At 60.8% G+C, this 56,063-nt stretch carries 56 protein-coding genes and 2 pseudogenes (2 of these 58 cut by a window edge); 29 read left to right on the top strand and 29 right to left on the bottom strand.

Features of this window, described 5'->3' with window-relative positions; genetic code table 11:
• Positions 1-220: the 5' end (the start) of a molybdenum cofactor biosynthesis protein B gene (gene moaB / locus LOY35_RS08905; protein ID WP_047701515.1), read on the bottom strand. The gene continues 320 nt to the left of window position 1, outside the view; the window shows 220 of its 540 coding nt (coding positions 1-220); it begins with the start codon at positions 218-220; its stop codon lies off the left edge, out of view.
• A 78-nt stretch (positions 221-298) separates the two neighbouring features.
• Here moaB and mobA point away from each other — a divergent pair, with 78 nt between their 5' ends.
• Together mobA and LOY35_RS08895 are read left to right on the top strand one after the other, a co-directional pair.
• Positions 299-895 (top strand): molybdenum cofactor guanylyltransferase MobA, encoded by a 597-nt coding sequence (gene mobA, locus LOY35_RS08900; RefSeq protein WP_258631984.1) that lies wholly within the window; start codon positions 299-301, stop codon positions 893-895.
• 118 nt (positions 896-1,013) lie between these two features.
• A complete protein-coding gene (locus LOY35_RS08895) occupies positions 1,014-1,235 on the top strand; it encodes a YgdI/YgdR family lipoprotein (RefSeq protein WP_024776721.1) in 222 nt (73 codons plus the stop codon).
• A gap of 82 nt (positions 1,236-1,317) precedes the next feature.
• Here the strand turns inward: LOY35_RS08895 and LOY35_RS08890 are convergent, their stop codons facing one another.
• From LOY35_RS08890 to LOY35_RS08880, 3 genes are all read right to left on the bottom strand, one after another.
• Positions 1,318-2,208: a pseudouridine synthase gene (locus LOY35_RS08890; protein WP_258631983.1), complete on the bottom strand. Its 891-nt coding sequence runs from the start codon at positions 2,206-2,208 to the stop codon at positions 1,318-1,320.
• Positions 2,209-2,279: 71 nt separating this feature from the next.
• Positions 2,280-2,600, bottom strand: a complete 321-nt coding sequence (locus tag LOY35_RS08885) for a hypothetical protein (RefSeq protein WP_047701518.1) — start codon at positions 2,598-2,600, stop codon at positions 2,280-2,282.
• Between the two features lie 94 nt (positions 2,601-2,694).
• Complete coding sequence (locus tag LOY35_RS08880) at positions 2,695-2,934, bottom strand: glutaredoxin family protein (protein WP_258631982.1); 240 nt, start codon at positions 2,932-2,934, stop codon at positions 2,695-2,697.
• A 177-nt stretch (positions 2,935-3,111) separates the two neighbouring features.
• On the opposite strand from LOY35_RS08880, the gene LOY35_RS08875 reads away from it, so the two are divergent.
• Positions 3,112-4,824 carry a monovalent cation:proton antiporter-2 (CPA2) family protein gene (locus LOY35_RS08875; protein ID WP_258631981.1) on the top strand — a complete coding sequence of 571 codons (1,713 nt, stop codon included), beginning with the start codon at positions 3,112-3,114 and terminating at the stop codon, positions 4,822-4,824.
• A 4-nt stretch (positions 4,825-4,828) separates the two neighbouring features.
• Here the strand turns inward: LOY35_RS08875 and LOY35_RS08870 are convergent, their stop codons facing one another.
• Positions 4,829-6,037 (bottom strand): ammonium transporter, encoded by a 1,209-nt coding sequence (locus LOY35_RS08870; RefSeq protein ID WP_258631980.1) that lies wholly within the window; start codon positions 6,035-6,037, stop codon positions 4,829-4,831.
• Positions 6,038-6,387: 350 nt separating this feature from the next.
• Here LOY35_RS08870 and LOY35_RS08865 point away from each other — a divergent pair, with 350 nt between their 5' ends.
• The 7 genes from LOY35_RS08865 (at position 6,388) to LOY35_RS08835 (ending at position 16,646) form a co-directional block, all read left to right on the top strand.
• Positions 6,388-6,702 (top strand): YqjD family protein, encoded by a 315-nt coding sequence (locus tag LOY35_RS08865; protein ID WP_258631979.1) that lies wholly within the window; start codon positions 6,388-6,390, stop codon positions 6,700-6,702.
• Between the two features lies 1 nt (position 6,703).
• On the top strand, positions 6,704-7,093 hold the full coding sequence (locus tag LOY35_RS08860) for a phage holin family protein (protein WP_258631978.1): 390 nt from the start codon (positions 6,704-6,706) through the stop codon (positions 7,091-7,093).
• Positions 7,090-7,425 (top strand): hypothetical protein, encoded by a 336-nt coding sequence (locus LOY35_RS08855; protein ID WP_258631977.1) that lies wholly within the window; start codon positions 7,090-7,092, stop codon positions 7,423-7,425. Before LOY35_RS08860 ends, LOY35_RS08855 begins: the two co-directional genes overlap by 4 nt.
• Before the next feature lie 167 nt (positions 7,426-7,592).
• Complete coding sequence (locus LOY35_RS08850; protein ID WP_258631976.1) at positions 7,593-8,921, top strand: deoxyguanosinetriphosphate triphosphohydrolase; 1,329 nt, start codon at positions 7,593-7,595, stop codon at positions 8,919-8,921.
• 374 nt (positions 8,922-9,295) lie between these two features.
• Entirely contained in the window at positions 9,296-9,922 is a 627-nt protein-coding gene (locus LOY35_RS08845; RefSeq protein ID WP_024776711.1) for a response regulator transcription factor, read from the top strand.
• Positions 9,923-9,969: 47 nt separating this feature from the next.
• Positions 9,970-13,551 carry a transporter substrate-binding domain-containing protein gene (locus LOY35_RS08840; RefSeq protein WP_258631975.1) on the top strand — a complete coding sequence of 1,194 codons (3,582 nt, stop codon included), beginning with the start codon at positions 9,970-9,972 and terminating at the stop codon, positions 13,549-13,551.
• Between the two features lie 143 nt (positions 13,552-13,694).
• Positions 13,695-16,646: an HD domain-containing phosphohydrolase gene (locus LOY35_RS08835; protein WP_258631974.1), complete on the top strand. Its 2,952-nt coding sequence runs from the start codon at positions 13,695-13,697 to the stop codon at positions 16,644-16,646.
• A gap of 113 nt (positions 16,647-16,759) precedes the next feature.
• On the opposite strand, the gene LOY35_RS08830 is transcribed toward LOY35_RS08835, so the two are convergent.
• Together LOY35_RS08830 and LOY35_RS08825 are read right to left on the bottom strand one after the other, a co-directional pair.
• Positions 16,760-17,242: a GAF domain-containing protein gene (locus LOY35_RS08830; protein WP_258631973.1), complete on the bottom strand. Its 483-nt coding sequence runs from the start codon at positions 17,240-17,242 to the stop codon at positions 16,760-16,762.
• Positions 17,239-18,129: an ATP-binding protein gene (locus tag LOY35_RS08825; RefSeq protein ID WP_258631972.1), complete on the bottom strand. Its 891-nt coding sequence runs from the start codon at positions 18,127-18,129 to the stop codon at positions 17,239-17,241. The genes LOY35_RS08830 and LOY35_RS08825 overlap by 4 nt, the downstream gene beginning before the upstream one ends.
• A gap of 162 nt (positions 18,130-18,291) precedes the next feature.
• Between LOY35_RS08825 and LOY35_RS08820 the strand changes: the two genes are divergently transcribed.
• Positions 18,292-20,613 (top strand): response regulator, encoded by a 2,322-nt coding sequence (locus tag LOY35_RS08820; RefSeq protein WP_258631971.1) that lies wholly within the window; start codon positions 18,292-18,294, stop codon positions 20,611-20,613.
• On the opposite strand, the gene LOY35_RS08815 is transcribed toward LOY35_RS08820, so the two are convergent.
• From LOY35_RS08815 to msrB, 3 genes are all read right to left on the bottom strand, one after another.
• Complete coding sequence (locus LOY35_RS08815; protein WP_258631970.1) at positions 20,597-21,058, bottom strand: MarR family winged helix-turn-helix transcriptional regulator; 462 nt, start codon at positions 21,056-21,058, stop codon at positions 20,597-20,599. The genes LOY35_RS08820 and LOY35_RS08815 overlap by 17 nt on opposite strands.
• A complete protein-coding gene (locus LOY35_RS08810; RefSeq protein WP_258631969.1) occupies positions 21,055-21,540 on the bottom strand; it encodes a glutathione peroxidase in 486 nt (161 codons plus the stop codon). The genes LOY35_RS08815 and LOY35_RS08810 overlap by 4 nt, the downstream gene beginning before the upstream one ends.
• 234 nt (positions 21,541-21,774) lie before the next feature.
• A complete protein-coding gene (gene msrB / locus LOY35_RS08805; RefSeq protein ID WP_047701530.1) occupies positions 21,775-22,170 on the bottom strand; it encodes a peptide-methionine (R)-S-oxide reductase MsrB in 396 nt (131 codons plus the stop codon).
• A 217-nt stretch (positions 22,171-22,387) separates the two neighbouring features.
• Between msrB and LOY35_RS08800 the strand changes: the two genes are divergently transcribed.
• Positions 22,388-23,599 carry a pyridoxal phosphate-dependent aminotransferase gene (locus LOY35_RS08800; protein ID WP_258631968.1) on the top strand — a complete coding sequence of 404 codons (1,212 nt, stop codon included), beginning with the start codon at positions 22,388-22,390 and terminating at the stop codon, positions 23,597-23,599.
• Positions 23,600-23,898: 299 nt separating this feature from the next.
• Positions 23,899-24,786: a protease HtpX gene (htpX, locus tag LOY35_RS08795; RefSeq protein WP_003199411.1), complete on the top strand. Its 888-nt coding sequence runs from the start codon at positions 23,899-23,901 to the stop codon at positions 24,784-24,786.
• Positions 24,787-24,969: 183 nt separating this feature from the next.
• On the opposite strand, the gene LOY35_RS08790 is transcribed toward htpX, so the two are convergent.
• Entirely contained in the window at positions 24,970-25,623 is a 654-nt protein-coding gene (locus tag LOY35_RS08790) for a thiopurine S-methyltransferase (RefSeq protein ID WP_258631967.1), read from the bottom strand.
• 103 nt (positions 25,624-25,726) lie between these two features.
• Here LOY35_RS08790 and LOY35_RS08785 point away from each other — a divergent pair, with 103 nt between their 5' ends.
• Positions 25,727-26,494, top strand: a complete 768-nt coding sequence (locus LOY35_RS08785; protein WP_258631966.1) for a class III extradiol ring-cleavage dioxygenase — start codon at positions 25,727-25,729, stop codon at positions 26,492-26,494.
• 198 nt (positions 26,495-26,692) lie between these two features.
• Here LOY35_RS08785 and LOY35_RS08780 read toward each other — a convergent pair whose 3' ends face one another.
• Positions 26,693-28,366: a DEAD/DEAH box helicase gene (locus tag LOY35_RS08780; protein ID WP_309475901.1), complete on the bottom strand. Its 1,674-nt coding sequence runs from the start codon at positions 28,364-28,366 to the stop codon at positions 26,693-26,695.
• A gap of 111 nt (positions 28,367-28,477) precedes the next feature.
• On the opposite strand from LOY35_RS08780, the gene LOY35_RS08775 reads away from it, so the two are divergent.
• The gene (locus LOY35_RS08775) at positions 28,478-28,702 is read left to right on the top strand and encodes a hypothetical protein (protein ID WP_258631965.1); all 225 of its coding nucleotides are present in this window, start codon (positions 28,478-28,480) and stop codon (positions 28,700-28,702) included.
• A gap of 65 nt (positions 28,703-28,767) precedes the next feature.
• Here LOY35_RS08775 and LOY35_RS08770 read toward each other — a convergent pair whose 3' ends face one another.
• Entirely contained in the window at positions 28,768-29,523 is a 756-nt protein-coding gene (locus tag LOY35_RS08770) for a spermidine synthase (RefSeq protein ID WP_258631964.1), read from the bottom strand.
• Between the two features lie 139 nt (positions 29,524-29,662).
• Between LOY35_RS08770 and LOY35_RS08765 the strand changes: the two genes are divergently transcribed.
• The gene (locus LOY35_RS08765; RefSeq protein ID WP_047701535.1) at positions 29,663-31,009 is read left to right on the top strand and encodes a class II 3-deoxy-7-phosphoheptulonate synthase; all 1,347 of its coding nucleotides are present in this window, start codon (positions 29,663-29,665) and stop codon (positions 31,007-31,009) included.
• 111 nt (positions 31,010-31,120) lie between these two features.
• Here the strand turns inward: LOY35_RS08765 and LOY35_RS08760 are convergent.
• Positions 31,121-32,349: pseudogene (locus LOY35_RS08760) on the bottom strand (winged helix-turn-helix domain-containing protein).
• A gap of 64 nt (positions 32,350-32,413) precedes the next feature.
• Positions 32,414-32,632 (bottom strand): DUF1127 domain-containing protein, encoded by a 219-nt coding sequence (locus LOY35_RS08755; protein ID WP_258631963.1) that lies wholly within the window; start codon positions 32,630-32,632, stop codon positions 32,414-32,416.
• A 97-nt stretch (positions 32,633-32,729) separates the two neighbouring features.
• Between LOY35_RS08755 and LOY35_RS08750 the strand changes: the two genes are divergently transcribed.
• Positions 32,730-33,584: a LysR substrate-binding domain-containing protein gene (locus LOY35_RS08750; RefSeq protein WP_258633525.1), complete on the top strand. Its 855-nt coding sequence runs from the start codon at positions 32,730-32,732 to the stop codon at positions 33,582-33,584.
• Here LOY35_RS08750 and LOY35_RS08745 read toward each other — a convergent pair.
• Positions 33,574-34,340: pseudogene (locus tag LOY35_RS08745) on the bottom strand (sulfite exporter TauE/SafE family protein). The gene LOY35_RS08750 and the pseudogene LOY35_RS08745 overlap by 11 nt on opposite strands.
• A gap of 127 nt (positions 34,341-34,467) precedes the next feature.
• On the opposite strand from LOY35_RS08745, the gene LOY35_RS08740 reads away from it, so the two are divergent.
• The 3 genes from LOY35_RS08740 (at position 34,468) to LOY35_RS08730 (ending at position 36,857) form a co-directional block, all read left to right on the top strand.
• On the top strand, positions 34,468-34,929 hold the full coding sequence (locus tag LOY35_RS08740) for a MarR family winged helix-turn-helix transcriptional regulator (RefSeq protein ID WP_047701538.1): 462 nt from the start codon (positions 34,468-34,470) through the stop codon (positions 34,927-34,929).
• Positions 34,930-35,388: 459 nt separating this feature from the next.
• Complete coding sequence (locus tag LOY35_RS08735; protein WP_024776690.1) at positions 35,389-35,808, top strand: organic hydroperoxide resistance protein; 420 nt, start codon at positions 35,389-35,391, stop codon at positions 35,806-35,808.
• Between the two features lie 35 nt (positions 35,809-35,843).
• Positions 35,844-36,857 carry an alpha/beta hydrolase gene (locus LOY35_RS08730; protein WP_258631962.1) on the top strand — a complete coding sequence of 338 codons (1,014 nt, stop codon included), beginning with the start codon at positions 35,844-35,846 and terminating at the stop codon, positions 36,855-36,857.
• Between the two features lie 84 nt (positions 36,858-36,941).
• Here LOY35_RS08730 and LOY35_RS08725 read toward each other — a convergent pair whose 3' ends face one another.
• Both LOY35_RS08725 and earP read right to left on the bottom strand, forming a co-directional pair.
• Entirely contained in the window at positions 36,942-37,511 is a 570-nt protein-coding gene (locus LOY35_RS08725) for an elongation factor P (RefSeq protein ID WP_007955690.1), read from the bottom strand.
• Positions 37,512-37,559: 48 nt separating this feature from the next.
• On the bottom strand, positions 37,560-38,693 hold the full coding sequence (gene earP, locus LOY35_RS08720) for an elongation factor P maturation arginine rhamnosyltransferase EarP (protein ID WP_258631961.1): 1,134 nt from the start codon (positions 38,691-38,693) through the stop codon (positions 37,560-37,562).
• Between the two features lie 121 nt (positions 38,694-38,814).
• Here earP and LOY35_RS08715 point away from each other — a divergent pair, with 121 nt between their 5' ends.
• Positions 38,815-39,201 (top strand): cytochrome b/b6 domain-containing protein, encoded by a 387-nt coding sequence (locus tag LOY35_RS08715; RefSeq protein ID WP_258631960.1) that lies wholly within the window; start codon positions 38,815-38,817, stop codon positions 39,199-39,201.
• Positions 39,202-39,203: 2 nt separating this feature from the next.
• Positions 39,204-39,686, top strand: a complete 483-nt coding sequence (locus tag LOY35_RS08710; protein ID WP_258631959.1) for a transcription elongation factor GreAB — start codon at positions 39,204-39,206, stop codon at positions 39,684-39,686.
• Between the two features lie 6 nt (positions 39,687-39,692).
• On the opposite strand, the gene cysB is transcribed toward LOY35_RS08710, so the two are convergent.
• From cysB to LOY35_RS08690, 4 genes are all read right to left on the bottom strand, one after another.
• Positions 39,693-40,667 carry an HTH-type transcriptional regulator CysB gene (cysB, locus tag LOY35_RS08705; protein WP_041020064.1) on the bottom strand — a complete coding sequence of 325 codons (975 nt, stop codon included), beginning with the start codon at positions 40,665-40,667 and terminating at the stop codon, positions 39,693-39,695.
• Between the two features lie 111 nt (positions 40,668-40,778).
• Positions 40,779-41,279 carry a universal stress protein gene (locus tag LOY35_RS08700; RefSeq protein ID WP_258631958.1) on the bottom strand — a complete coding sequence of 167 codons (501 nt, stop codon included), beginning with the start codon at positions 41,277-41,279 and terminating at the stop codon, positions 40,779-40,781.
• 151 nt (positions 41,280-41,430) lie between these two features.
• Positions 41,431-42,336, bottom strand: a complete 906-nt coding sequence (locus LOY35_RS08695) for a 5'-nucleotidase (protein WP_258631957.1) — start codon at positions 42,334-42,336, stop codon at positions 41,431-41,433.
• 20 nt (positions 42,337-42,356) lie between these two features.
• Entirely contained in the window at positions 42,357-43,310 is a 954-nt protein-coding gene (locus tag LOY35_RS08690; protein ID WP_258631956.1) for a putative 2-dehydropantoate 2-reductase, read from the bottom strand.
• Between the two features lie 432 nt (positions 43,311-43,742).
• On the opposite strand from LOY35_RS08690, the gene LOY35_RS08685 reads away from it, so the two are divergent.
• Positions 43,743-44,819 carry a 3-deoxy-7-phosphoheptulonate synthase gene (locus LOY35_RS08685; RefSeq protein WP_003199364.1) on the top strand — a complete coding sequence of 359 codons (1,077 nt, stop codon included), beginning with the start codon at positions 43,743-43,745 and terminating at the stop codon, positions 44,817-44,819.
• Positions 44,820-44,892: 73 nt separating this feature from the next.
• On the opposite strand, the gene LOY35_RS08680 is transcribed toward LOY35_RS08685, so the two are convergent.
• Positions 44,893-45,174 (bottom strand): GNAT family N-acetyltransferase, encoded by a 282-nt coding sequence (locus LOY35_RS08680; RefSeq protein WP_024776680.1) that lies wholly within the window; start codon positions 45,172-45,174, stop codon positions 44,893-44,895.
• Between the two features lie 634 nt (positions 45,175-45,808).
• On the opposite strand from LOY35_RS08680, the gene oprI reads away from it, so the two are divergent.
• Positions 45,809-46,060, top strand: coding sequence for an outer membrane lipoprotei OprI (gene oprI, locus LOY35_RS08675; RefSeq protein ID WP_258631955.1), 252 nt, complete (start codon positions 45,809-45,811; stop codon positions 46,058-46,060).
• A gap of 123 nt (positions 46,061-46,183) precedes the next feature.
• Here oprI and LOY35_RS08670 read toward each other — a convergent pair whose 3' ends face one another.
• From LOY35_RS08670 to LOY35_RS08660, 3 genes are all read right to left on the bottom strand, one after another.
• Positions 46,184-47,155: a L,D-transpeptidase family protein gene (locus LOY35_RS08670; protein WP_258631954.1), complete on the bottom strand. Its 972-nt coding sequence runs from the start codon at positions 47,153-47,155 to the stop codon at positions 46,184-46,186.
• A gap of 297 nt (positions 47,156-47,452) precedes the next feature.
• Positions 47,453-47,746, bottom strand: a complete 294-nt coding sequence (locus LOY35_RS08665) for a hypothetical protein (RefSeq protein WP_024776677.1) — start codon at positions 47,744-47,746, stop codon at positions 47,453-47,455.
• Positions 47,747-47,802: 56 nt separating this feature from the next.
• The gene (locus LOY35_RS08660) at positions 47,803-48,408 is read right to left on the bottom strand and encodes an arylesterase (RefSeq protein ID WP_258631953.1); all 606 of its coding nucleotides are present in this window, start codon (positions 48,406-48,408) and stop codon (positions 47,803-47,805) included.
• A gap of 10 nt (positions 48,409-48,418) precedes the next feature.
• Here LOY35_RS08660 and LOY35_RS08655 point away from each other — a divergent pair, with 10 nt between their 5' ends.
• The 4 genes from LOY35_RS08655 (at position 48,419) to LOY35_RS08640 (ending at position 53,162) form a co-directional block, all read left to right on the top strand.
• Positions 48,419-49,102, top strand: coding sequence for an ABC transporter ATP-binding protein (locus tag LOY35_RS08655; RefSeq protein WP_258631952.1), 684 nt, complete (start codon positions 48,419-48,421; stop codon positions 49,100-49,102).
• On the top strand, positions 49,102-51,606 hold the full coding sequence (locus tag LOY35_RS08650) for an ABC transporter permease (protein WP_258631951.1): 2,505 nt from the start codon (positions 49,102-49,104) through the stop codon (positions 51,604-51,606). The genes LOY35_RS08655 and LOY35_RS08650 overlap by 1 nt, the downstream gene beginning before the upstream one ends.
• Before the next feature lie 34 nt (positions 51,607-51,640).
• Entirely contained in the window at positions 51,641-52,138 is a 498-nt protein-coding gene (greB, locus tag LOY35_RS08645) for a transcription elongation factor GreB (protein ID WP_258631950.1), read from the top strand.
• A gap of 136 nt (positions 52,139-52,274) precedes the next feature.
• Positions 52,275-53,162, top strand: a complete 888-nt coding sequence (locus LOY35_RS08640) for a hypothetical protein (RefSeq protein ID WP_258631949.1) — start codon at positions 52,275-52,277, stop codon at positions 53,160-53,162.
• Here LOY35_RS08640 and LOY35_RS08635 read toward each other — a convergent pair.
• The 3 genes from LOY35_RS08635 to LOY35_RS08625 all read right to left on the bottom strand — a co-directional run bounded on the left by LOY35_RS08635 (position 53,149) and on the right by LOY35_RS08625 (position 55,659).
• Positions 53,149-53,457 (bottom strand): class I SAM-dependent methyltransferase, encoded by a 309-nt coding sequence (locus tag LOY35_RS08635; protein WP_258631948.1) that lies wholly within the window; start codon positions 53,455-53,457, stop codon positions 53,149-53,151. The genes LOY35_RS08640 and LOY35_RS08635 overlap by 14 nt on opposite strands.
• A 250-nt stretch (positions 53,458-53,707) precedes the next feature.
• Complete coding sequence (locus tag LOY35_RS08630; RefSeq protein WP_258631947.1) at positions 53,708-54,142, bottom strand: DoxX family protein; 435 nt, start codon at positions 54,140-54,142, stop codon at positions 53,708-53,710.
• A 98-nt stretch (positions 54,143-54,240) separates the two neighbouring features.
• Positions 54,241-55,659, bottom strand: coding sequence for a transglycosylase SLT domain-containing protein (locus LOY35_RS08625; RefSeq protein ID WP_258631946.1), 1,419 nt, complete (start codon positions 55,657-55,659; stop codon positions 54,241-54,243).
• Between the two features lie 236 nt (positions 55,660-55,895).
• On the opposite strand from LOY35_RS08625, the gene LOY35_RS08620 reads away from it, so the two are divergent.
• Positions 55,896-56,063: the beginning of a TatD family hydrolase gene (locus tag LOY35_RS08620; protein WP_258631945.1), read on the top strand. It continues 639 nt past the right edge of the window; the window shows 168 of its 807 coding nt (coding positions 1-168); the start codon lies at positions 55,896-55,898; its stop codon lies beyond the right edge, outside the window.

The raw sequence follows: 56,063 nt of genomic DNA, 5'->3' as shown, positions 1-56,063 counted from the left end.
CCACCTGGACCACCTCATCGGCAATCCAGGTCGCCACTTGTGCCCGGATCTTGTACAGATCATCTTTGAGCAGGACCCGCGCCGCCAGGTTATGCCCGGCCGCGCCGAGGCGATCAACGAAAACCTGCCCGGACGTATCGGTTTCCAGGGTACGGGTATCACTGACAGTCAGTACCGCGATATTGAGCGGCACGAAAGGTACATCAGCCTTGGCTTTCATAGGCTCGTCCAGTTGTAGGGGAAACAGCCCGGTGTTATATCACAGCGCTTCATTTTTTCGCCTGTGCGGAGACACATCATGACCTCGAACACTGCCCTGCCATCATGCTCCATCCTGCTGCTGGCCGGCGGCCGCGGACAACGCATGGGTGGGCAGGACAAGGGCCTGGTGGAGTGGCAGGGCGAGCCGTTGATCGCCCACCTTCATCGCAAGACCCGCGCATTGAGCGATGACCTGATCATCTCCTGCAACCGCAACCCTGAACGTTATGCCTTGTATGCCGATCGCCTGGTGCATGACGATGAAGGTGATTATCCAGGCCCCCTGGCTGGTATCCGGGCAGGGCTCAAGGTGGCAAGGCATCCATACCTGCTGGTGCTGCCGTGCGATGTACCGCGGATCGATGCCAGCCTGCTCGACAGCATGCGCACGCTGGCCAGCCAGCATCCCCAGGTGCCGCTGATGGTCCGCCACGGAGATCATTGGGAACCGCTGCTGTGCATCATTCCATTAGCCCTGGCAGCGGCGTTCGATAAGGCCTGGTGCGAAGGCGAACGCAGCCCCGGCCGCATCATGCGCACGCTGCACGCCGTCGCACTGCAATGCCCGGCCGACGATCCCCGGTTGGCGAATCTGAATACACCGGAACTGCTGACGCAGCATAAAGGTCACTAGAGGCCTGCGGCTAATTCGTGCACTCAAATTAACCGTACAGGCACCTAGCCAGGAACTTGCGTGCAATGTATACGTCTCAAGGTCAGTAACCTGAAGAATTCATTTTCGGAGAAACACCATGACACAACGGACCCTCGCCACTTTCATGCTCGCACTGGGCCTCGCCACTCTTGCCGGGTGCGCATCGCCTACAGTGATTACCTTGAATGACGGTCGCGAAATCCAGGCCGTCGACACCCCCCAGTACGATGAAGACACTGGCTTCTACGAGTTCGAACAACTGGATGGCAAGCACACCCGCGTGAACAAGGATCAGGTTCGCACCGTCAAGGATCTGTAAGCCCGAACGTCGCAACCCGATACGGAAAAGCCCGCAATGCAGCAACATTGCGGGCTTTTTGATGGCTGCTCGAAAGCCCAGGCTACCACTGGAGCGTAATACCGCTTTCGAACATGCGCTCCTCACCCGTGACCGGATCGATGAAACGCAGCCCTTGGGCCAGCAGTTTAAGGGGATTGGCGTAATCATCCTCCACATCCCTGAGCACCACAGGGTAGAACGGGTCGTTGCAGATGCCCGCCCCCAGGGCATTCATATGAACCCGCAACTGATGCTTCTTCCCGGTCACCGGAGACAGGCCGTAGCGCCACAGCTCGCCGTTTTTTTCCAGGACCTCGATGGTCGTTTCGGTATTCGGTTCGCCTGGTCCTTCCTGCATCCTGAAGAACGGTTCGCCATCGATCATCCGGCTTCTATGCACCCGCGGAAAGGTCAACTGAGGCAACGCACGGGCAATGGCCTGGTAGCGTTTCTCGATCTGTCGCGCTGGAAACAATGACTGGTAAGCCGATCGGCTATGGGGGTTGGCCGAAAATAGCACCAGCCCGGCCGTATGCCGGTCGATCCGGTGCAAGGGCACCAGATGGGGATTGTCCAACCGTCGGATCAAGCGCCGCAGCAGGGTTTGCTCGACATATTCCCCCGCCGGCGTGACAGGCAGGAAATGCGGTTTGTCCGCCACCACCAGATGCTCGTCCGCGTACAGGATCGACTCCACGACCGGGATCGGCTTCTCGTCGGGCACTTCGCGAAAGTAATGAATGCGCAGGCCTTCACGGTACGGCAAATCGACAGGAATCGCCTTGCCCTCTGCGTCCAGCACCCGACCCCGGGCAATCCGATCCAGCCACTGCTCGCGACTGATGGCGCTGAAATGCTCGCACAGGCATTCCAGCACGGTCTGCCAGGAACCGGGGGGCAGGTACAAAGTACTGGCCTGATGGTGTGCAGCGGAAAACGATGAACCGGACATCGAACACTCTTGAACATTTTGCGGGGGGACATTATCCGACAGTCGCACAGGCCAGCCCAGCAATGATTACCTCACGCCGGAAGCGAGGCGGGACTGGCCGCTGCCTCGGTGAACTCCTTCAACCAGCGCAACACCTCCACCGCCTCCCAGCGACCCGGGTCGTACAACGCATACAACAGGCCCTGGTAACCCACCACATCCAGTTGCTTGTGATAGCCGGCACGCTGGAACAGCGCTTCGATCTCAGCGAAACAGGTGTTGAAATGCAGCTTGTTGAAAGGTGTCTTGCCTTCGGTCACCAGCCCGTCCAGACGCAGCTCCAGGACCGCCTCGCGTACAACGTCCACGGACATCCTGTTCACGCTGTTCTTCAATTGTTCGACATTGAGCAAGGGGTGCACCTCCAGATAGCTGTATAGGCATACAGTAACCGAAGCGCATCATTTTCGCCAATGGCGGTGTGAGGACACGATGGACGGAACGGTGTCAGCGCAGAAAGGCCGCAACCCGATCGGGATCATCGAACGGCCAGTCAAGTTCGGCACCGGTATCGACCCTGCGCAGCACCGGGATGCGCAGTCCATAGGTATCGGACAACGCCTCGCTCTCTGCGATATCCACCAGTTCCACCAGCAAGCCGTGCTCAACGAATGGCATCAGCACCCCTTCGGCGACTTCGCAGAGATGACAACCCAGGGTACCGAACAGTTGGCATTCAGGAGGCATGGCAGCTAGACCCACAAAAGATAGACGGTCATTCTAGGCGCGCCCTCGGAAACCGTCGAGCCGGGCATTGCATCAGCAAAACGCTGATGCAAATCACTGAACGCAAATGCCTTTTCGACAACCCTGGTCAGCTTTCCCCTTCTACGCTGTGTACCAAGCCTTGAAACGGAGTGTCCCTTGTTTGCCAACCTGCTGATCATTCTCGCCTCGTCACTGGTGGTCATCGCCCTGTTCAGGCGATTGCGCCTGCCGCCGGTGTTGGGTTACCTGTGCGTCGGGTTGGCCATAGGTCCCACCGCCCTGGACTGGGTGAATGACAGCGAGGAACTGCCGGACCTGGCCGAACTCGGGGTGGTATTCCTGTTGTTTTCGTTGGGGTTGGAATTCTCCCTCTCCAGGATGTTTGAGTTACGCCGCGTGGTGTTCGGCCTCGGCAGCCTCCAGGTGGTGTGTTCGGGAGCGCTCCTGGGTGTGTTGCTGGTGCTTTGCGGCGCTCCGGTATTGGCCGCGTTGCTGCTCGGAGCCGGGCTGGCGTTGTCGTCGACGGCCATTGTCAGCAAGGAGTTGACCAGCCTTGGGGAAATCTTCAGCAGCCATGGGCAGAACGCCATCGGCGTACTGCTGTTCCAGGATGTTGTCGCGGTGCTGTTACTGACCCTGGTGCCGGTGTTCGCCGGCACCAGTTCGCAGGCGTGGTATTGGGCATTGCCCGTGACGCTGGGCAAGACACTGGTTCTGTTCGGCGGCTTGCTGCTGGCCAGCCGCCTGCTGCTGCCACGCCTGTTCCATGAAGTCGCCGCGTCCCGCTCCGCCGAACTGTTCGTGCTGCTGGCCCTGGTGATCGTGTTGCTGACCGCGTGGCTGACCCATCTGCTCGGCCTCTCACCGGCCCTGGGGGCCTTCCTGGCGGGCATGCTGCTGGGGGAAAGTCATTACCGCCACCAGATCGAAGCCGATATTCGCCCGTTCCGCGACATTCTGCTGGGGTTGTTCTTCGTCAGTATCGGCATGCTGATCGATCTGCGGCTGTTCGTCGATGACGGCTTGCTGATCCTCGGGTTGACCCTGGGGTTGATGCTCATCAAGGGCTGCGTGGTCGCTGCCCTGGTGAAATGGCGCGGCAGCGACGGTGAGACCGCCTGGCGCAGCGGCCTGGCCCTGGCCCAGGGCGGCGAATTCTGTTTCGCCCTGATGGCGCTGATGCAACAGAACCGCCTCATGCCCGCCGACATCGGTGGGCTGCTGCTGGCGGCGACGTTCTGTTCAATGCTGCTCACACCACTTTTGCTGCGGGCCGCGCCGAACGTCGCCGCCCGCCTGCACCACAAGCCCAACGAAGCGGCGCAACTGGACCAGATCAACGCGCTGAACGCGGATCTGACGAATCACGTCGTCATTTGTGGGTACGGACGCGTCGGCCAATCCATTGGACGGTTTCTGCGCCGCGAAGGCCAGGCTTTCGTCGCCCTGGATGACGACCCGGTCATCATCCAGGAAGCCACCGTCGGGGAAAGCAGCGTGCATTACGGGGATTCGAGACGAGGGGACCTGTTGGTTGCCGTGGGGCTGAACCGCGCCCGATTGCTGGTGATCGCGGTCGACAAGACGGACATCGCCCTGGCCGTGCTCAGGGCAGCCCGGCGGGTCAACGCCCAGGTACCGATCCTGGTGCGCACCCGCGACGACAGCCAACTGGCCGAGTTGCAGGCCGCCGGAGCCAGCGAGGTGGTCCCGGAGTTACTGGAGTCGAGCCTGATGCTGGCCTCCCACGCCCTGATCATGCTTGGGCTGCCGGAACAGCAGGTCCGACAGCATGTGGACCAGGTCCGTCACGATCGCTATCGCCTGCTGCACGGTTTTTATCCCGGTAACCAGGACAAGAACACGTGACGACTCAGTCCTGACTGACCGCGCCGATCTTGTGGATCGACAGGTCAGCGCCGTAATACTCCTCTTCCTGGGTCAGGCGCAGTCCCAGCAGCGCCTTGATTGCACCGTAGACCGCGAACCCGCCGCCCAGCGCGACGACGACGCCCAGAGCAGTACCGATCAGTTGGCTGACCAGGCTGACACCGCCCAGGCCACCCAGGAAGTCCTGGCCAAAGATGCCGCAGGCAATGCCGCCCCAGACGCCGCACAACCCATGCAAAGGCCAGACACCGAGCACATCGTCGATCTTCCACTTGCCTTGGGCCGCGGTGAAGCACCAGACAAACAAGGCGCCCGCAATGGCCCCGGTCGCCAGCGCGCCTACAGGGTGCATCAGATCGGAACCGGCACAGACCGCGACCAGCCCGGCCAGCGGACCGTTGTGCAGGAAGCCGGGGTCGTTGCGTCCAACGATCAATGCCGCCACGGTACCGCCGACCATGGCCATCAACGAATTGACCGCCACCAATCCACTCACCCCCGGCAGGGTCTGGGCGCTCATCACGTTGAAACCGAACCAGCCGACAATCAGGATCCACGAACCCAAGGCCAGGAATGGAATGCTCGACGGCGCGAACGCCACCAGACGTCCCTCCCGGTAACGACCGTTACGAGGCCCGAGCAGCAGCACGGCCGCCAGCGCCAGCCAACCGCCCATGGCATGCACCACCACGGAACCGGCAAAGTCATGGAAACCGGCACCGAAGCGGGCTTGCAACCAGGCTTGCAGGCCGAAATTGCCATTCCAGACCACGCCCTCGAAGAAGGGATACACGAAGGCCACGATCAACACCGTGGCGCACAACTGCGGCGCAAAGCGTGCACGTTCGGCAATACCGCCGGAGATAATCGCCGGAATGGCGGCGGCGAAAGTCAACAGGAAAAAGAACTTCACCAGGCTGTAGCCGTGATCGGTGCTCAGCACGGCGGCCGGTTGCAGGAACGTCACGCCATAGGAAATCCAGTAGCCTATGAAGAAATAGGCCAGGGTCGAAACGGCAAAATCGCTAAGGATTTTCGACAGCGCATTAACCTGGTTTTTCAGCCGGACAGTTCCAACCTCCAAGAACGCAAAGCCGGCGTGCATGGCCAGGACCATGACCGCACCTAGCAGAATGAACAGGGTGTTGGAGCTGTGGACCAGACTGTCCACGGCGCTTTGCATATTTTCCATGGTGTTGGCAGACCTGAAAAAGTTGAAAAGAAGCACCAAAGCGGTTCGCCCGACTTGCCAACGCACCAAGTTGAAACGGCCCGCCTTCCGGCCCGAGGCCGACGAACCGCTTTGGTGCGCTAAAAATGACGATGCGATGTTCCGTTGCGAGGCGCTTCGCGGGTTTTGATTATTTGGGTTAAGGTTTTGCGGGCTGCGCCCAGCCTCAGCGCAGCGGCGCGGGACAACGCACCAGTACATGGCAAAACCTTGAGCCAAAACCGAGCAAAAGTTGTACCAGCCACTTTCACTGAACCTTCCGGCAAGGCTCACACTCGAACGCTTCAGACGTCACTTACGGAGATTCACCCATGGCCAGAACCCAGGCAAAGACTGCTCAAGAAATCCTGATGGAAGATTTTCAGACGCTGGTCAGCGACACCGAACGGCTGCTGGATCACACCGCGACGCTGGCGGGCGACCAGGCCGATGAGCTGCGCAGCCAGATCCACGAAACACTCCTGCGTGCCCGCGATACCCTCAAGCTGACCGAAGACTCCATGCGCGAACGTGGCCAGGCTGCGGTCACCGCCACCGAGGAATATGTCCAGGCCAACCCTTGGCAGTCCGTCGGCATCGCTGCTGGCGTGGGCTTTCTGATCGGCCTGCTGGCGACACGGCGCTGATATGGATATCAACGACTCCAGCTCGTCCGAATCGGGTACAGCCTCGTCAGCGCGTCGCCTGGGCGCAGCGTTCCTGGGGCTGCTGCACAGCCACGTCGAACTGTTCGGCATGGAACTGCAGGAGCAGAAAGCCCGGACTGTCAGCCTGCTGCTGTTCGCCGGCCTGGCCCTGGTGTTTGCCTTGCTGCTCCTGGTAGGCCTCTCGACCCTGGTACTGATCCTGGTGTGGGACACCTATCGCCTCGCGGGCATCATCGGCCTGTGCCTGTTCTATCTGTTGGCCGCGTTGTTCTGCGGCCTTCGACTCCGGGCCGCGATCTACGATGAATCGACCCCTTTCCATGCCACACTCGAAGAATTGACCAACGACCGGGAGCGTCTGTTGCCATGAGCCTGCCAGACATTCCTCAAGCCCGGACCCGGCAGGAAATGCGCAAGGCGCTGGTGCGCCTGCGCATGGAAATGCATCGTCAGGAAATCCGTCAGGAAACGCGCCAGCTGCTGCAACCCCTGCAACGGGTGCGCGGCCTTGGCCAGAGCTGGCATGAAGGCTTCGGCATCAAGCATGCGCCACTCTGGGGGATGGCGGCCGTGTCCTTGCTCGGCTTCATCGGTGGCAAGCGCACCCGCAGCGGACGCAGCAGTGGCTTGGTTCGCCTGATCCGGCTGGCAACGACGCTGGTGCCGCTGTTCAAGCTGGCCCGCAACGTACGCAAGCCCTGACGGGCTTGCGGGACGGTTCACGAACCGGGAAGCTAGTGTTCCTGTTTCGCAAATACGTTCTTTTTTGACGAGTGGCTGTTGTCGTCAGGCAAGGCGCCGCGACGAGTCAAAGAACAGTATTTGTGATACAGGACACCAGAACCTCTACCTCAACGGAGCAACCGGCCTTGGATTGGCATACCCTGCTGACTCGCGAACGCCTCGGAAAACCCGTGCACAGCCCGGAAGAGCTGGGCCGCAGCCCTTTTCACAAGGACCATGACCGCATTATCTTTTCCGGGGCCTTCCGTCGCCTCGGACGCAAGACGCAGGTGCACCCGGTTTCCAGCAACGACCACATCCACACGCGCCTGACCCATTCGCTGGAAGTCAGTTGCGTCGGTCGTTCCCTGGGCATGCGCGTGGGGGAAACCATCCGTAGCGCCCTGCCCGACTGGTGCGAACCGAGCGATCTGGGGATGGTGGTGCAATCGGCCTGCCTGGCCCACGATATCGGCAACCCACCTTTCGGTCACTCCGGCGAAGACGCTATCCGCTATTGGTTCCAGCAGGCGGCAGGGCGCGGCTGGCTCGACGCCATGAGCGAGGCCGAACGCAGCGACTTTCTCAATTTCGAAGGCAACGCCCAAGGGTTCCGGGTCCTCACCCAACTTGAATACCATCAGTTCGATGGAGGCACCCGACTGACTTATGCCACCCTCGGTACCTACCTGAAATACCCCTGGACCGCCCGTCACGCCGACTCCCTGGGCTACAAGAAGCACAAGTTCGGCTGCTACCAGAGCGAGTTGCCATTGCTGGAACAGATTGCCCACAAGCTCGGTCTGCCACAGCTTGAGGATCAGCGCTGGGCACGGCATCCGCTGGTGTACCTGATGGAGGCCGCCGATGACATCTGCTACGCGCTGATCGACCTGGAAGATGGCGTGGAAATGGAGCTGCTGGACTACTCCCAGGTGGAGTCGCTGCTCCTGGACCTGGTGGGCGATGATATTCCGGACACCTACCGCCAGCTCGGACCACTGGATTCCCGGCGCCGCAAACTGGCGATCCTGCGGGGCAAGGCCATCGAACACCTGACCAATGCCGCCGCCCGCGCGTTCGTCGAGCAACAGGAAGCATTACTGGCCGGCACGCTACCAGGTGACCTGGTGGAGCATATGCACGGCCCGGCCAAGCGTTGCGTGTTGAATGCCAAGGACATGGCGCGCAAGAAAATATTCCAGGACAAGCGCAAGACCCTGAATGAGATCGGTGCATACACCACGCTTGAAATCCTGCTCAACGGCTTCTGCGGTGCGGCCCTGGAACAACATGGGGGGCGCGCACCTTCATTCAAAAATCGCCGTATTCTCGACCTGCTGGGGAACAATGCACCTGACCCTAATGGCCCTTTGCATGCTGCGTTCCTGCGGATGATCGATTTCATCGCCGGGATGACCGACAGTTATGCCAGCGAAATGGCACAGGAGATGACAGGCCGTACCCGCCAGTGACCCCCTGTGGAAGCGAGGCTGCTCGCGATAGCGCCGGATCAGTTTGCCTTCATGTCAGCTGACACGCCGCTTTCGCGGACAGGCTTCACTCCAACAACGGGTTTGCAACATAAGTTACACAGCATTGACAACATACTTTCGGCCTGCTTGTAAAAAGCTCCGCTCTAAAACACTCTCCCAATCTTTAGTCCGTTAATAAAAACGCGCCTTTCTCATGCCTGTTACCTACTAAAAACCCAATTACCTCGTAGTACCCCGCTTCTTTTTTTGTAGGAAACTTCTGAAATTGAATATGTACACCCGTCTCCTCGTACGACCATGACTGTAACTGGGCTAAGGTGCGCGCTTTATTAAGCTCGCAAGGGACTTTATTCATGAACTCCGTTTTCATTGTCGACGATCATCCGGTCATTCGCCTCGCCGTTCGCATGCTTCTGGAGCACGAAGGTTATAAAGTCGTAGGAGAAACCGACAATGGTGTCGATGCGATGCAAATGGTGCGCGAGTGCATGCCGGACCTGGTGATCCTGGACATCAGCATTCCCAAACTGGACGGGCTGGAGATCCTCTCGCGCTTCAATGCCATGACCACCCCGCTCAAAACGCTGGTGCTCACGGCACAGTCACCGACACTGTTCGGCATCCGGTGCATGCAGTCTGGAGCCTCCGGTTACGTTTGCAAGCAGGAAGACCTCAGCGAACTTGTCAGTGCAATCAAGGCCGTATTATCCGGCTACAACTATTTTCCCAGCCAGGCACTGAACCCGGTGCGCCCGGATGATCCGCGCAGTATAGAGTTGGATCTTTTCAAGAACGTCAATGATCGGGAATTGATGGTGTTGCAACTTTTCGCCCAGGGCCGCACCAACAAGGAAATAGCCAAAGGGATGTTTCTAAGCAATAAAACCGTGAGCACCTATAAAAAGCGGTTGATGCAAAAACTGAAGGTCAAGTCCCTGGTAGAACTGATTGAAATGGCGAAACGAAACGCATTGGTGTGAGAATAAACAGGATGTTCAGATGTATGAAAGGATGCTTCCTGCTATTGATGGCAGGATTATATGCAGGATTTCTCGCTGCGGCGCCGGGTGTACCCCAGCACTACACGCTGCTGGGACGCTCCACTGCTCACCCCGAGATCAGCCTGGATGATGCTCAGCGTGCGTGGCTATTGGGGCGAAAAGAGTTGGTGCTGGGGACCTCCGCACCGGATTACCCGCCTTTCGATCTCTCCACCAGCGGGCGCGACTATGAAGGCATGACCGCCGACTACGCCGGGCTCATCGCCGACGCAACTGGCCTGCCGATCAAAGTCCTGCGATTCGGCTCCCGCGAGGCAGCGATTGCGGCGCTCAAGCAAGGGCAAATCGACCTGCTGGGAAGCGCCAACGGTTTCGAAGCCCGCGACCCCGACCTTGTCCTGTCGACCCCCTATGCCGTGGATCAGCCCGTTCTCGTCACCCGAACCAATGAAAACCGCTCCCTGAGCGAGGATCTCGAGGGTTTGCGGCTAAGCATGGTCTATCACTACCTGCCCCTGGAGGACATCGAAAAACTCTACCCCAAGGCGCGCATCACCACCTATCCGTCCTACCAGAACGCCATAAACGCCGTTGCCTTCGGCCAGGCCGATGTATTCCTCGGCGATACCATTTCCACCCATTACATGATCAACAAGGGTTATTTGAGCAACATCCGCATGGCCAGCTTCGGCAAACATGAATCCTACGGGTTCGGTTTCGCACTGCGACGTCACGACACCCGATTGCTGGAGATCATCAACGCCACGCTGAGCCAGACCCCGATCGCCGAGCAAGCCGCGATCTCCAAACGCTGGAGTGCAGGCGCCGACCTCTACCTCACGGAACACAGAATCCAACTGACCGAACGGGAACGACGCTGGCTGACCGGGCATCCGGTGATTCGGGTGGCCGTGAACGAAACATTCACCCCGTTCACTTTCTTTGATTCGGACGGCGATTTTCGCGGGATCAGTGCCGATCTGCTGGAGCTGATCCGTCTGCGTACCGGTTTGCGCCTGGAAATTCAGCATAAGCGCAACGACAGCGATGCTATCGCCGCTGTCTTGAACGGTCAGGCCGACCTGATTGCGGCACTTGTGCCGAGCGGCGAACGGCAGCAGCAGGTGAAATTCAGCCGCCCCTACGTCGACAGCTCGTTCGTCCTGCTGACCCGAAAGCAGTCTGACACACCTGCCACACTCGACCAGTTCGGCACCAGGACCCTGGCGGTGGCCAAGGGCAACCCGGTCATCGAGTGGTTGCACAAGCGGTATCCGGATATCAGGATCGTCGAAACCAACGACCCCGCGCACGCCGTTGAACTGCTCGCCCAGGGCCAGGCCGACGGCAGCGTGAACGCCCTGGTCATGGCCAATTACTTTCTCTCGTCGCACTCGTTCCGGGACACGCTGCAGATCAGCAGCACTGTCGGCACCCAACAGGCCATGTTTGCCCTGGCCACCGCCAAGAACGCCACCGAGTTGAACGCCATTCTCGACAAAGCCTTGACCAGCATCGACCCCGACGAACTGGGCGTGATCAACAACCGCTGGCGAGGCTACGTCTCGGCATCGGAACACACCTGGCGCACCTACAATCGCCTGTTCTTCCAGATCGCCGCGGGCGTCGGCCTGCTATTGCTGATCTCATTGGCCTGGAACGCCTACATGCAGAGACAGATCCGCCAACGGCAAAGGGCCGAACTGGCGCTGAACGACCAGCTCGAATTCATGCGCTCACTGGTCAACGGCACCCCTCACCCCATTTACGTAAGGGATCGCAACGGCGTGCTGCAAAGCTGCAACGACAGCTACCTGGAAGTGTTCGATGTAAAACGCGAAGACGTCATCGGCAAGGACGTGATGCCCGGGTCGATGAGCAACGCCTTCGAGGCCCAGGAATACCAGGCCGACTATCAGCGCGTCATGGCCGAAGGCACTGCATTGATCGTGGACCGACCGCTGCACATCGGGGACAGGAAACTGACGATTTATCACTGGATCCTGCCTTACCGAAACTCCGCCGCGCAGGTACAGGGCATCATCGGTGGCTGGATCGACATCAGTGAACGACGACAGCTCTTCGATGAGCTGCGCGCCGCCAAGGAGCGGGCCGATGATGCGAACCGGGCCAAGAGCACCTTCCTCGCAACCATGAGCCATGAAATCCGTACTCCCATGAACGCGGTGATCGGCATGCTTGAACTGGCGCTGAAGCACGCCGAAAAGGGACACGTGGATCGCTCGACCATCGCAGTGGCCTACGAATCGGCCTCCGGCATGCTGGAACTGATAGGCGACATCCTGGACATCGCCCGCATCGAATCGGGTCACCTGAGCCTGGCACCCGAACGGGTCAATCTCAGGGCGATGCTGCAGTCGGTCATACGGGTGTTCGAAGGCGTGGCGCGACAGAAGAGTCTCGCGCTGTCATTGCAGTTCGAACCGGCGGACGACAATCCGGATGTGCTGGTCGATCCCCTGCGGTTCAAGCAGGTGCTTTCGAACCTGATCAGCAATGCGCTCAAATTCACCGAACAGGGCTGGGTAAAGGTCGAGGTCAGGCTGACTCGATCCACCCGGGACGATGCCCTGCACATGCAGCTGGAGGTCAGCGACAGCGGCATCGGTATCAAGCCCACCGACCTGCAACGTCTGTTCGAACCCTTTGCCCAGGCCGACAACACCGGCCGGATGGCCCGAAAGGGTGCCGGGCTGGGACTGGTGATCAGTCGCAACCTGTGCCGGATGATGGGCGGTAGCCTGCACCTGGACAGCCAACCGGGCGCCGGCACCCAGGTCCGGGTCTGTCTGAAGCTGACTGTCCTGCCCTCGGTAACGGCTGAGGCACCTTCTGAACCGGCGATAGAAACCGCCACGACCGCCCTGAGCGTTCTGGTGGTGGACGACCATTCGGCCAATCGCTTGTTGATGTCGCAACAACTGGAGTATCTCGGCCATCACTACCGTGTCGCCCATGACGGGGCCGAAGGGCTCGATACCTGGCTTGAAGAGGACTTCGACCTGGTCATTGCCGATTGCAACATGCCCATCATGAGCGGTTACGATCTGGCCGGGGCGATTCGCAAGCACGAGTCCGAACACCGACTGCCACCCTGCACCATCCTGGGCTTCACCGCCAATGCGCAACCCGAGGAAAAACAACGTTGCCAGGCCGCGGGCATGGACGATTGCCTGTTCAAACCGATCAGCCTGAGCGCCTTGAGCCAATGGATGAAGGCCATCAAGCCCATCGCCCGCTCAAACGTTTTCAATGTACAGAACCTGCAAGCGCTGACTGGCGGCAATCCCTTGTACACCCAGCGGCTGCTGGAAGAACTGCTCAGCAGCAACAGCTCGGACCGCAAGGCACTGCTCGGTATCGCCCGCAGCGGGAACCGCCAGGCGCTGACCGAAGCGGCGCACAAGATAAAGGGTGCCGCTCGAATCGTGCAGTCGTCCTTGCTGATCCAGCGATGCGAGGCACTGGAGCAGGCCTGTCATGAAGAGCAGTCACGGGACCGGATTGACCAATGCACCATGGCCCTCGAACGCGCCATGACCGAGCTGGAGCGGGTCCTGGAAACAGAGATCGCCAAGGCAAAATAAACTGGTGTTTACTATGCTGGTGGCTCAGCAGTGCGCACCAGGGGCGTTCTCAATGGTGTTCCCCTCCGCGCCTTGCCTGGCCCGCTTCAATGCACGACGCGGTGCAAAACCATTGAGAACGCCTGACTCCTGGAGTGATTGCAATGCCCAGCGCGCCGCGTCCGGAACAACGCCGGTTCCCCCTGCACGTCCACATCAGCGTGATGTTTACACTGCTCCTGCTGCTGACCGGTGTGGTGCTGGGTGTCTTCAACTACCGGCAGACGACGCAGATCATCCTGTCCAGCAGTGAAAAGCTATTCAACCGGATTGAACAGGACGTGCGCCTGGACCTGTACGACACCTACGAACCGATCCGGCATGTGTTGAGTCTGCTGGCCGACTATCCAGCGACACAGGCTTCCAACCTGGACCAGCGCCTGGCCCTGCTCGGTCCCTTCAGCCAGGCGCTGCGGGACAACCCGAACCTGGCGTCGTTGTACCTGGGCGATAGCAAGGGCGACTTCCTGATGGTCAGGCCGCTGCGCACCGAGGCACAGAAGACCGCCCTGAAAGCACCCGCCAATGCGTTCTATCAGGTCTGGACCATGGAGCGCGCAAACCCTGAGGGCCGGGTTCGCTCCCAATCATTGTTCTACGACCAGACGCTGGCGCTCATCAGCCGCGAGGACAACCCCGACGATACCTTCGATCCACGACGCCGAAGCTGGTTTCGCAGTGCACTGGAAACCGCCGGCCAGATCACCACCGAACCCTACGTGTTCTTCTCCACCCACGACATCGGCACCACCCTCGCCCGGCGTAGCGGCGATCAGGCGGTCATCGGTGCCGACCTGACCCTGGCGGCCCTGTCACAGACCCTCGCCAAGCACAAGGTCACCCCCGGCACCGAGATCGTGCTGCTCGATCCACTTGGCAACGCGGTGGGCTACCCCGACAGCAATCGGTTGCTAACCGACAGCCGCTCGGCACGCCTGATCAAGGCCCGCGACCTCAATCCGGCTATCGCCGCCGCGCTGGACGAAAGCGGTGATGTCTCGCGCCTCGAGGCGGCCGGACGTCAATGGATCGTTTCCCGCAGCCACATGCAGGAAGGCGGTCCCCAGGGTCTGGAACTGGCGTTGCTGGTCCCGGAAGATGAACTGCTGGCCGATGCCTATCGCATGCGCTGGCAAGGCGCGCTGATTACCCTGGCCACCCTGCTGCTGTGCCTGCCCCTGGGCTGGTTGACCTCCAGGATACTGGTCAAGCCTTTGGACGCGCTGGTGCAAGAGGCCGACGCCATTCGCAGCTTCGACTTCCATTACCCGATGTCCCGTCGCTCCCTGGTGCTGGAGGTCGATCAGCTGGGCTTGTCGATGGCCCGAATGAAAGAGACCCTGGCAAGCTTCTTCGAAATCACCGCCAGCCTGCGCGCCGAGACCCGCTTCGTTCCGCTGCTGGAGCGGGTGTTGTTCGAGACGGTGAATATCGGCCAGGCCCAGGCCGGCCTGATCTACCTGCGCGAGAACGACAGCGACCGGGTAAAGCCCTATGGGTTGGTGATCGAGCAAACTCCGCAGGACCTGGGCGCCTTCGAATTGCAAGGTCATGTCCTGACTGGCCACGACAGCCCTCCCTGGCTCCGGCAATTGGCTGCCTCGGATAACCTGGTCACTTCCCTGGGTTTCGAGCAGGCGGGAGACCTGCAAGGCGTCCTGCGGGCATTGGACTCTCCTCGGATCCATCTGATCGGCATCCACCTGCGTAACCGTCACCAGGAAACCGTGGGCATCCTGGTGTTGCTGATCAGCGATAGCGGCACCGAAGCCGACCTGGAAAAACTGCAACCGGACCGCATCGCGTTCCTGCAGGCCGTGTCCGGTGCCGCCACCGTGAGCATCGAAAGCCAGCGCCTGCAGGCCAGGCAAAAACAATTGCTGGATTCGTTCATTCAACTGCTGGCCGGTGCAATCGATGCCAAGAGCCCTTACACCGGCGGCCATTGCCAGCGAGTCCCGGCCCTGACGCTGATGCTCGCCCAGGCCGCCGCCAACAGCCAGGCACCGGCGTTCGCGGGCTACCAACCGACGGAAGATGAGTGGGAGGCCTTGCACATCGCCGCCTGGCTGCATGATTGTGGAAAAGTCACCACCCCCGAGTACGTGGTGGATAAAGCCACCAAACTGGAGACCCTGAACGACCGCATCCACGAAATCCGCACCCGCTTCGAAGTGCTGAAGCGCGACGCCTGGATCGATTACTGGCAGGCCCTGGCGATGGGGGGCGAGCCGTCTTCGCTGGCGCAGTCACGGGATGCGACACTGGCCGGCCTCGACGATGACTTTGCCTTTGTCGCTCGCTGCAACCTGGGCTCAGAAGCCATGGCCGACGCCGATCTGCAACGCCTGCAACGCATTGCCCAACGCCAGTGGATCCGGACCCTCGATGATCGCCTGGGGGTTTCCTGGGAGGAAAACCAGCGCCAGGCGCGCACGGCCAGGCCAACGCTGCCGGTGGCGGAACCGTTACTGGCCGACAAGCCCGAGCATCTGTTCGAGCGCCACGAAGCCGAAGTGATTCCGACAGACAACCCGTGGGGCTTCCAGCTGGATGTCCCGCAATGGAAATACAACCGCGGCGAACTCTACAACCTCAACGTCAGGCGGGGCACGCTGACCCGTGAAGAGCGTTACGTCATCAATCACCACATGGTGCAAACGATCCTGATGCTCAGCCAGTTGCCCTTCCCCAGCCACCTGGACAATGTGGCGGAAATCGCCGGCGGTCATCATGAGAAAATGGACGGTACCGGCTATCCCAAGCGGCTCAAACGCGAGCAAATGAGTCTGCCGGCGCGCATGATGGCGATTGCGGACATTTTCGAAGCACTGACAGCGGCCGACCGCCCCTACAAGAAAGCCAAGAAACTGAGCGAAGCCCTGGGCATCATGGCCACCATGTGCCGTGAAGCCCATATCGACCCCGAGCTGTTCGGGCTGTTCATCGATGAACAGGTCTACCTGGACTATGCCAACCAGTTTCTCGACCCGCGCCAGATCGATGACGTCGACACGGACAGCCTGTTGGTCCAGGCAGGATTGCGGTCATGCTGACCGCCTTTCCTGCGGGAGCGAGCCTGCTCGCGAAGCGGTGGCTCAGTTGAAAGGCAATGCCGACCATGCCGCCGCCATCGCGGGCAAGCCTTGCTCCCACGGTTCCTGCCCGTTCAGCAATCGGTCAGACGCAGGAAAATCTGCGCCAATTGCTCGATGCCGGCCTGGTCATGTTCGCTGAAGCGCGCCAGTTTCGGGCTGTCCAGGTCGAGCACGCCAATCAGTCGTCCGTCCTTGACCAGCGGCACCACCAATTCGCTGTTCGACGCGCTGTCGCAGGCAATGTGGCCGGGGAAGGCATGGACATCCTCAACACGCTGGGTCTGGCCGGTCGCCGCCGCGACGCCGCAGACACCTCGCCCGAAAGGAATCCGCACACAGGCGATCTGGCCCTGGAACGGCCCCAGCACCAGTTCTTCGTTGCGATTGAGGTAAAAACCGGCCCAGTTCAAGTCGTCCAGCTGACTGAACAGGAAAGCCGAGAACTGCGCGGCGTTGGCAATGAAATCGCGCTCATCCGCCAACAGGGACTCCAGCTGTGCCGATAGCAAGCCGTAGCCGTCAAGGCCCATGTCCGTGCTCTTCAAATCGATCATGCCTTGTGCTCCAGGAGTTTCAGGCCTACCCAATAACGGGCAAACTGATAGGCGCAACGGCCATTGCGGTTGCCACGCCCGGTGGCCCAGCGTACCGCCAGCACGTCCAGCGCCTCGTCACGCTGCCAGGCCAGCCCGGCCTTCGCCGCCAGCTCGCCGATCCAGTGTTCCACCACGTTGAGGTAATGCTCCTGGGTAAACGGATAGAACGACAGCCACAACCCGAAACGGTCGGACAACGCGATCTTGTCCTCCACGGCTTCGCTGGGGTGAAGCTCGCCGTCGACCCGTTTCCAGTTCTCGTTGTCGCTTTCCTTCTCCGGCACCAGGTGACGACGGTTCGACGTGGCATACAACAACACGTTGTGCGGCGCCTGTTCGAGGGACCCGTCCAGCACACTTTTAAGCACGCGGTAATCGCCCTCACCGGACTCGAACGACAGGTCATCGCAGAACAGCACGAAGCGCTGGGGCAGCTTGGCGATCTGCTCGACCACCCGAGGCAGGTCGGCCAGGTGATCGCGCTCGATCTCGATCAACCGCAGGCCATCGCCGGCATGCTCGGCCAGCAAGGCACGCACCAGGGACGACTTGCCAGTCCCTCGCGAGCCCCAGAGCAACGCATGGTTGGCCGGCATGCCGTCGATGAACTGCCGGGTGTTGCGACCCAGTTGTTCGACCTGGCGCTCAACACCGATCAGGTCCGACAAGCGCATGTCGAGGCTGACCTGCAATGGCAGGAGGTAGCCGCCCCGCCCGTCGCGCTGCCAGCGGGCAGCCAGGGTCACGGTCCAGTCGATGGCGGGTCGGGGAGCGGGCAACAGGGGCTCGATGCGAGCCAGCACGGCATCGGCGCGCTCAAGAAAAGCATTCAATCGGGCGTCCACGTCTTCTCCTCGGACAAATTCACAGTAATGATGGCGCTGCTGCGCCGAAACGCCGTTCTCAAGGATGGTTCAACCCATCCAGCACACACCGGTCGCGCCGGTATCCAGAGATGATCAGCTATGCTTGACCGGCGAAGGGAAACGTAAGTGGTTCACCATTCCATGGACATCAGATTCACCCAACGGCTGTCATACAAACAGGCCCGACTGACTGTCCTGGTGGGCTTCGTGCTGGGCACCTTGCTCAGCCTGATGCAGATAGGCATCGATTATGCCAGCGAAGACGCGTCGATCAACCGCGAGATCCTGTCGTTGCTGGAAATCAGCCACAACCCGGCCTCGCGCATCGCCTACAACATCGACGCCGAACTGGCCCAGGAGTTGGCCCTGGGCCTGTTGCGCTCGCCCGCCATCATCGGCGCCGAGCTGGTCGATAACAACAATACCGTGCTGGCCAATGTCAAACGACCCGAGCTGCAGAACAGTTACCGTTTCATCAGCGATTTTCTGTTTGGCGCCCAGCGCCGGTTCGAAGACCGGCTCTACCTGGACCATCTGCCCAACGAATCCCTGGGCGTGCTGCGACTGGACGTCGACACCTATGCGTTCGGCAGTCGCTTTCTGCGTCGGGCGGAGATCACGTTGCTCAACGGGTTCGCCCGCAGCCTGATCCTGACCGGCCTGTTATTGGCCTTGTTCTACGTGATGCTGACCAAACCCCTGGTACGGGTCATCCGCGAGCTGAGCAGCCGCGACCCGGGCAGTAACGAACAGAGCAGCCTGGAGTGCCCTTCCGGCCACCAATACGATGAAATCGGCGTACTGGTGTCGGTCGCCAACCAGCAGTTCGAAAATATCTCCACCGAAATCCAGCAGCGGCGCATGGCCGAGAATCGCCTTACCGAGTACCTGGCGCAGCTGGAAAACATCGTCTCGGCTCGCACCGCCGAACTCAAGGCCATCAACGCCCGACTCAGCCAGTCCAACGAAGAACTGGAAGTAGCCAGGCGTACCGCCCTGGACATGGCCGAAGCACGCTCCGCCTTTTTGGCCAGCATGAGTCATGAAATCCGCACACCACTGAACGGCCTGCTGGGCATGATCGCCCTGTCCCTGGACGGCCCCCTGACCGCCGAACAACAGCAGCAACTATCGATCGCCCATGACTCCGGCAAAGTGTTGGTCGAGCTGCTCAACGACATTCTCGACCTGTCGAAATTCGATGCCGGCCAGCTGGAACTCGAGCGCATCCCGTTCGATCTCGGTTCCCTGATCGAAGACACGGCCAACCTGCTTTCGCAGAACGCCGCCCCCAGCGTCGAACTGGCATGCCTGATTGATCCGCAATTCCCGGCACAAGTGCTCGGTGACCCGACCCGTGTGCGCCAGATCGTCAGCAACCTGCTGTCCAACGCCCTCAAGTTCACCCGCTTCGGCCGGGTCGATGTGCGATTGAGCGCTTATGAAGGCGGAGTGCGGATCGAGGTCTGCGATACCGGCATCGGCATTCCCCAGGACGCCCAGGCGAGAATCTTCCAGCCCTTCACCCAGGCCGGTGCCGGGATTACCCGCCAGTTCGGTGGCACCGGGCTGGGTCTGGCGCTGACCAACAACCTTTGCGAAGCCATGCAGGGCCGCTTGACGATCAGCTCCGAAGCCGGTTTCGGCAGCCAGTTCTGCGCCGACCTTCCCTTGCCTTGCCATACCCCGGCAGTGCCGGTCGAACCCTTGCGTGGCAATATCGTCGCCATTACCGCCAACAGCAGTGGGCTGGCCGAACTGCTGGACATGCTGCTGCCCAGTTGGGGGTTGGACTACCTGAGACGCTCCGTGGATGACAACCTGCTGGGTCTCCAGCCTGATGTCCTGATTACCGACTGCCCTGAGTGCCTGTTCAACTTGCGGCCAACTTTCAACGCACCGATCCTGCTCGTCACCGCCTACGGCAGCTTCATGCCCAGCGAACAGGCTGCTGCCCTGGCTCCCCTGCTTCAACAGGCCCGGCCACTGGCGCGTCATGCGCTGTATCAGATCTTGCGTCGCGCCCTGCAAAGCGAGACGACCATCATCAATGACACGCAGATCGAAGCCCTGCCACCGTCCAGACGCGCGCGGGTGCTGCTGGTGGAGGACAATCCGGTCAACCAATTGGTTGCCAAGGGCATGCTGGTCAAGCTCGGCTGCGAAGTGATTGTCGCCGCCCATGGCGCCGAGGCCCTGGATCAACTGGAACAGCGCACTTTCGACCTGGTGTTGATGGACTGCAACATGCCGGTGATGGACGGCTACGAAGCCAGCCGGCAGATTCGTCGCAGCGGTCGCTGGCCGGACCTGCCGATTGTCGCGCTGACGGCCAACGCCATGCCCGAGGAACGGGAACGCTGCCGGGGTGCCGGCATGACCGATTACCTGTCCAAGCCATTCCGCCGCGAAGAACTGGCGGCGATGCTGGATCAATGGGTGCCGACTACGTCAGCGCTTTGATCTGCCCCAGCAGATGATCGAGACCGTGACGCAAATCCCCCAGGCGGTCGAGATCAATGCCGCTGTCGCACAGCAGACGGGCCTTGAGGGGACCGACCTGCTCGCGCAACGCCCGCCCCGCCGGCGACAGGCTCAGGTGCACCTCCCGCTCGTCCCGGGCCGAACGCTGGCGCTGGACCAGGTCCAGTTGCTCCAGGCGCTTGAGCAGCGGAGTCAATGTGCCAGAATCCAGCAGCAGCCGTTCGCCCAGGGCCTTGACCGTGGGTTGTTCCGGCGCGATGTCCTGCCATTCCCACAACACCAGCATCGCCAGGTATTGCGGGTAGGTCAGGCCGAGCTGGTCGAGCATCGGCTTGTAGCCCCGGATCACCGCCCGCGAAGCGGCGTACAGCTTGAAGCACAACTGGCTGTCGAGCTTCAGCGAATCGACGGGCAGGTCATTCATTTGAGCAGGGCTTCGATCTCATGGGTCAGGTCCTGGGGTTTGGTGGTGGGGGCGAAACGCTTGACCACCTGACCATCCTTGCCGACCAGGAATTTGGTGAAATTCCACTTGATGCCCTTGGACCCCAGCACGCCGGGCGCCCGTTGCTTGAGCTGGACAAACAGCGGATGGGCGTTGGCGCCGTTGACTTCGACCTTCTTGAACAACGGAAAACTCACGCCGAAGTTCAGCTCGCAAAACTCGGAAATCGCCCCTTCATTACCCGGCTCCTGCTTGCCGAACTGATTGCAGGGAAAGCCCAATACCACCAGGCCCTGGTCCTTGTAGGTCTGCCACAACTGCTCAAGCCCCTTGTACTGCGGGGTGAAACCGCACTGACTGGCGGTGTTGACCACCAGCACGGCCTTGCCGGCGAAATCGGCCAGGGTCTTTTGCTCACCCTTGATAGTGGTGCAGGGAATGCTCAGCAGGTTGTCACTCATGGCAAGGCTCCGTTGGAATGGGACTGACGTACAAGATAGCGAGCAATTCAATTGTGTGCAATTTAATTATCCAGACACCTCCACAGGTCCTGACACAAATCTGTGGCGAGGGGATTTATCCCCGCTGGGCTGCGCAGCAGCCCCAACAGGCGTCTTTCTGAAGGACCAGGCTGATATGCGTCCTTCCTTGGGGTTGCTGCGCAACCAGCGGGGATAAATCCCCTCGCCACAGATCTATTCGCGGGGAACGAGATCCAGGCACACCGAATTGATGCAATAACGCAAGCCCGTGGGTGGTGGGCCATCGGGAAATACATGGCCCAGGTGGGCGTCGCACTTGGCGCAGACCACTTCGGTGCGGATCATGCCGTGGCTGACATCTCGCACCTCCACCACCGCGCTACCCTCGATGGGCGCGTAGAAACTCGGCCAGCCGCAACCGGAATCGAATTTGGTCTGCGAATCGAACAGCGGCTCGTTGCAGCAGATGCAGTGGTAGACACCATCGGTCTTGGTGCCGTTGTATTTACCCGAGAACGGCCGTTCGGTGCCTTTCAACCGACAGACGTTGTACTGCTCCGGGTCGAGCATGGCGCGCCATTCCTCAAGGGTTTTCTCCAACTTTTCCATCGTCCCACCTCGGCAATTGAAAAAGCCCGATCCGACGCTTTTCCGCGGGTCGGGCGGCACGTATGATTGCGCCTCGTCAGCGCCAGTCTGGCAGTCGCGTCATGGGTATTCAAACGGATTGTGACGCCATGCCGCGTCAGGCTCGCCATAGACGCAGGATCACCAGCACGGCCGTCCATACGCCGCCTGGATCGTTCATCTTCGGGAACACATCGCCATGCAGGTCAGCAAATCGAACAAGCTCGCCAACGTCTGCTACGACATTCGCGGCCCGGTGCTCAAGCACGCCAAACGCCTGGAAGAGGAAGGCCATCGCATCCTCAAGCTGAACATCGGCAACCCGGCGCCCTTTGGTTTCGAAGCGCCCGATGAAATCCTCCAGGACGTCATCCGCAACCTGCCGACCGCCCAAGGCTACAGCGACTCCAAGGGCCTGTTCAGCGCGCGCAAGGCCGTGATGCAGTACTACCAGCAGAAGCAGGTCGAAGGCGTCGGTATCGAAGACATCTACCTGGGCAACGGGGTCTCCGAGCTGATCGTGATGTCCATGCAGGCCCTGCTCAACAACGGCGACGAAGTGCTGGTACCGGCGCCGGATTATCCCCTGTGGACCGCCGCCGTGAGCCTGTCCGGCGGCAACCCGGTGCATTACCTGTGCGATGAGCAGGCCAACTGGTTCCCGGACCTGGCGGATATCAAGGCCAAGATCACGCCGAACACCAAGGCGCTGGTCATCATCAACCCGAACAACCCGACCGGTGCGGTCTACTCCAGGGAAGTGCTGCTGGGCATGCTCGAACTGGCCCGCCAGCACAACCTCGTGGTGTTTTCCGACGAGATCTACGACAAGATCCTGTACGACGACGCGGTGCACATCTGCACCGCGTCCCTGGCGCCGGACCTGCTGTGCCTGACCTTCAATGGCTTGTCCAAGTCCTACCGGGTGGCGGGTTTCCGCTCCGGCTGGATTGCCATCTCCGGGCCCAAGCATCACGCCCAGAGCTACATCGAAGGCATCGACATGCTGGCCAACATGCGCCTGTGCGCCAACGTGCCAAGCCAGCATGCGATCCAGACGGCGCTGGGCGGCTATCAGAGCATCAATGACCTGGTCCTGCCGCCCGGCCGGCTGCTGGAACAGCGCAATCGCACCTGGGAACTGCTCAACGACATTCCCGGCGTCAGCTGCGTCAAGCCGATGGGCGCGCTGTATGCCTTCCCGCGGATCGACCCGAAGATCTGCCCGATCCACAACGATGAAAAATTCGTGCTGGACCTGTTGCTGTCGGAAAAACTGCTGATCGTCCAAGGTACGGCGTTCAACTGGCCGTGGCCGGACCATTTCCGTGTCGTGACCCTGCCGCGGGTCGACGATCTGGAGCAGGCCATTGGCCGGATCGGCAATTTCCTCAAGTCCTACCGACAGTAAGCCGTAGCGCGCGAGGCGCCCCGCCTCGCGCGCTGTTTGATTCAGCAACATATCCGTCCCGTTGGCCCTGGCAGGCCTTCTACACTGAATCCTGAACAGCGGACGGACGACGCGGCCCAACGTTCACGGGGCAAGGGCGGCGTCAGGCTTTTCCACAGTCACTTTCAGAAAAGTCTTTCATTCATTTGGGACGGCTGTAGGACACAGTTTGAAATAGTCGCCGAGTTGAATAGCCTGCGGCAGCACCTTATATACCCCGCATAACGCTACATCTTTAGCATGAGGAGATTGCTACCACCATGATGCGCATCCTGCTGTTCTTGGCCACTAACCTGGCGGTCGTGCTGATTGCCAGCATCACCCTGAGCCTTTTCGGCTTCAACGGGTTCATGGCGGCCAACGGGGTTGATCTCAACCTCAATCAGCTGCTGATCTTCTGTGCGGTGTTCGGCTTCGCCGGTTCCCTGTTCTCGCTGTTCATCTCCAAGTGGATGGCGAAGATGAGTACCAGCACGCAGATCATCAGCCAGCCGCGCACGCGTCACGAGCAATGGCTGCTGCAAACCGTCGAGCAGCTGTCCCGTGAAGCCGGCATCAAGATGCCGGAAGTCGGGATTTTCCCGGCCTATGAGGCCAACGCTTTCGCCACGGGCTGGAACAAGAACGACGCGCTGGTCGCCGTCAGCCAGGGCCTGCTCGAGCGGTTCTCCCCGGATGAAGTCAAGGCCGTGCTGGCCCACGAAATCGGCCACGTCGCCAACGGCGACATGGTGACCCTGGCCCTGATCCAGGGCGTGGTGAACACCTTCGTGATGTTCTTTGCCCGCATCATCGGCAACTTCGTCGACAAGGTGATCTTCAAGAACGAAGAAGGCCAGGGCATCGCCTACTACGTGGCGACCATCTTCGCCGAATTGGTCCTGGGCATCCTCGCCAGCGCCATCGTCATGTGGTTCTCGCGCAAACGCGAATTCCGCGCTGACGACGCCGGCGCACGCCTGGCCGGCACCAGCGCCATGATCGGCGCCCTGCAACGCTTGCGTGCCGAGCAAGGCCTGCCGGTACACATGCCCGACACCCTGAATGCCTTTGGTATCAACGGTGGCATCAAGCAGGGCCTGGCTCGCATGTTCATGAGCCACCCGCCGCTGGAAGAGCGTATCGACGCACTGCGTCGCCGCGGCTGATCGGTTCGAACAGCACGAAAAAGCCCGCAGCGATGCGGGCTTTTTCTTGTAGTGCTGTCAGGCCCTATCGCGAGCAGGCTCGCTCCCACAGGAGATCTTCGGTGAACAAGACATTCACAGTCACTGCCGAGCAAATGTGGGAGCGAGCCTGGTCGCGATAGGGCCGGACGGACTCCGTCACCCTCAAGCCTTGGAAATCCGATAAACCCGCTCATCCAGCCTGGTCACCCCAGACTGAACGAACTTCCAGCTTTCCTCCAGCACATCCTCCTCCTGCAACACCTCCAGCTGCCAGTGATTCCCCAGCAGCCGCCGCACTTCATCATCATTCACGGAAAATGGCGGGCCGGGCATTTCAGCCTGGTTGTATTCAAGGGTGATCAGCAACCCGGCGCAGCTTGGCAGAAGGTTTTGCAGGTGCGCCGTGTACCGCTCACGCATCTGCGCAGGCAAGGCAATCAATGCCGCGCGATCGTAAAGCGCCGTGCAACCGAGCAGATCTTCCGGGCTCAAGGCAAAAAAATCACCGCAGCGGATTTCGATGTCCCCGGCACGAAACACCTTGAAAGCCCCCTCCTCGCTCACACTCGGCTTCAACTGATGCTCATCGAAAAAATCGGTGATGGCTTTTTCCGACAGCTCCACCCCCAATACCAAATGCCCTTGATGGGCGAGCCACAGCAGATCCAGGGTTTTGCCACACAACGGCACCAGCACCCGGCTGCCCTGCGCCAAGCCCATTTGTGGCCAGAAACGTTGCAGGTAGGGGTTCACCTCCAAGGAATGAAAACCGATCTGATTGGTTGACCAACGCTTATGCCAAAACTCGGGCTCCATGATTCTCTCCAAAAATTCGATCAAAACAGGTTAAAACTTATATTAGATTTGGATCATTGACCTGACAGAAGATGTTCACATCTTAACGCTCAGGAGCTCGTCCATGCTGCCCAGCCTGTTTATCTCCCACGGCTCACCGATGCTCGCCCTCGAGCCCGGCGACAGCGGTCCGGCGCTGGCTCGCCTGGCCGCGCAATTGCCCAGGCCCACCGCCATCGTCATTGTGTCCGCCCATTGGGAAAGCAGCGAACTGTTGGTCAGCGCCAATCCGCAACCACGCACCTGGCACGACTTCGGCGGCTTCCCGCCGGCTTTGTATCAGGTGCAATATCCCGCGCCGGGCGATCCGGAACTGGCCGCCCAAGTGAAGGACCTGCTCAACGCCGCGCACCTGCCGGCACGGCTCGACGCCCAGCGGCCATCGGACCATGGCGTCTGGGTGCCGCTGTCCTTGATGTATCCCCAGGCCGACATCCCGGTGGTGCAGGTTTCCCTGCCCAGCGACCAGGGGCCCGCGTTGCAGACACGAGTCGGCCAGGCGCTTGCGAGCCTGCGCCAGCAGGGCATCCTGTTGATCGGCTCCGGCAGTATCACCCACAACCTGCGCGACCTCGACTGGAACGCAGGCCCCGAGAGCATCGAGCCCTGGGCGAAGGATTTTCGCGACTGGATCGTGGAGAAACTGGCGGCCGACGACGAGGCCGCCCTGCATGATTACCGCCGCCAGGCCCCCAATGCCGTGCGCAGCCACCCCAGCGACGAGCACCTTCTGCCGCTGTATTTCGCCCGGGGTGCCGGCGCCAGGTTCAGCGTGACCCATGAGGGGTTCACGATGGGAACGCTGGGGATGGACATCTACCGGTTCGATTGATCGATGGACCGAGTCGTGCTCTTCGCGAGCAGGCTCGCTCCCACAGGGTTTGGGGTGGCCGCAGAGATCCCATGTGGGAGCGAGCCTGCTCGCGAAAGGGACAACACTATCAACCGACCGAACACCAAACGACAGACATAAAAAATCCCCGAACCAGTCGGGGATTTTTCATGCTCGATCAATCAACCCAAGGGTCGATCAGTCTTCGCGATAGCGACGCAGCTTGAGTTGCTTGCCGGCTACGCGAGTGTCCTTGAGCTTGGTCAGCAATTTCTCCAGACCATCTTCCGGCAGTTCCACCAGGCTGAAGCTGTCACGCACCTGGATGCGACCGATGGCTTCACGGGCCAGGCCACCCTCGTTGAGGATCGCGCCCAGCAGGTTCTTGGCGGCGATGCCGTCACGGGCACCCAGCGCGGTACGGCAACGGGCACGGCCTTCGGCCAGCGGGATCGGTGCACGACGCTCACGGTCGCCACGGTCCGGACGGTCACCGCTACGCTCGGGACGATCGCCACGTGGCGCGTTGTTCGGCACCAGGGGACGTTCCTTCTCGATGGCAGCCAGGTTCAGCGCCTGACCATTGGTGGCCTTGCGCAGCAGGGCGGCGGCCAGGGCACGTGGGCTGCAACCGATGTCGGCAGTCAGGCGATCGAGCAGATCACCGTGGGTCGATTCGGCGTCAGCCACCAGCGGCGACAGGCTGTTGGTCAGCTTCTTGATGCGGGCATCGAGAACGGCCTGGGCGTCCGGCAGGCGAACTTCAGCCACCTTCTGCCCGGTGACACGCTCGATCACCTGCAACATGCGGCGCTCGCGCGGAGTCACCAGCAACAGTGCGCGACCTTCGCGACCGGCACGACCGGTACGGCCGATACGGTGAACGTAGGATTCAGGGTCGTACGGCATGTCCACGTTGAACACGTGGGTGATGCGCGGAACGTCCAGACCACGGGCAGCCACGTCGGTCGCCACAACGATGTCCAGGCGGCCATCCTTGAGGGAATCGATCACGCGCTCGCGCTGGTTCTGGGCAATGTCACCGTTCAGCGCAGCAGCTTTGTAGCCTTTGGCTTCCAGGGCGCTGGCCAGGTCCAGGGTCGCTTGCTTGGTGCGCACGAACATGATCAGGGCGTCGAAGTCTTCCACTTCCAGCAAGCTGAGGACAGCGGAGGTCTTCTGGTCGGCGTGAACCAACAGGTGGGCCTGTTCGATCGCGGTGACGGTCTGGGTCTTGCTCTGGATCTTGACGTGTTTCGGGTCCTTCAGGTGACGCTCGGCGATCGCACGGATCGACTGCGGCAGGGTGGCCGAGAACAGTACGGTCTGACGGGTTTCCGGCATGGCCTTGAAGATCACTTCCAGGTCGTCCATGAAGCCCAGCTTGAGCATTTCGTCGGCTTCGTCGAGAACCAGGTGGTTCACGGTAGCCAGGACTTTTTCGTCGCGACGCAGGTGGTCGCACAGACGGCCCGGTGTGGCGACAACGATCTGTGCGCCATTACGGATGGCTTTCAATTGTGGGCCCATCGGCGCGCCGCCGTAGACAGCCACAACCGTTACGCCCGGCATTTGCTTGGCGTAGGTTTCGAAAGCAGTTGCAACTTGCAGCGCCAACTCACGGGTTGGGGCCAGGATCAGAGCTTGCGGCTCGCGCTTGGACGGATCAATGCGGTGCAGGATAGGCAAGGCGAACGCGGCGGTCTTACCCGTACCGGTTTGCGCCTGACCAATCATATCGTGACCGGCGAGAATGATCGGGATCGACTGCTGCTGAATGGCCGAAGGCTCTTCATAGCCGGTAGCGACTACTGCAGCGACAATATTGGGATGAAGTTCAAGAGCGGCGAAGCCGCCGATTTCCTGGGTCATGGGTCTGCCTCTAAGTGCATCCGCAAAGACCCATGCTCCAAAGCTGCACATGCCGTGTTGAGACTCAAGAGTCGCCCTGGCAGCTTTGTCGGCGGGGATTTGCGAAAACGAATGAATGAAAAAGAACGTCGTGGAAGCATCCGTTGTGTGGACATGCAATCGAAGCTGGCTTCGAAATTGCGCTACCTTGACGCGGCCCGGCTAAAGGCCGGCGCGCACTATACCGGAATTCGCCTGAAAAGGGAGATTTTTTTAGGGCAGCTAAAACGTTTCATCTGGGAATGTGGCGAGGGGATTTATCCCCGCTGGGCTGCAAAGCAGACCTATAAAGTTTGACGTCGGGCGCCTGCTTCGCAGCCGAGCGGGGATAAATCCCCTCGCCACAGGGTTCTCCAACTGCCTCAGGTTGCCGGGCGGATAGCCTTGATCAACGGCAGCAACGAATAGCCCAGCCGTGGCGCCAACGCTTCGGCACGAGCGATCAGTCCTTCCATGTCCATTGCCTGTTCCAGGTCCGCCGGCACGATCAGGATCACATTGCCCTCCTTGACCGGCAGCTCCCAGTAATGACGGTGGTACAGGCCACGCAACAACGCCGCGCCCAGCGGCTTGCCGTCGTCGGTGGCCCACTGGTTGATCACCAGCCAGCCGCCGGGGTTCAGGCGCTTCTGACAGTCTTCCAGAAACCCCCAGGCCAAGTGGCCGACGCCGGGGCCGACATCGGTGTAGAGGTCGACGAAGATCAGGTCCGCAGGTTCTGCGGTTTCCAACAACTCCAAGGCATCGCCGACACGGATGTACAGCCGTGGATCATCATCCAGCCCCAGGTATTCGATGGCCAGGCGCGGCACATCGGGGCGCAGTTCGATGGCCTCGACGTCTTCCAGCGGCAGGAACCGGAGGCAGGCCTGGGTCAGCGTACCGGCGCCCAAGCCCAGGAACAGCGCGCTTTCCGGCTGTTCGTGGCACAACGCACCGATCAGCATCGCGCGGGTGTAGTCATATTCGAGCCAGCTGGGGTCGGCCGTGAACACGCAGCTCTGCTCGATGGCATCGCCGAATTCGAGAAACCGGTAATCGGCCACTTCGAAGACCCGGATCATGCCGAACTCGTCGTGCACCTCGGCGAGCAGATGCTCGACGCGCTCCTCTGTCATTTCATCTCCTGATGGTTGCCGGGCGGGCGGCGGCAAAAGCGCGATTGTCGACCAAGCGACGGGAACAGGTCACGCACTAATTTGCTGATAACTTTGCTGATAACATGGCCGTCCGAGCGTCAACCACCTAGAGATCACGATGAGCCAACCCTGGAGCCCTGACAGCTGGCGCGCCCTGCCGATCCAGCAACAACCCCGCTACCCCGACGCGGCGCACCTGCTACAAGTCGAGCAGACCCTCGCCAGCTACCCACCGCTGGTGTTTGCCGGGGAAGCCCGGGAACTGCGCCGCCAGTTCGCCGAAGTCACTCAGGGCCGGGCCTTTTTGCTGCAAGGCGGCGACTGCGCCGAAAGCTTCGCGGAGTTCTCGGCGGCGAAGATTCGCGACACCTTCAAGGTCCTGCTGCAGATGGCAATTGTCATGACCTTTGCCGCCGGTTGCCCGGTGGTCAAGGTCGGACGCATGGCCGGGCAGTTCGCCAAACCGCGTTCGGCCAACGATGAAACCATCGACGGCGTCACCCTGCCGGCCTACCGGGGCGACATCGTCAATGGCATCGGCTTCGACGAGCAGAGTCGCGTGCCGGACCCGGAACGCCTGCTGCAGTCCTACCATCAGTCCACCGCCACCTTGAACCTGCTGCGGGCTTTCGCCCAGGGCGGGTTTGCGGACCTGCACCAGGTGCACAAGTGGAACCTGGACTTCATCGCCAACTCGGCCCTGGCGGAAAAATACAGCCACCTGGCCGACCGCATCGACGAAACCCTGGCATTCATGCGCGCCTGCGGCATGGACAGCTCGCCGCAACTGCGCGAAACCAGCTTCTTCACCGCTCACGAAGCGCTGCTGCTCAACTACGAAGAAGCGTTCGTGCGCCGTGACAGCCTGACCAACGATTACTACGACTGCTCGGCCCACATGTTATGGATCGGCGACCGCACCCGTCAGCTGGACGGCGCCCATGTCGAATTCCTGCGCGGCGTGAACAACCCGATCGGAGTCAAGGTCGGCCCGAGCATGAACCCCGACGACCTGATCCGCCTGATCGACGTACTGAACCCGGACAACGACCCGGGCCGGCTGAACCTGATTGCGCGGATGGGCGCGAACAAGGTCGGCGATCACCTGCCACAACTGCTGCGAGCCGTGCAACGCGAGGGCAAGCAGGTGCTGTGGAGTTCCGACCCCATGCACGGCAACACCATCAAGGCCAGCAGCGGCTACAAGACCCGGGACTTCGCACAGATCCTCGGCGAAGTGAAACAGTTCTTCCAGGTCCACGAAGCCGAAGGCACTTATGCCGGCGGCATTCACATCGAGATGACCGGGCAGAACGTCACCGAGTGCATCGGCGGCGCGCGGCCGATTACCGAAGATGGGCTGTCGGACCGCTATCACACCCATTGCGATCCGCGGATGAATGCCGACCAGTCGCTGGAACTGGCGTTCTTGATTGCCGAGACGTTGAAGCAGGTTCGGCGCTAGCGTCTTTCAAACCATCGCGAGCAGGCTCGCTCCCACAGGTGATTCGGTGAACACAACATTTGTGAACAGCACGGTCAATGTGGGAGCGAGCCTGCTCGCGATGGGGCCGGATCAATCACCCGAGATTTCGGCCAACGCCCCCGCCAACCGAACCCCACTCGCCCGCTGGCAATTGAGCTGAACCCGCTCCAACCCCAACCAGTCGGCCATGCGCCGCAGGTTCATCGCCAACACCTGTATCCCCTCCTCGTCCAGCCCCGGCTGCTCCTCATGCACCGCGTGCACCGCCAACCGGCCATGGGCCCGTTCCGCCCGCAGGTCCACCCGAGCGGCAATGCGTTCGTTATGCAGGAACGGCAACACGTAGTAGCCATACACTCGCTTATGGACCGGGTGTAGATTTCCAGTCGATAACGGAAGTCGAACAGCCGTTCGGTACGATTGCGCTCCCAGACCAGCGAATCGAACGGTGAGAGCAAGGCGCTGGTCGTCACGTTGCGGGGAATTTTCCCGTCCGGCAGGCACCAGGCCGGTTGCTTCCAGCCTTGCACCTGGCAGCGCCACAGCTCACCGGTTTCCTCCAGCTCGGCCAGGCGCGCACGGCTGTCGGCCGGATCGAGGCGGAAATAGTCACGCAGGTCTTTTTCGGTGCCGACACCCAGTGCCCCGGCGGCATGCAGCAGCAAGGCGCGTTGGGCCTGGGCTTCGTCCGGAACCGATTGCTCCAGGACCGATGCCGGAAGTACCCGCTCTGGCAAGTCGTAGAGCCGCTCGAAACCGCGCCGCCCGGCCACCGTGACTTCACCCGCGGCGAACAGCCACTCCAACGCGTGCTTCTCGGCACTCCAGTCCCACCAGGGACCGGCCTTTTCCGCACGTGTGGACAGACTCCCGGCGCCCAGGGCGCCCTGGTCCCGGACCGCCGCCAGGACGCGATGGATGACATCCTGCCGCTCACGGCCGAACCGCGCCAATTGTTGATAGATGCCTTCACCACGGGCCGCGCGAGCCATGCGCCAGCGCATCAGCGGATACATCGACAGGGGCAACAACGACGCTTCATGCCCCCAGTATTCGAACAAGGTGCGACGCCGCCCCTGGCTCCAGGCTGCTTGATCGAGCAAATCGGGGTTGTAGTGACCGAGGCGGGAAAACAGCGGGAGGTAATGCGAACGTACCAGGGCATTGACCGAATCGATCTGCAGCACGCCGAGGCGTTCGATCAGGCGGTTGAGACGCGAGGGTTGCACCGAAGCCGGCGGCAGCCGCCCATTGAATCCCTGGGCGGCCAACGCCAGACGCCGGGCCTGTTTGAGGGTAAAGGATACAGTCGCGGGCATGGAGATCTCCTTCTCTGCTCGCAACCTACCTCACCAGTTATCGGTTTGTGTAGGGAGGGATGGCTCATTTGTGCATTGGGTCATCCCAGAATGGCCGAACCACTTCCTGTTCTACATCTGCACGGCTAACGCCGATGTCCTTGAGCGCCTCGTCGCTCAGACCGGCGAGTAATTCGCGCTCGTGGTGCAATTCATACCAGCGGCTAAACTTGCGCAGCAGATCGCTGAGGGAAAAATGGAATGAATGCCTGTCTATCGATACGTATCCTTTCTGACCTTTCATCGTGATGTCCTCCGTTGGGGGTGGTTCAAGTCTCGCGCCAAGGCTAAGATCAATCCAACGAATGTTTCTTATGCAATACATCTCGGAGATTGATCAATTGTCGAGTTACCCGAGCATCGATACGGAAGTGCTGCGGACCTTCGTCGCCATCGCCGACCAGGGCGGTTTTACCCGCGCCGGTGAATTGGTCAACCGCACCCAGTCCGCCGTCAGCATGCAGATGAAGCGTCTCGAGGAAGATGTATTGCAGCGACGGTTATTCGAGCGTGACGGGCGCCAGGTCAAGCTCACCGCCGAAGGCCAGGTGCTGCTGGGGTATGCCCGGCGCATCCTCAAGCTGCACAGCGAGGTGTTCAACACCCTGCGTGAACCGCATATGGTCGGCACCGTGCGCATCGGCACGCCGGATGACTACGTGATGCGCTTCCTGCCTGGCATCTTGCAGCGCTTCGCCCAGTTCTATCCGCTGATCGAAATTGAAGTGCACTGCGAGTCGTCCAAGCAGTTGCTGCTGCGACAGGACCTGGACTTGTCCATCGTTACCCGTAAACCGGGAGATGAAATCGGCCAGTTATTGCGCAAGGAGCGCTTTGTCTGGGCCGAAGCCGCGTGTTTCAGCGCCCATGAGAAAACACCGCTGCCACTGGCGATGTTCAATAGCGATTGCTTCTGCCGACAATGGGCCTGCAATGCGCTGGATGCCATGGGCCGCGAATATCGCGTGGCCTACAACAGTTCCAGCCTGTCGGCCCTCATGGCGGTGGTGGGCGCGGGACTGGCGATCACCGCGCAACTGGAGAGCCTGCTGACACCGGACATGCGCGTGCTCGGCGAGACCGAAAACCTGCCGGAGCTGCCTGAAGCCAGCATCATGCTGATCCGCAACCTGCACAATCCATCGCCCATCACCGAGTGCCTGGCCGAGCACATCGTCGAAGGCTTCAAACTTTAAAGGCGAGCAGCACCGCGCACAGCACCAGGAACCCGCAGAACAGCCCGCGCAACAGCCGCTCCGGCATGGCGTGGGCGACCTTCACGCCCCAACTGATACTCAGCAAACCGCCGACGGCCAGTGGCAAGCCGATCGACCAGTCCACTTGATGGTGGAACGCATAGGTGGCCAGGGTGACGCCGGTACTGGGCAAGGCCAGCGACAGCGATAGCCCTTGGGCGACCACTTGGCTGGTACCAAACAGACTGGTCAGGATCGGCGTCGCAACGACAGCACCGCCGACACCGAACAGACCGCCCATGGTCCCGGAGGCCGCCCCCAGCACGCCCAGCCATGGCCAGCCGTGACGCATCTGCGCCGAAGCCGGTGCGGTGGCGGTAAACATACGGACCAGGTTATAGGCCGCCAGGGCGACCAGGAACGCGACGAAGCCGATTCGCATGCTTTCGGCGTCGACCCCGACGGCCCAGATCGAGCCGAGCCAGGCAAAGCAGAAGCCCGTGGAAGCCAGTGGCAGCACGTGACGCAACTCGATGCGATTGCGCTGGTGATAACGCCACAGCGCGAGCATCACATTGGGAACCACCATCACCAGGGCGGTCCCTTGGGCGAGCTGCTGGTCCAGACCGAACCATACGCCCAACACAGGAATCGCAATCAGCCCACCGCCAATACCGAATAATCCCCCAAGGTGCCCAACGCGGCCCCCAACACCAAATACAATGCAACTTCGATCACAGACGATTCCCCCTTCATCAGGGCGTCTATCCTACGCAGTCGGCGCCAGTGGGGGAACGTAACATCTGATCAGAGCGTCAGAATTATCTGGCGCCTTAAAGGTTCGCACGCTAGATTCATTGGATTATCGATTGAAGGTTTTGCCATGAGCCCCCAACGCGACACCCCCGAACCCTGCGAAGCCCTGTTGCTCGACAATCAGGTCTGCTTTGCCCTGCATTCCACGTCGCTGATGATGACCAAGGTCTACAAGCCGTTGCTGCAAGCCTTGGGCCTGACCTATCCGCAGTATCTGGCAATGATGGTGTTGTGGGAAAAAGACGGCTTGACCGTCGGTGAAATCAGCACGCGCTTGCTCACCGACCCCGGCTCGCTGACGCCGCTACTCAAGCGCCTGGAAGCTGAAGGCCTGCTGAGCCGCACCCGCAGCCGTGAAGATGAACGCGTGGTGATTGTCGAGCTCACCGAACAGGGCCGCGCACTCCATGAAAAAGCCCTCGATATCCCCCAGTGCATCCTCGCCGCCAGCGGCCAGACACTGGAACAGCTGAAAAAGCTGCAACTGGACCTGCAAGCACTGCGCAGCCACTTGCAGGACAGTCTGTAACCCATCCCCCCTCTTCGACTGACCCACCGCTATCGCGAGCAAGCTCGCTCCCACACTGGATTTGGGGTGTATGCAGCCTTTGCATACGCCACCAGACCCTGTGGGAGCCGGGCTTGCCCGCGATGGCGGCGGCACATTCAATATCTTTGTGACAGCCACTCCGCTATCGCGAGCAGGCTCGCTCCCACACTGGTTCTGAGTGTCCACAGAAATCGCGTCCACCACGGATCCCTGTGGGAGCGAGCCTGCTCGCGATGGCGTCGCTCCAGCCTCCGCTAAAAAAATTATCCCGACCAAACAGCTCTAACTCAAGGCTTTCCTGACTATCGGGCTTGAAGAATGGAAAACTGATCGAAAATTTATATTGCGCGCAAAATATTAGCGAACTATATTCGCCTCACACCTACTTAGCGCGCAAACATTTAGCGCAAACGAAAACCCAAAAACGAGGCTCTCATCATGCAAACTCTCTACACCGCAATCGCAACCTCCACCGGCGGCCGTGATGGTCGTGCGATCTCCAGCGACAACATCCTCGACGTCAAACTCGCCACCCCGAAAGAACTCGGCGGTGCCGGCGGTGCGGCGACCAACCCGGAACAACTGTTTGCCGCCGGCTACTCGGCCTGCTTCATCGGCGCCCTGAAATTCGTCGCCGGCCAAAGCAAGCGCAAGATCCCGGACGATGCCTCGATCACCGCCCATGTCGGCATCGGTCAGATTCCCGGCGGTTTCGGCCTCGACATCGACCTGCACATCAGCTTGCCCGGCCTGGACCAGACCGACGCGCAAAGCCTGGTGGACGCGGCTCACCAGGTCTGCCCGTACTCCAACGCCACCCGCGGCAACGTTGATGTTCGCCTGCATGTGACCGTTTAACCCACCGATCCGGACCGAACCCAAGGAGATTCCCCATGAACACGTTCACCAAGGCCCTGACCGGTACCCTTCTCGCACTTGGCGTCAGCAGCGCCTTCGCCGATGGCATCGTCGAGCACAACACCCAGAAGTTTCTCGACGCATTGAATGCCGGCACCGGCAAGCCCCTGGAACAACTGTCGCCGAAGGATGCCCGCGCGGTGCTGGTTGGTGCCCAAGCGGGGGTGAAACTGACCTTGCCCAAGGCGGATATCAGCGAGAAGACCATCCAGGTCGATGGCCAGTCGATCAGCCTGACCATCGTTCGCCCGGCCGGGGTCAAGGGTGAGTTGCCCGTGTTCATGTTCTTCCACGGCGGTGGCTGGGTTCTGGGAGATTTCCCGACCCATGAACGCCTGGTTCGGGACCTGGTGGCGGGATCCGGAGCCGTGGCGGTATTCGTCAACTACACGCCCTCCCCCGAGGCGCATTACCCAGTGGCGATCAACCAGGCCTATGCCGCGACCAAGTGGGTAGCCGAGCACGGCAAGCAGATCAATGTCGACGGCAAACGCCTGGCCGTGGCGGGTAATAGTGTCGGCGGCAACATGGCAGCCGTCGTGGCCTTGATGGCCAAGGACAAGGGCACGCCGGCAATCCGCTTTCAGGCGCTGTTATGGCCGGTGACCGATGCGAACTTCGAGACCGCGTCCTACAACCAATTCGCCGAGGGACATTTCCTCAGCAAGAACATGATGAAATGGTTCTGGGACAACTACACCACCGATGCCGGACAACGTAACGAGATCTACGCTTCGCCGCTGCGGGCCAGCACCGCACAACTCAAGGGCCTGCCGCCCGCGCTGGTGCAGACCGCCGAAGCCGATGTGCTGCGTGATGAAGGTGAAGCCTACGCACGTAAACTGGATGCGGCCGGCGTGCCGGTCACGGCGGTACGCTACAACGGCATGATTCACGACTATGGCTTGCTCAACGTGGTCAGCCAGGTGCCGGCGGTGCGTTCGGCGATGTTGCAAGTGTCTGAAGAGTTGAAACAACACCTGAAATGAAAGGTGACGCAAGGCCTGACAGGCCTTCGCAGAAATGAAAAAGCCCGACTCAATGGTCGGGCTTTTTCATACACAAGACTTCGCTTATTTAGCGCGGCCTTTGTAGGAACCGCCTTCGCGGGTATCGATCTCGATCATGTCGCCGATCTCGATGAAGTCAGCAACCGACAGTTCGGTACCGTTCTTCAGTTTGGCAGGCTTCATCACCTTACCGGAAGTGTCGCCGCGCGCGGAACCTTCGGTGTAGTCAACCTGACGCACGATGGTGGTCGGCAGCTCTACGGAAACCAGACGGCCTTCGAAGAACACGGCTTCGCAGACGTCGGTCATGCCTTCTTCCACGAATGGCAGAACGCTTTCGATGTCTTCGGCGTTCAGCTCGTACATGGTGTAGTCAGTGGTGTCCATGAACGTGTAGGAGTCGCCGCTGATGAAGGACAGGGTCGCTTCTTTGCGGTCGAGGATCACGTCGTCCAGTTTGTCGTCCGCACCGTAAACGGTTTCGGTCTTGTAACCGGTCAGCAGGTTCTTCAGCTTGGTCTTCATGATCGCGCTGTTACGACCCGACTTGGTGAATTCAGCTTTCTGAACCAGCCAAGGATCGTTGTCGATACGAATCACGGTACCGGGTTTGAGTTCTTTACCAGTTTTCATTGCGAATATCCGAATTTGGATGGGAATGACAAAAATCTAGGCCGCGTATCATATCCAATTTCCATAAAACTTCACCAGCGCCGCGGCAAGATCGGGTCGCGAGGCCTGTGCCAGACACCACGCATGGGCATGTTCAGCCAGCGCCGCTTGCTGTTCGCAGGCGTTTTCCCAGTGTCCGGACATGTCCTGGCCGGCATTCCATGTCCGCCAGAGACCGCTCATCGCTTTTGCGGCCGGCTCTGGAAGGCCCTGGGTGTACAGCCTGAGGAATGCGTCGAGTTTTTCCAGATGAACGTCTTCTTCCTGCTGGTAGATATGCCAGAGGAATGGTCGACCTGCCCATTGGGCACGCACGAAAGAGTCTTCGCCCCGCACGGCATTGAAATCGCAGCACCAGAGCAACTGATCGTATTGATCCTGTCGGACGAACGGCAGCACCTGTACCGTCAGGGCTCCGCGTCGATGCAACGCACCGACCTTGAGATCGGCAACCCCGAGCCAACGCTCGACATCCCCCAGCACCCGCCCTTCGGGAACCAGCACATGGGACGGCCGGGCATCGCCGGCCATCGCATTGAACCAGCTGGCCAGCCCGGCATTTTCGTAGGCAAACAGCGAAATCAACCGCGCATCCGGTGCCCGCTCGACGCCCAACCCTTGCAGGAACGTCCGTTGCGCCGCGACATCCTGTTGAAACTGCCGACGCCTCTCCAGCAGGCCAGACTCACGCAGCAAGCCGCCGGTCCCCTCGCGGAAGCCGGGGAAAAAGAAATACTTCTGGACATGCCTGTATTTGACCGACGGCAACCCGTGGCAGCCGATCACCCAGTCCTCGGCACTCAGGTAGTCCAGATTCATCCACAGTGGCGTGGTCTGGCGCTCCGCCATGGCGTCCATGTAGGCGCCCGGCAACTGGCAGGCAAACGCGGCGATCACCACATCGGCGGCGTCGGCGCCTGGCCAGTCCTTGGGCCAATGGCGTACATCCACGCCTTGTTGCCATTGCTCGGCCAGCGTGACATCGATTTCCGGACATAGCCGTTCGAAGGCTCGCAGGTCATCGACCCATAGCCGGACCGCGCATTGGTGCTCGGCCACCAATTGCCGGGCCAGGCGCCAGGTGACGCCGATGTCGCCAAAGTTATCGACGACGGTGCAAAAAATATCCCAACGCACGGCCATTCCCGATTCCCTGTGGCAAAGCTTCGATTGTCCCGAATAAACCGATGATGCAGAAGAGCCGACGGCGATTAATCTTCATGCGACAATCGTCACCTGCCCGTGTTCTTGCCAGGAAACAACCATGCCCGATCACCCTCCCGCCCCGCGTCTCACCGCCTTGCAATTGACCGTCAGCATCGCCTTGGGCCTGTGGCTGGGGTTCCTCGCCATTGTGCTGACAGGCTGGCTGTTGTCTAAATTCGTCCTGGGTGAACAACTCGCCCCGGTGGCCGCTGCCGTGCACCAACTGGCGCAACCGCCGGTCGTGCTACCGCCTCCCGAACCGCAGAATCCCATGTTCGAGCAATACCAGCAGAACCTTCAGCGCAATGAACAACGGCAAGCCCTCGACCAGGCCCGCAGCAACCCGCGCAATCAGTCCAACCCCAAGTGCCAGTTCTGGCTGGAACAGGACCGGAACGCGCCGAGCGAGAAGACCCGCGCCAACGTTTTGCAATTCTGCGACTGATCATGAACAAACAGACCGTCCACCAGTTGATCCTCGACAAACTCAAGGTCGATCTCGACATCGCCGAGCGCGCCGCGCAGACCGCCTACGAAACCGCGACCCACGAAGAAAACATCGCCGAGAATAAATACGACACCCTGGGCCTCGAAGCCTCCTACCTCGCTGCCGGACAAGCCAGGCGCGTGGAAGAAATCCGCCAGGCCCTCGCCCTCTGCCAGAACCTGATTCTCAGGCCCTATGACGCGCAGCGCGGCATCCAGGTGGGTAGCCTGATCGGCCTGGAGGATGAAGACGGTCGCCAGCAATGGCTGTTCCTGGGGCCGGACGCCGCGGGATTGAAAGTGTCCCTGGTGGGGCAACCGATCACCGTCATCACCCCTCGCTCACCGTTGGGCCGAGGCTTGCTGGGCAAGTTCGAAGGGGATGAAGTGGAGATCGTCGTAGCGGGCGCCCGGCAACAGTTCGCGGTCACCGAGGCGATCTAGTCGGCGTCAGTGCACAGGCAGCTCAACACCCTCGAACAGCTCTTCGAGCTCCTGCTTGTTGTGGCACTGAATGGCCTTGGCCATAACCTCCCGGGTCAGGTGCGGCGCGAACTTCTCGATGAAATCGCACATGAAACCCCGCAGGAAGGTGCCACGACGGAAGCCGATCTTGGTGACGCTGGATTCGAACAACTCGCTGGCATCCAACACCACCAGGTCGCTGTCGAGCTTGGCATCGACAGCCATTTTCGCCACGATGCCCACGCCCAGGCCGAGGCGCACGTAGGTCTTGATCACGTCGGCGTCGGCGGCAGTGAACACCACTTTCGGCGTCAGACCGCGATGGCTGAAGGCCTCGTCGAGTTTCGAACGGCCCGTGAAACCGAACACGTAGGTCACGATGGGGTATTCGGCCAAGGCTTCCAGGGTCAATTTGGGCAGCTTGGTCAACGGATGCCCCTGGGGCACGGCCACGCAACGGTTCCAGCGATAGCAAGGCATCATCACCAGGTCGCCGAACAACTCCAGGGCTTCGGTGGCGATGGCAAAATCCACCGTACCATCGGCAGCCATCTCGGCAATCTGCATCGGCGAGCCCTGGTGCATGTGCAGCGCCACGTCCGGGTATTGCTTGATGAAGTTGCTGATCACCGGAGGCAGTGCATAGCGCGCCTGGGTGTGGGTGGTGGCGATCGACAAGGTGCCTTTTTTCTCGTTGGAAAATTCCTGGGCGATCTGCTTGATACTTTCGACCTTGCGCAGAATCTCGCCGGCCGTGGTGATGATGCGCTCACCGGCCGGCGTCACGCGGGTCAGGTGCTTGCCGCTACGGGCGAAGACTTCGACGCCCAGCTCGTCTTCCAATAGGCGGATTTGCTTGCTGATGCCAGGTTGTGACGTGTAGAGGCTTTGTGCGGTAGCGGAAACGTTGAGGTCGTGGTGCGCCACTTCCCAGATGTAGCGCAGTTGTTGAAGCTTCATATGTATCCCTCAAAGCAGTTGGACGCCACGGGCATCAGCGGCGGTATATAACTATATGGATGGTCGAGACAATAAATCTAGAACTTTTTATAAAAAGGCCATCATTTAGCCTCAAGCTTCCCCCTGGCGCCGACGCTGCACCAGCGGCACCAGATAGACCGGCACCCGAGCCAACTGCAAAACCCGGGCGGCGGTCCTGCCCAGGGGCGCTTCACCACTGGCCCCCTGGCAGTGACTGCCTACGATCAGCAAATCGACAGAGAGTTTCGCGGCCTGTTCCAGAATGACCTGGGAAGGATCGCCCTGAAACACCCTGACCGACCTGATCAGCTTCAAATCCTGCTGCCCCTCCCCCAGCTCCTCCCGGAAACTGTCGAGAACCCGCTGTTCGATATTGGCCATCACCGTATTCAGACCCTGTCGATGAAATTCGTTCAGCGCCTGCTCGTCGAGATAGCTTTGTAACACCGATTCGGCGAACAGCCCCATCGGTTCTACCGCATGCACTACATACAACTCGGCTTCAAACGTCCGTGCCAACGCCAAGGCATGCTGCATCACATAAGGGGCGTAGAGTCCCAAGTCTGTGGCGTACAGCATCGAGCGAATCATGTGACCTCCTCGCGTGCCAGAATGGCGGAGATGGATTCAGCTTAGCAGTGCCTTGAAGAGTGCGACGGGCCCAGAAAAACGGGACAGTGCCAGTCAGTTCGAACTGCACCCGGCACCTGTGGCGAGGGGATTACTGATCGGTATCAGGCCGTCAGGGCTTCACTTCGTTACTGATGCCGTGGGGCACGTGACCGGTGGCGACCACCTCGCGAGCCAGTTCGCAATGGCCCGTCTGGTCGTCGAAAAACACATCGGCGGCAAAAGCTTCGAGGAACGCCGACTTGGTCAGGCCACCGAGGAACAGCGATTCGTCCAGACGGATGTCCCACTCGCGCAAGGTCCGGATGACCCGCTCGTGGGCCGGCGCCGAACGGGCGGTCACCAGCGCCGTGCGGATCGGGCAGGCATCCTCAGGGAACTCCCGCTGCAGGGCATTGAGCGCCGCCAGGAAGCCCTTGAACGGGCCGCCCCGCAACGGCTCGCGAGCTGATTGCCGCTCGCTGGCCTGGAACGCCTCAAGACCACCGGTCTGATAGATGCGCTCCGACTCATCGGAAAACAGCACCGCATCGCCATCAAAAGCGATACGCAGCTCCTCACTGGCGGCGCGGCTGGCACCGCCCGACAGGATGGTGGCTGCCGCAAAGCCGGCGTCGAGGGCACTGCGCACGTCTTCGGCATGGGTGGACAGGAAAAGATCACAGCCGAATGCCTTGAGGTAAGGATAAGGACTGCGCCCGCCGACAAACGCGGCGCGGGAGATTGCCAAGCCATAGTGGTGAATCGAGTTGAACACCCGCAGACCCGTGTCGGCGCTGTTGCGCGACACCAGAATTACCTCGACCCGGGCACGCCCCAGATGCTGGTTGAGGCTCAGCAACTTCTGCACGAGGGCGAACGCATCGCCGGGTTCGAGGACTTCGTCTTCATGTTCGATCTGATACTGCCGATAGGCCTCGACGCCGCTCGACAGATACACCTTGTGGCTTTCGCTCAGGTCGAACAGCGCCCGCGACGAAATCGCCAGCACCAGTTTGTCATCGATGTTGCTTGCCATGTCATCCCCCCTTCGCTCGTTCAGCGGTTGCGCCGATCCATGAACGCCAACGCCTGGTACAAGGCCTCGATTTTCGGCAGCTCACACCCCGCCGCTTTCGCCGACGCCAATGGCCGGCTGTAGATCGCTTCCAGTTCCAGCACACGCTTATGGGAATAATCGTGATACATGCTCGGCCAGTAATCGGGCATTTTCTCGGTCATCGCGAACAAATACCCGGCGTAGTCCGGTGCAATGTGATGACCGCAGGCCTGGGCGCCGCGCACCACCTCGGCCATCAGCGCCTGGATCAGCCCACGGCTGTGATTGTCGGCCATCAGCGGCGTGGTACTGGCCCCCAGCAACACCGAAAGACCGTTATAGGGCACGTTCCACACCAGTTTCTGCCAGCGCGCCTGTTGCAGGTCGGGCATTGCCTGGGCCTCCACGCCGGCGGCCCGGAACAGCCCGGCCGCCGCGTCGACAACCGCCATGCGTTCAGCCTGATCCCGGCAAGGGCCGCTGTGATAACCGATGCTGACCGAGCCGAGGGCCTGGTGGGCGATGACGCCCGGGCCGACGCGGTGTACACAGATCAGGCACAAGCCGCCCAGCAGATGCAACGACTCGGGCAGCAAAGGACGCAGCGCCTCCTCGACATCGAGGCCGTTCTGCAGCAGCAGGACCTTCGCACCGTCAGCCGCCGCCTGGACGATGGCCGGGGCCAGGTCGGCATTGCTGGTGGTCTTGGCACCGACCAGCAGCCAGTCGCAGCGCGGCATGTCCGCCGCGCTGCGATACACCTGGACCGGATCGAGGCTCAAGGGCCCGTGGACCGCGCTGTCGATACGCAAGCCGTGCTCGGCCACCGCGCCGAATTCGCTGCGCAATAAAAAGTGCACATCAAAGCCGGCGCGCGCCAGCATCACCCCGTAGAACCCGCCGATGGCCCCGGTACCAATCATCCCGATCCGGGGTTTTACGCCTGCCTGCATCTTTGCGACTCCTTTGGTAAAGCTGTGGAAGCAAGGCTTGCCCGCGATGAAGTCTACGCGGTTTACCTTGGAACCGAGGCGCCTTCATCGCGGGCAAGCCTTAATGCCAGTCAGTTAAGCCACAGACTCGTGGGAGCAAAGCTTGCTCGCGATAGCGCTGGACCAGTCAACATTGATGCTGACGGACTTACCGCAATCGCGAGCAAGCTTTGCTCCCACAGGCGTTGCGCCGTTTGATCCTTAACTGACTGGCATTAGGGCAAGCCTTGCTCCCACAAAAGCCGGGATAAATCCCCTTGAAACCAGCCCCTGCCCATTGTCGAGGAGCCTCGTAACGCGCTAAGGTTCGGCTCCCCGACGCGCTTAAATCCGCTGTGCACCGCCGCGCGGGGATCGCTGGCGGCCGGCACCCGTGACCTGACGAGTAACACGATGGCTGATTTACCGATCAATGACCTTAACGTCGCCTCCAACGAGACCCTCATCACGCCTGACCAGCTCAAGCGCGATATCCCCCTGAGCGACGCTGCCCTGCGCACCGTGACCAAGGGGCGGGAAGTCATCCGCAACATTCTCGACGGCACCGACCATCGCCTGTTCGTGGTTATCGGGCCCTGCTCGATCCATGACATCAAGGCCGCCCACGAATACGCCGAGCGCCTGAAAGTGCTGGCGGCGGAAGTTTCCGACACACTGTATCTGGTCATGCGGGTATATTTCGAGAAACCCCGGACCACCGTCGGCTGGAAAGGCCTGATCAACGACCCGTACCTGGATGACTCGTTCAAGATCCAGGACGGTCTGCACATCGGTCGCCAACTGCTGCTGGACCTGGCCGAAATGGGCCTGCCCACCGCGACCGAAGCCCTGGACCCGATCTCCCCGCAATACCTGCAGGACCTGATCAGCTGGTCCGCCATCGGCGCGCGCACCACCGAATCCCAGACCCACCGCGAGATGGCCTCCGGCCTGTCTTCGGCCGTGGGCTTCAAGAATGGCACTGACGGCGGCCTCACCGTCGCCATCAACGCCCTGCAATCGGTTTCCAGCCCTCACCGCTTCCTCGGCATCAACCAGGAAGGCGGCGTGTCGATCGTCACCACCAAGGGCAACGCCTACGGTCACGTGGTGCTGCGCGGCGGCAACGGCAAGCCCAACTACGACTCGGTCAGTGTTGCCCTGTGCGAACAGGCGCTGAACAAGGCGAAGATCAAGCCGAACATCATGGTCGACTGCAGCCACGCCAACTCCAACAAGGACCCGGCACTGCAACCCCTGGTGATGGAGAACGTGGCCAATCAGATTCTGGAAGGCAATCAGTCGATTATCGGCCTGATGGTCGAGAGCCACCTGAACTGGGGCTGCCAGGCGATCCCGAAAGACCTCGCCGACTTGCAGTACGGCGTCTCCATCACCGATGCCTGCATCGACTGGAGCGCGACCGAGAACACCCTGCGCAGCATGCACGCCAAACTCAAGGATGTGCTGCCAAAGCGTCAGCGCGGCTGATCGCCCCTTTCACCGCACAATAAAAAACGCCGGGCTTTCAAACCCGGCGTTTTTTATTGTGGAATCCGTTGCGTCAGAGCTTCGCCGCGTGCCGCTGGTGACGTTCCATGTAGCGCTCCACGTAGGAGCAGGACGGGATCACCGTGTAGCCCATGTCTTCGGCGTACTGCAACGCCTTTTCGGTCAGTGCCGCCGCAATCCCTCTGCCGCGCAGGGCGTTGGGCACGAACGTCCGATAGATGTCCAGGGTCTGTTTGCCCAGGTCCATATAGGTCAGATAGGCACGATGACCGTCCACAGTGGTCTCGAACTGATGACCAGCCTGGTCATGGTGGATGGACAACGCCTCGCTCATCACTACTCCTCGCGGGTCTGAATGCTGACCCCTACCTTACCGATGTTTTTCCGGCGAAGGAACATCTACGCCACCCCGTGCCTGAACGGTCACCGAGCGCAAAAAATCAATCACTCAAACCCGAGCACGTCGTGAATAGTAGGCACCAATGACGCAAATGCTCAAGGCACACCTGTCATTGGAGGGTAGCCTCGTCGGATTTAGCGACTTGAACGCCACCGTTGCGCTGAAGTCAGCGAAGGCGCAATAGCTGAACATCGCCAGTTGTTGAGTCTTGAGACGAGCGTGCGTAGTTAAAGTCACCAGTCCTACCAATAAAGATGCCCGGGATGCTGCGCAAAAAATGAACAAAAGTGTAGACGAATCAATAAACAGCGACTTTAGCGACCCCGCAAGAGTTCCTCTCGCCAGCGGAACTTTTGTGCGCTGGCGCGCTCCATTCAAGGGCTTGGCGCTGTATATTTTTTAAACAACAGCAAGAAAAGTTGCTCGAAAAAGAATCACCGCCTACAATTTTTTTGCTTCTTGCGCTACGTCAGTTTACTTACTACAAGTAATGGGTAGTATGTACGCCGGCTAACTCCTCACTCTGAGGAGACAGTCACTAAATAGAAAGTCCTTGAAGGGGAACACGATGAACAACGTTCTGAAATTCTCTGCTCTGGCCCTGGCCGCAGTTCTGGCTACCGGTTGCAGCAGCGCATCGAAAGAAACCGAAGCACGTCTGACTGCTACCGAAGACGCAGCAGCTCGCGCCCAAGCTCGTGCAGACGAAGCTTACCGTAAAGCTGATGAAGCTCTGGCTGCTGCTCAAAAAGCACAACAGACTGCTGACGAAGCTAACGAGCGCGCTCTGCGCATGCTGGAAAAATCCAGCCGCAAGTAATAGTCCTTCGGGATTGTTATCGAGCCGACCCATTTTTTGGGTCGGCTTTTTTATTGCTCGCGTTTCCCCGGGCAATAAAAAACCCGCCGGCATCGCAAAACGCCGGCGGGCCGAAACAGAACCTTACTGCTGCAAGTCGATCGGTGCGCTCGACACCATCGGCGTCGAAGCATTCGGAACGGCGATCTCGACCGGCAGGCCATCTTCGGCGGCCACCACGTCACGTACCACGTTCCAGTCCATGCGCAGATTGCTGGTAATGTCTTCACGCTTGAGCATCGCATTGATCACCGCGGTGTGCTTGTCCACCACCGACGGGTTGCCCTTGTCGTCCAACGGTGTATGAGCTTCCAGGTAGACCTTTCCACCGCTCAAGCCCAGTTTGTAGGGGTCGTTGATGATGCGCACCGACGTACCCACCGGTACCATGCCGGCCATCTCCAGTACGTTGTTGTTGAACATACGGAAGCAACCATGACTGGTACGCGTGCCGATGCCGAATTTCTTGTTCGAGCCATGGATCAGGTAGCCCGGGGTGCCCAGAGTGAATTTGAATGGTCCCAACGGGTTATCGGGTCCCGCCGGGACCACGCTTGGCAACGGGTCGCCGTCAGCGGCATGCTCGGCCCTGATCGACGCTGGCGGGGTCCAACTCGGGTTCGGCGTCTTGGCAATGATGCTCGTGTGGGCGATTGGCGAACCCCAGCCCTCACGACCGATCCCCAGCGGGAAGGTGTAGACCACGTTCTTGCCCTTGGGGAAGTAGTAGAGGCGGTACTCGGCAAGGTTGATCACGATGCCTTCGCGCGGACCTGACGGCAGGATGAAGCGGGTCGGCAACACAATCTCCGTGCCGGCTCCCGGCAACCAGGGGTCGACGCCCGGGTTGGCGGCGACCATCTCGGCGTAGCCCAGGTCATAGGTCGTGCCCAGGTCGGCGAAGGTGTCTTCGTATTTGGCCTTGATCACTTGCACCTGGCCGACGATGTCCTCACCCGGCGGCGGCAGAGGCAGCTCCAGTGCAGCAACGGGCCCCGCCATACACAGGGCGGCAAGAGACAGGCAGCGGGCGACGGCAGGCAAGCGCAGCAACATCCGGGACATCCTTCGCAGATCGAATAGAGGGTATGAAAACAGCGATTGTACACCGCAGCCCGGTATTACGGGGAGAGCGGCGATGGCGCGTCCGATATGCAGCAATATGGAACTAGATATGCCCCTGTGGGAGCCAAGCTTGCTCGCGATAGCGACAGACCAGTCAACATTGTTGCTAACTGACTTACCACAATCGCGAGCAAGCTTTGCTCCCACAGTTTGTGGCTTAACTGACTGGCATTAGGGCAGGCCTTGCTCCCACAGTTCCCCACAAGGGCATGCCTTGAATCCTGGCGATTACAACTCGAACCGCAGCTCCGGCCAGATCGGTGAGGTACCGCGCTTCTGGGACTCGAGGATCGCCCGGCACAGCGAGCACAGGCGATGATCCTGGAATATCCGCCGATCGACGGCAGACCAGCGCGGCTGGGCCGGCAGCAGGCTGCCGCAGAGCGTGCGGTCCGCCGAGCCACCGAGCTCCAGTTGCCGGGTCACCAGATGCACCCGCACTTCCTGGCAGGCGAACAGGTCCAGCTGTTCGTCAGGCTCGATCAGTTGGTAGGCAAACAGGGACCAGGCGGGACGCGGCATCGGGGGCTCCAAATCGGGGGCGCCACATTAGCCGAAAGACCGCCTGTAGAAAAGCGTCAAAGCAGCGGTTTCAGTGTCGGCCAGACATTTTCCAGCAACTTGCCCTGGGCCGCGACGGACGGGTGCAATCCGTCGCCCTGCATCATCCCCGGAACCCCACCGACGTCCTGGAGGAAAAACGGCACCAACGGCACTTTTTTCTCATCGGCCAGGGTGCTGTAGACCTTGGCGAAGGCATCGGTGTAGCGCCGGCCGTAGTTGGGCGGCAGTTGCATGCCCAGCAGCAGCACCTTCGCACCGCTGGCGCGGGCGCTGTCGATCATCGCTGCAAGGTTTTGTTGCAATTGTGTTGGCGGCTGTCCGCGCAAGCCATCGTTGCCGCCCAACTCCAGGATCACCAGGTCCGGCTTATGGGCTGCAAGCAGCGCCGGCAGCCGCGCCTGGCCTCCCGCGCTGGTGTCGCCACTGATGGACGCATTGACCACTTTGTCGTCAAAACCCTCGGTTTTGAGCCGTTGCTCGAGCAACGACACCCAGCCTTGCCGGGTATCCAGGCCGAAAGCCGCGCTGATACTATCGCCAACGATCAGGACTGTACCCGCCGCTGCGTTCTGGACCATGCACATCAAGGCCAGGCCGGCACTCAAAAACCACACACGCATCGGATTCTCCATGGGCTCAAGCATTCTCACCGCGAAGGACCTTAGCAAAGTGGTTCCCAGCGCGGAAGGTGAACTGACCATCCTGCACGAACTCAGCCTGGAACTGAACAAGGGCGACAGCCTGGCCATTGTCGGTGCGTCCGGTTCCGGCAAATCCACCCTCCTGGGCCTGCTGGCCGGCCTGGACCTGCCCAGCAGCGGTGAAGTGACCCTCGCCGGGCAGTCCCTCGGTACATTGGATGAAGACCAGCGGGCGCGGATCCGCGCCGAGCACGTCGGCTTCGTCTTCCAGTCGTTCCAACTGCTCGACAGCCTCAATGCGCTGGAAAACGTCATGCTGCCGCTGGAGCTGGACGGTCGCAAGGATGCCCGCGAACGCGCCACCGAGCTGTTGCAACGGGTCGGCCTGGGCCAGCGCCTGACCCACTCGCCACGCCAGCTCTCCGGTGGCGAACAGCAGCGCGTGGCAATTGCCCGTGCCTTCGCCGCCGAGCCCGACGTGCTCTTCGCCGACGAACCCACCGGTAACCTTGACAGCCACACCGGCGAGCGCATCAGCGATCTCTTGTTCGAACTGAACAAGGAAAGCGGCACGACCCTGGTGCTGGTCACCCATGACGAACGCCTGGCCCATCGTTGCCGGCGCTTGATCCGACTTGAAGCCGGCCAGATGGTCGCGCCCCTGGAGCCTTGATGGCACGCTTGCCGCTGTTGCGCCTGTTCAGTCTCGCAGTCCGTCAATTGCTGCGCGACGCCCGCGCCGGCGAGTTGCGTGTGTTGTTCTTCGCCTTGTTGGTCGCCGTGGCGGCCAGCACCGCCATCGGCTACTTCGGCGCCCGGCTCAACGGCGCGATGATGCTGCGCGCCACCGAATTCCTCGGCGCGGACCTGTTGCTTGAAGGCAGCTCGCCTGCCCGCCACGAGCAGATCCGCAGCGGCACCGAGCTGGGCCTGGAGCATGCCCTTGTGGTGGAGTTCTCCAGCGTCGTCGCCACCGACAACGGCATCCAGCTCTCCAGCGTCAAGGCTGTCGACGATCTCTACCCGCTGCGCGGCGAGCTGAAGAGCGCCCCTTCCCCCTTCGCCCCGGAAGAGCCCGGCGGACGACCGAACCCGGGCGAGGCATGGGTCGAAGCCCGGCTGCTGACGGCACTGGACCTGAAGATCGGCGACAGCATCGACGTCGGCAATACCACCTTGCGCCTGAGTCGGGTGCTGACTTACGAGCCGGATCGCGCCGGCAATTTCTACAGCCTCACGCCCCGGGTCATGATCAACCTCAAGGATCTGGAAGCCACCGGCGTGGTGCAGCCCGGCAGCCGCGTCAGCTATCGCGATCTCTGGCGAGGCCCGGCGTCCGCCCTGCAAACCTATCGCGACCTGATCAAGCCGGGCCTGGAAGCCAACCAGCGCCTGCAGGATGCCCGCGACGGCAACCGGCAGATCGGTGGCGCCCTGGGCAAAGCCGAGCGCTATCTGAACATGGCCAGCCTGGTGGCGGTGCTGTTGTCCGGCGTCGCAGTCGCGCTCTCCGCCAACCGTTTCGCTACCCGGCGCTTCGATGCCAGTGCACTGCTGCGCTGCCTGGGCCTGTCACGACGAGAAACCATGGTGCTGTTCAGCCTGCAACTGACGGTACTGGGACTGCTGGCGAGCCTCAGCGGCGCCCTGCTCGGCTGGATCGCTCAACTGGGACTGTTCGCCTTGCTGCATGACCTGCTACCCGCCACGGTACCGCCCGGCGGTCTGCTACCGGCAATCGCCGGGGTCGGCACCGGGCTGGTGGCGCTCGCGGGGTTCGCCCTGCCGCCCCTGGCCGCGTTGGGGCGGGTGCCACCGTTGCGCGTATTGCGCCGGGACATGCTGCCCATTCCTTCCAGTACCTGGGTGGTCTATGGGGCCGCGCTGGGCGCTCTTGGCCTGATCATGTGGCGCCTGAGCCTGGACCTGGTGCTGACCTTCGCCCTGCTCGGCGGCGGTGTCGTCGCCGCACTGGTGCTCGGCGGCCTGCTGTTGCTGCTGCTTCAGAGCCTGCGCCGGATGCTCGCCCGCGCGTCCCTGCCCTGGCGGCTGGGGCTCGGCCAGCTGTTGCGCCATCCCCTGGCCGCGGCCGGCCAGGCATTGGCATTCGGCCTGATCCTGTTGTCCATGGCGTTGATCGCACTGTTGCGCGGCGAGTTGCTGGATACCTGGCAGAACCAGCTGCCGAAAAATGCCCCCAACTACTTCGCCCTGAACATCCTGCCCAATGACAAGCAGGCCTTCACCGACAAGCTGTTGCAGTTGTCGGCGCATTCGGCCCCGCTCTATCCCGTGGTACCGGGACGCCTCATCAGCATCAATGGCGAACCGGCCAGGGAGTTCGTCACCAAGGACTCGGCCGGGGACCGGGCACTGCAGCGCGACCTGAGTCTGACCTGGGCCGCGGACCTGCCGGAAGGAAACGTCGTCACCGCCGGGAACTGGTGGCCGCAGCAGCCACCAGACGATATACCGGGGGTGTCGGTGGAAGGCAAAGTGGCCGAGAACCTGCAGATCAAACTGGGCGACCGGCTGGTGTTCAGTGTCGGGGGCGTCAATCGCGAAGCGAAGGTCACCAGCCTGCGGGAGATCAACTGGGACAACTTCCAGCCCAACTTCTTCATGATCTTCCAACCCGGCACCCTGAAGGACCTGCCGGCCACTTACCTCACCAGCTTCTATCTGGCCGCCGGTCACGACCAGCAGATTGTCGATCTGTCCCGGGCCTTCCCGGCGGTGACGATCCTGCAGGTCGAAGCCTTGCTGCAACAACTGCGCAGCATTCTGGCCCAGGTGACCCTGGCCGTGGAGTACGTGCTGCTGTTTGTGCTGGCGGCGGGCATGGCCGTGCTGTTCTCCGGCCTGCAGGCCACTCTTGATGAACGGATTCGCCAAGGCGCGTTACTGCGAGCCCTGGGGGCCGAACGTCCCTTGCTGGTCAAGGCCCGACGCATCGAGTTCGGTCTGTTGGGTGCGGTCAGCGGGTTGCTGGCGGCCCTGGGGTCGGAACTGGTCAGCCTGGTGCTCTACCGCTTTGCCTTCGACTTGCCCTGGCATCCGCATCCATGGTTGCTGGTGTTGCCGCTGGCAGGCGCGTTGCTGATCGGCGCAGCGGGAGTGTTCGGCACCCGGCGGGCGCTCAACGCCAGCCCGCTGACAGTGTTGCGCGAGGGTTGATAGACTTCCGTCTCTACCACCACAAGAAGTTGCCATGAGCCGTTATCGCCCACCTCGCACCGCTGGCACCGCGCTGATCACCCCCGAGGGCGAGGCGCGGATGCGCGCCGAATTCCATGAGCTTTGGCATGTGCGCCGCCCCCAGGTGACCCAGGCTGTCAGCGAGGCGGCGGCCCAGGGTGATCGTTCGGAAAATGCCGAGTACACCTACGGCAAGAAAATGCTGCGGGAAATCGACAGCCGCGTCCGCTTCCTCACCAAGCGCCTCGAAGCACTCAAAGTCGTCAGTGACAAACCCAGCGACCCCAACAAGGTGTATTTCGGTGCATGGGTCACGGTCGAGGACGAGGACGGTAACGAGGCCCGCTATCGCATCGTCGGGCCCGACGAGCTGGATTTGAAGCAGAACCTGATCAGCATCGATTCGCCGCTGGCGCGGGCACTGATTGGCAAGGCGCTGGACGCTGAAGTCAGGGTGCAGACACCGACAGGCGAGAAGCTGGTCTATGTCGTGGATATCACGTATCCATGATCCGCTGATAAAGCCCGTCCGCCTCGAAACATCCCAGCAAACTTGATCCTTTGACAAGATGACAGCGCTGCGCAGAATGAATGGCGCGCGCTGCCTCGCGCCTTTCGCTCAGAACATTATTCAAGGATGAATAATCATGAAGGCTACCCACCATGGATTGGACTGCTGGATGTACAACACTCCCCAGTTATACAAACTGCGTATCGACGAACTGATTCTGCCCGGCACCCATGACTCCGGCGCGGACAAAAAAGCCCCCACCCCTACGTTGCCTCAGGAAAAGACCCAGGACGTACCGGTCATCGAACAGATCCTGGCGGGTTTTCGCGTGCTCGACCTGCGCGTGGTGTTTTCCGCCGACGCCCCCATCGGCAGCGACAAGCGCTTTCAACTGTTTCACCTCACCTCCTCCGGACGCACGGTGGGCGGTGACGTTCTGGCGCCGTTGAATGATTTTTACGATGACCCCGACCACAAGGCCGCGAGGGCAAAGGAAATCGTCATTTTGAACTTTCATAAATTCAAGCATTTCAACCGAGCCGTCCACCAGGAGCTGCACAGCCTGATCGATTCGAAAATCGGACAACGGCTGGTCCCCCGCAACTGGCGGCGTTCAACGCTGGAAGATATATGGACCCATCGTCCGGAGAGAACAGTGGTCATTGCCTACAATCACCGCGTCAGGGCGAAGTACTGGAAAGGCGTGAAGCATCAATGGAGCGGTCAGAACCTGAACACCACCGAGGCCTTGAAGACCTTCATGGATGAGCAATCCGCCAGGGAGAAACCCGACTTCGTATTGCGCTCGATACAATGCGCCAAATACGTGCTGCCCTTTCATCTTCCCGACGACTTCAGCGAGAAGATAGATGAGTGGTTCGAGTCCAGGGACAGCAACAGTTATATCCAGCGCTTCCATATCATCAACACCGACTGGTCGACCCGCAGCCGAATAGTGTTCAACTGCATGCACGCCAATGGAATCAAGGCGATGGCCAAGGCGGACAACCTCAACGCCGGGTGATCAGCCCTTGCCGCGCCACACGGGTCAATTGCCGGATCATTTCAGGAGCATCCGCCGCACTGGGGGATTGAATGACCGCCAGGTCGAAGCTGTCGCTGGCGAAACGTGCCAGGGATTCGCCATCTTCAACAAACTGGATCAGGAACGCAGCGGGCCCGTGGCTGCGCCGCGGCCAGCCGTCGAGATAACGCAACAGCGTTGGCTGATGGGTACCGCCCAAAAGGATTTTTGGATTGCGCTGCAGAAGGCTCGCCGTAATCGGCGCAAGACGTACAAGGGGGCTGGGTGCGTTCATTGTGTCGTGTCTCTGCCTCAAAAAGTCTGCATGGCAGGTGAGAGGCAACACCGAACCAGCGCTTTAGCGGTATTTCGAAGCCTGTTCCAAGCTTCTGACGATGACTGGATGAGTCATCTGGCGCCCCGCAAGTAGCTGTTTAAATCGGCGCATGAGCAGCATCCTAGAGAAGCCGACGGGCCAGTGTCAAGAATCTGCAGCCACAAAAAAGGCCCGTACCAGACGGGCCTTCGATGGTTTGGCTCGGTGATCAGCCAGCGATGGCCCGATCGATCGACAGCTTGCCTGCCCCCTCGATCAACACCGCAATGCTCGCGGCCAGCAACGCCAGGGCAAATTCATAACCATTGTTCGCCATGAACAGGCCGTTGCCAATGTGCACGGAGAAAATGGCCACCAGGGACAGGAAGGCCAGCCCCAATGCCGCTGGGCGAGCCAGCAAGCCCACGATCAAGGCCAGCCCGGCAAAAAACTCGGTGCCACCGGCCAACATGGCCATCACGTAGCCGGGTGTCAGGCCGACGCTTTCCATCCACTGCGCGGTCCCCGCCAGCCCGTAGCCACCGAACAGACCGAAGAGTTTCTGCGAGCCGTGAGCAGCGAAAATGACACCGACCGCGATGCGCAGGACGGTCAGGCCGTAGCCGGCACGGGTAAACAGGATTTTGTTGATGAAGGAGCTCATAGGTTTATTCCTTGGAATGTGTGGGTTGGTCGCCATATTAATCAGTTAAATCCATATGAAAAGCGCAAAAACTCCGCCATACAAATCTATTTATTCGATCACTTGCGCAATGCAACCTTGTCCTTCGGCTCCAGCGACTCCCGCTCCCGATCAAACGCCAGATAGTATTTGTTCACACTATTAACGTAGCTGACGGCGCCCATTCCTACCTGCTCCATGGCAATGCGTTCGACCTGGAAAAACCATTGGTTGGGATTCAATCCTCGCCGCCGGGCCTCGGCACGCATGCCCTGGACGCGCTCGGGCCCCATGTTGTAGGCGGCCAGCACAAAAGCCATGCGTTCGCGCTCGTTGAGTTTGGGGCTGGAGAAAAACTTGCGGCGGATCATGGCCAGGTATTTGGCGCCGGCCTGGACATTGGCGTCCAGGTTCTGGATGTTGCCAACCCCGACCCGATTGGCCGCCGCCGGAGTGATCTGCATCAGCCCGGTGGGGCCGCTACCGCTGCGGGCGCGGGGTTGCAGGGCGGACTCCTTGAAGGCCAGGGCCGCCAGGTTGAGCCAGTCCATACCCTGGGCCTCGGCGTATTTTTGCAACACCGGACGCAGCTTCTCCAGCCGCTGGCGGTCGGCCCGGCCCAGCGGATAATGGACTTGGTATAAACGGCGGTAGATGCGCAGGAAAGCGGCGTCCTCGTTGGACGGTGTCTTGTAGGTCGTCAGGAAGCCGTTGATGCTCGCCCGCAGCATGGCGGCGTCGCGGCGAACGAACCAGTGCTCGTTATCCGGCTCACCGATCAACAGCTGCCGGTCGAAGCGCAGCTTGGGCAGGATCTTGCCCCAGCGCTCGGCGATAGGTTGCTCGACAATGGTCAGATGGAAAATTCCGCCCTGGACCATTTCCAGTACATCCTCCACCGCCAGGGTGGGGTCGACCCATTCGATCTTCACCGGCGATAACTTGAGCAGCGCCAGCTTCTGATTGATCTGGCCCACCGCGTCCCCCGCCGCACTGCCGGTGGGCAAGGCCAGGGTCTTGCCGGACAGCTGCTCCACCCGCGTGTAGCGTTTCTCCCCTTTGATGCCCACCAGCATCAGCGGCACGCCGCTGCGGATTGGATCGCTGGCACTGACCGCATGACTGGCCAGGGGCTCGAGCAACTCCCCCGGCGCCACAAGGTCGCCCTCTCCGCGCTGCAAGGCACCGAGCAGTTGGTCCTTGGCCTTGGGAATGATTTTGAGGGTGATTTCCTGGCCATCCCGGGCATGGCCGTTGAGGTATTGTTCGAACGCCCGCAACCGATGGTATTCGACGCCGATGGGTTGCCCCTGGACTTCCCCGGAACTGTTGCGGCTTTGGTTGACCAATACTTTCAGTACGCGACTGCTGCGGATCTGCGCCAAGTCACGCACCGTACCCGGCGCCACTGCCTGCACCGGCCCAGGCAGGCGTGCCTCGGCCGGCATCGGCAGCAACAGCGAACAACACAGCAGTAGCAACACCTGGGGACGTGTCATCCACTCTCCGGAAGGAATACCGCGACCCCGCCATCTGTAAAAAAGAGGCTTGGGTCGACAGAAACAGAGCACCTGGGGCGCTGAAAAGTGCGAAAGACTGGCACAGTGACGGCGTTTATACCAACCCGACCTGTCTCGTGGCCTCAACAGACAGCCTCAACTCATTGTAGTTCTTGGCTTTTCTTATAAATCTACAGCTCTGATATGCTTTCCGGCCTTTGGGCCGAGGTAGCACCATGCAACTCATCGATATCGGCGTCAACCTGACCAACCCCAGTTTCGCCGGTAAACACCAGGCGGTGCTTGAGCGCGCCTATGAAGCTGGGGTCTGCCAACTGGTCCTGACCGGCACCAGCATCGAAGGCAGCGAACAGGCGCTGGAGCTATGCCAACAGCTGGATGAG

The sequence above is a fragment of the Pseudomonas sp. B21-028 genome (assembly GCF_024749045.1).
Lineage (GTDB): Bacteria > Pseudomonadota > Gammaproteobacteria > Pseudomonadales > Pseudomonadaceae > Aquipseudomonas.
Note: the sequence above shows the minus strand (reverse complement) of the source record. Positions and strands in the feature narration are given on the sequence as shown.

Coding starts and splice junctions, on each gene's coding strand:
- mobA (WP_258631984.1), top strand. CDS start 299: ATGACCTCGAACACTGCCCTGCCATCATGCTCCATCCTGCTGCTGGCC.
- LOY35_RS08895 (WP_024776721.1), top strand. CDS start 1,014: ATGACACAACGGACCCTCGCCACTTTCATGCTCGCACTGGGCCTCGCC.
- LOY35_RS08890 (WP_258631983.1), bottom strand. CDS start 2,208: ATGTCCGGTTCATCGTTTTCCGCTGCACACCATCAGGCCAGTACTTTG.
- LOY35_RS08880 (WP_258631982.1), bottom strand. CDS start 2,934: ATGCCTCCTGAATGCCAACTGTTCGGTACCCTGGGTTGTCATCTCTGC.
- LOY35_RS08870 (WP_258631980.1), bottom strand. CDS start 6,037: ATGGAAAATATGCAAAGCGCCGTGGACAGTCTGGTCCACAGCTCCAAC.
- LOY35_RS08865 (WP_258631979.1), top strand. CDS start 6,388: ATGGCCAGAACCCAGGCAAAGACTGCTCAAGAAATCCTGATGGAAGAT.
- LOY35_RS08860 (WP_258631978.1), top strand. CDS start 6,704: ATGGATATCAACGACTCCAGCTCGTCCGAATCGGGTACAGCCTCGTCA.
- LOY35_RS08855 (WP_258631977.1), top strand. CDS start 7,090: ATGAGCCTGCCAGACATTCCTCAAGCCCGGACCCGGCAGGAAATGCGC.
- LOY35_RS08845 (WP_024776711.1), top strand. CDS start 9,296: ATGAACTCCGTTTTCATTGTCGACGATCATCCGGTCATTCGCCTCGCC.
- LOY35_RS08840 (WP_258631975.1), top strand. CDS start 9,970: ATGGCAGGATTATATGCAGGATTTCTCGCTGCGGCGCCGGGTGTACCC.
- LOY35_RS08835 (WP_258631974.1), top strand. CDS start 13,695: ATGCCCAGCGCGCCGCGTCCGGAACAACGCCGGTTCCCCCTGCACGTC.
- LOY35_RS08830 (WP_258631973.1), bottom strand. CDS start 17,242: ATGATCGATTTGAAGAGCACGGACATGGGCCTTGACGGCTACGGCTTG.
- LOY35_RS08820 (WP_258631971.1), top strand. CDS start 18,292: ATGGACATCAGATTCACCCAACGGCTGTCATACAAACAGGCCCGACTG.
- LOY35_RS08815 (WP_258631970.1), bottom strand. CDS start 21,058: ATGAATGACCTGCCCGTCGATTCGCTGAAGCTCGACAGCCAGTTGTGC.
- LOY35_RS08810 (WP_258631969.1), bottom strand. CDS start 21,540: ATGAGTGACAACCTGCTGAGCATTCCCTGCACCACTATCAAGGGTGAG.
- msrB (WP_047701530.1), bottom strand. CDS start 22,170: ATGGAAAAGTTGGAGAAAACCCTTGAGGAATGGCGCGCCATGCTCGAC.
- LOY35_RS08800 (WP_258631968.1), top strand. CDS start 22,388: ATGCAGGTCAGCAAATCGAACAAGCTCGCCAACGTCTGCTACGACATT.
- htpX (WP_003199411.1), top strand. CDS start 23,899: ATGATGCGCATCCTGCTGTTCTTGGCCACTAACCTGGCGGTCGTGCTG.
- LOY35_RS08790 (WP_258631967.1), bottom strand. CDS start 25,623: ATGGAGCCCGAGTTTTGGCATAAGCGTTGGTCAACCAATCAGATCGGT.
- LOY35_RS08785 (WP_258631966.1), top strand. CDS start 25,727: ATGCTGCCCAGCCTGTTTATCTCCCACGGCTCACCGATGCTCGCCCTC.
- LOY35_RS08780 (WP_309475901.1), bottom strand. CDS start 28,366: ATGACCCAGGAAATCGGCGGCTTCGCCGCTCTTGAACTTCATCCCAAT.
- LOY35_RS08775 (WP_258631965.1), top strand. CDS start 28,478: ATGAATGAAAAAGAACGTCGTGGAAGCATCCGTTGTGTGGACATGCAA.
- LOY35_RS08770 (WP_258631964.1), bottom strand. CDS start 29,523: ATGACAGAGGAGCGCGTCGAGCATCTGCTCGCCGAGGTGCACGACGAG.
- LOY35_RS08765 (WP_047701535.1), top strand. CDS start 29,663: ATGAGCCAACCCTGGAGCCCTGACAGCTGGCGCGCCCTGCCGATCCAG.
- LOY35_RS08755 (WP_258631963.1), bottom strand. CDS start 32,632: ATGAAAGGTCAGAAAGGATACGTATCGATAGACAGGCATTCATTCCAT.
- LOY35_RS08740 (WP_047701538.1), top strand. CDS start 34,468: ATGAGCCCCCAACGCGACACCCCCGAACCCTGCGAAGCCCTGTTGCTC.
- LOY35_RS08735 (WP_024776690.1), top strand. CDS start 35,389: ATGCAAACTCTCTACACCGCAATCGCAACCTCCACCGGCGGCCGTGAT.
- LOY35_RS08730 (WP_258631962.1), top strand. CDS start 35,844: ATGAACACGTTCACCAAGGCCCTGACCGGTACCCTTCTCGCACTTGGC.
- LOY35_RS08725 (WP_007955690.1), bottom strand. CDS start 37,511: ATGAAAACTGGTAAAGAACTCAAACCCGGTACCGTGATTCGTATCGAC.
- earP (WP_258631961.1), bottom strand. CDS start 38,693: ATGGCCGTGCGTTGGGATATTTTTTGCACCGTCGTCGATAACTTTGGC.
- LOY35_RS08715 (WP_258631960.1), top strand. CDS start 38,815: ATGCCCGATCACCCTCCCGCCCCGCGTCTCACCGCCTTGCAATTGACC.
- LOY35_RS08710 (WP_258631959.1), top strand. CDS start 39,204: ATGAACAAACAGACCGTCCACCAGTTGATCCTCGACAAACTCAAGGTC.
- cysB (WP_041020064.1), bottom strand. CDS start 40,667: ATGAAGCTTCAACAACTGCGCTACATCTGGGAAGTGGCGCACCACGAC.
- LOY35_RS08700 (WP_258631958.1), bottom strand. CDS start 41,279: ATGATTCGCTCGATGCTGTACGCCACAGACTTGGGACTCTACGCCCCT.
- LOY35_RS08695 (WP_258631957.1), bottom strand. CDS start 42,336: ATGGCAAGCAACATCGATGACAAACTGGTGCTGGCGATTTCGTCGCGG.
- LOY35_RS08690 (WP_258631956.1), bottom strand. CDS start 43,310: ATGCAGGCAGGCGTAAAACCCCGGATCGGGATGATTGGTACCGGGGCC.
- LOY35_RS08685 (WP_003199364.1), top strand. CDS start 43,743: ATGGCTGATTTACCGATCAATGACCTTAACGTCGCCTCCAACGAGACC.
- LOY35_RS08680 (WP_024776680.1), bottom strand. CDS start 45,174: ATGAGCGAGGCGTTGTCCATCCACCATGACCAGGCTGGTCATCAGTTC.
- oprI (WP_258631955.1), top strand. CDS start 45,809: ATGAACAACGTTCTGAAATTCTCTGCTCTGGCCCTGGCCGCAGTTCTG.
- LOY35_RS08670 (WP_258631954.1), bottom strand. CDS start 47,155: ATGTTGCTGCGCTTGCCTGCCGTCGCCCGCTGCCTGTCTCTTGCCGCC.
- LOY35_RS08665 (WP_024776677.1), bottom strand. CDS start 47,746: ATGCCGCGTCCCGCCTGGTCCCTGTTTGCCTACCAACTGATCGAGCCT.
- LOY35_RS08660 (WP_258631953.1), bottom strand. CDS start 48,408: ATGCGTGTGTGGTTTTTGAGTGCCGGCCTGGCCTTGATGTGCATGGTC.
- LOY35_RS08655 (WP_258631952.1), top strand. CDS start 48,419: ATGGGCTCAAGCATTCTCACCGCGAAGGACCTTAGCAAAGTGGTTCCC.
- LOY35_RS08650 (WP_258631951.1), top strand. CDS start 49,102: ATGGCACGCTTGCCGCTGTTGCGCCTGTTCAGTCTCGCAGTCCGTCAA.
- greB (WP_258631950.1), top strand. CDS start 51,641: ATGAGCCGTTATCGCCCACCTCGCACCGCTGGCACCGCGCTGATCACC.
- LOY35_RS08640 (WP_258631949.1), top strand. CDS start 52,275: ATGAAGGCTACCCACCATGGATTGGACTGCTGGATGTACAACACTCCC.
- LOY35_RS08635 (WP_258631948.1), bottom strand. CDS start 53,457: ATGAACGCACCCAGCCCCCTTGTACGTCTTGCGCCGATTACGGCGAGC.
- LOY35_RS08630 (WP_258631947.1), bottom strand. CDS start 54,142: ATGAGCTCCTTCATCAACAAAATCCTGTTTACCCGTGCCGGCTACGGC.
- LOY35_RS08625 (WP_258631946.1), bottom strand. CDS start 55,659: ATGACACGTCCCCAGGTGTTGCTACTGCTGTGTTGTTCGCTGTTGCTG.